The following is a 57,671-nucleotide window of genomic DNA, read 5'->3' on the forward strand; positions in this document are numbered from 1 at the left end:
CCTATTCCGCACGTCCGCGCAGGATATGCGTGGCATCTTCGACCGAGCCCGGCGCGATGTCCTGCAGGATCGACACGAAATCGAGCGTCACCCAGCCCCGCGCGCGATCGAGCAGCAGCGGCACCGGGCTCGACGGTTCATGCTCGCGATAATAGCGCGCGATCAGGTCGAGATGCCGCAGAACATCGTCGCGCCCGCGGATCGCCCCGGATGCGCGCGGCGCATCGTCCGGCGTGCCCACATCTTCCTCCGCCTCGTCCGCGCCGATTGTCTCCACCGCGTCGCGCGGCAGCAGCGCCACGATCGCGGCGCGCGCGCCGGCGATGAGATCGGTCAGAGGTCGGAAATTGGTGCCCGTGCCGCCGCCCGCCTCCGCAACCAGCACCGCGTCGGCACGGCGGATGCCATCGGCGATGGTATCCAGCGTTTCCGCGATCGCCGCCCATTCGGCGGGCTCGACGCCTTCGACCGCGAGGCGGAACTGGCCATGGCCCTCCGCCGCCTCTCCTTCCTTGTGGAAGCGCATCAGGTCCGCAATCGCGAAGCGGCCGAGGCGGGGATGCGCGAACACCGACACCTGTTCCAGCGGCAGCAGCATCTCGCCGCGGCTCACCAGCGTGTCGCAGGCACCGCGCCGGCTCTCGAAGCCATATTCCTCGAGCGCGGGGTGCATCGCCGCCCAGCATTGCTCGAGGAGCGTGGCGAGGACATGGGCTCCCTCGGCCACGATCTGCAGCGAGCCTGCACGCGCGCCCGCCCGGCACAGATAGACCGGCAGCCAGATATCGCGCGTCCGTTCGGCCTGTTCGCGGATCGCGGCGATGATCGTCCGCCAGTCGGTGTCGCGCTCGGCGTCGGCGATGCCGCTCGCATCGATCGAGACCGACGCATCGAACGCCTGTTCGATCACCTGCCGTTGCGGATCATAGGCGAGATCGGGCCCGCCCGGCGCGCCGTCCGCGAACGGCCTGCAGCTTTCATCGGAGATCCTGTCCATGGCTGAGCCTTGCATCCTTGCTGTCGATCCTCTGCGCCCGACGTCCCGCACGGCAGAGGGGTTGCCGCGATGAACGGATCGGTCGAACGGCAGGCAGCGATAAACATCGATCTCGGCGCAGGCGAGATCAAACTCATTTCAGTTGAAACAGATGAGCGATTGAGTGAGTCATTTTCCATCATCTCCGAGATCGTGACCGAAAAGGAAATCGACCAGGTGCCCAATATGGGCAAACCCGCGCGCTTCGACATCTTCGAATCGAGCCGCCTGGTTCGTCATTTTCATGGACTTCTCGCACAGGTCGATCACGTCATGGAGGATGGCGCCGGTTTTCATTATCGCCTCGTGTTCAAACCATGGACCCACTTCCTGCAGTTCAACCGGGCCTATCGCATCTTCGAGGAGAAGTCGGCGGTGGACATCGTCAAGGAGGTGCTGAGCGCACACAGCCTGCGCACCGACTACAGCCGGCTGCGCGCCACCTACCTGCCCCGCCCCTACTGCATGCAATATCAGGAAAGCGACCTGCAGTTCATCTCGCGGATCATGGAGCAGGAGGGCATCTATTATTTCTTCCGCCACGAGGCGGGCGAACATGTGCTCGTGCTGTGCGACAGCCGCGCTGCCCACCAGCCGGCGCCCGGCTATGGCGCGCTGCGTTTCCCGCGCGCGATGCGGGGAGAGGCAGGATCACCGGAGATGATCTGGGACTGGCACGAACATTATGCCGCCTCGGCCGAACGTGACGTCGTGCTGCAGGCGCATGATCCGGCATCGGCGCGGGTGCTCGATGCAACCAAAGCGGGCCCCGCGCGGAACAAGGCGGAGACGGCGGAGGTGCACGCGCATGTCGGCGGCTTCGATCAGCCGGCGCTCGGCAATCATTGGGCGAAGGTGAGGCTGGAAGCGGCGCAGGCCGCACGGCACCGCTTCAGCGGCCGTGGCGACGCGCTGGGGATCGGCTGCGGCGGCCTGCTCAAGCTCAGCGACGATATCGGCCGGCGCGGCGTCAACGCCGAATTCCTGCTGATCGCGGTCAGGCACCACATTCCCGTCGAACCGCTGCGCTCGGGCGCCAGCCAGCCGGCCCGCTCGGTCGAGATCGAAGCGGTGTTGGCGAGCGCACCCTACCGGGCACCGCAACGCACCGCGAAGCCGGTCGCGGCCGGGCCGGAGACAGCGATCGTCGTCGAAGGCGGCGCGGACGACAGCAATGCCGATCCGCAGGGGCGCGTACGGGTTGAGTTTCACTGGGCCACGCGATCGAAGGCGAAAGCACCCCGGCGCTCATGCTGGCTGCGTGTCTCGCACCCGTCGGCGGGCGCCGATTTCGGCCATTTCGCGCTGCCCCGCAACCGCCAGGAGGTGGTGGTTTCCTTTCTCGAGGGCGATCCCGATCGCCCGCTGGTCACCGGTCGCGTCTATAATGGCGATCATCGCCATCCCTATGGACTGCCCGAGAAACGCACGCGATCGGTCTGGCGATCGCGCACGATCGGCCGCGCGGGCAGCTATGCCGGCGCCGAGAAGCCGCCATCGGGTCCGGCGTTCAACGAACTCAGCTTCGAGGACAAGGGCGGCGCCGAGGAAGTCTATCTGCGCGCACAGCGCGACCGCCGGACCGAGGTGATGCTCGACGACGAGCTGACGGTGCAGCGGGATCGCTCGGCGCGGATCGGCCGCAACCGCAAGACCGCGGTGCGTGGCGACGATGATCTCACCGTCGAGCGGGGAGACATACGCGTCACCGCCCAGCGCGGATCGGTGGTGATCGAGGCCACGCGCAAGCTGGTTCTCAAAGTCGGCATGAACGCGATCGTCATCGACAAGGCCGGCATCAGCATCGCCGGCATGACCGTCACCAGCATCGGCGTGACCACGAACATGATGCTGGGCGCCAAGGCCGAGGTGCAGGGCGCGGTGCTCGCGCGGCTCACCGGCGCCGTCGCGCTGCTCACCCCCGGGCCCGGCGCGGGCGTGCAGGCGGCGCAGCAGATCGCGAAAGGCATGGTCTCCGCCCAGCTCGCTGCGGGCGGGCCGGTGCCGGGGGTCAAGCCATGACCGCCTGGCCACGCGTGCTGTGGAGCGAAGCAGGGCAGATCACCGCCCGCCTCGCCTGGCCGGTCACGCGGGAGGCGACGCTGCCGCCCGAGACCTTCTACGCGGCGCTGCGCGCGGAGGCGATGCTCGCCGAGGCAACGCTGTATCTCGCACAGGCGCTGTCGCGCCGCGATGCCATCGCCTGGGCAGTGGAGGCGATCGCGCGGCACGGCGCGGTGCCCGCGCAACCGGTGCTGGCCGCCGCGCGCGCGTGGCTCGACGATCCGTCGGACGCGCATCGCCATGCCGCCGACCAGCTCGCACGGGAGGCGGTGCCGGGCGGCGCCGAGCACCATCTCGCCACGGCGGTCCATTTCTCCGGGGGATCGATCGCGCCGCCGGACGAGCCGGCGGTGCTGCCGCCCCTGGAGGCATGCGGACGCTTCGCTGGTGCTGCGATCATCGCGAGCGCCACCCGCACGGCCGACTTCGAGGAGGCGCTCCGCGTCGCGCTCCACGAGGGAGAGAGATTTGCGCGCGGTGAACGGGATGATCGCTGGACATGATCTTGACGCTTCACATCGTCGAGCAGCGCGAGGCCGGACCGGAACCGGCGATGACGACGCTTCGCCTCGACCGCCACGGCGCGATCATCGGCCGTTCGGCGCATGCCGATTGGCCGCTGCCCGATCCGCGCAACTATATCTCGTCGCGCCATTGCGAGATCAGCTATCGCGATGGTGCCTATCTGCTGACCGATCGCAGCACCAACGGCACCTTCCTGAACGGCGCGAACGATCGCCTCGCCGCGCCGCACCCGATCGCCGGGGGCGACGAGATCCTGATCGGCCATTACCGCATTCTTGCAACGCTCGACGCGGGCGAAGCCATCGCCGCGAGCGCGCCGGCGCCCTCCCCCGCGTCCGGACCTGCCCCCGATGGCTCGCTCGACTGGCCGTCCTGGCCGACCCCGACGCCCGAAGCGGACGAGTGGGCGCCGGCGATGCCGGCAGCGCCGGAAGCGGCGAGCGGGGTCTGGGGCGACATCCCGGTTGCGCGCGCGCCGGAGGATATGTCATGGGGATCGCCGCCCGCGCCCGCGATCAGCGGCGCCGGCGCACTGTCGGGCCATTGGGCGCCGCCGCATCCCCGCGCGCCGGAACCGGCGCCGGCCCGGCCGGCATCCCTCCCGCCGGCGGACGACATCTGGGCGCGACTGGCCGAAGGCCATCAGGTCGATTGGGGCATGGAGGCGTCCTCGGCAGAACGTGCACAGCCCGCGGAGCAACCTGCACAATCGCCCTCCGCCGCGCCCGATTCCAGCGGCGACGTCTGGGCCGCCTTCCTGCGCGGTGCGCAACTTGCCCCCGGCGAAATCGGTATTCCCGCCGAAGCGGCGGCCGAACTCGCCGGCACCGCGTTGAGGCTGCTGCTCGCCGGGCTGCTGCCGCTGGTCGAGGCACGGTCGCGTGCCAAGGCGCAGATGGGCGCGGTCAACACGATCCTCGAGCTGGACGGCAACAACCCGCTCAAATTCGTCCGGGCGCCGGCGCGCGCGCTCGCGCTGCTGCTCAACCCGCCGCAGCCCGGTTTCATGACCACCGCCCGCGCGATCGACAGCGCCTATCGCGATCTGCAGGCGCACCAGATGGCGACCTTGATGGCGATGCAGGGGGCGCTGCGCGCGACGCTTGACGATTTCTCGCCGGTCGCGATCCGCGGCCGCATGCGCGCGCACCGCGGTGGCCGCGCCGCGCTGCTGCCGATCCTCGAGGATGCCCGTGCCTGGCGCGCCTATGAGGAAGAGTTCGACGGCGTCACCGCCGGATCGAGCGAAGCCTTCATCGACATGTTCGCCAAGGAATTCCGCGCGGCCTATGAGCGGATTTCGGAAGCGGGCGATGGTGCGGTCGCCTGATCGGGAGCGATGCCAGCCCGATGATGGAGCCGCCGGTCGCCCCCTTGCCGGGATAGACGCCCTGCGCAGCTCCGACTCCGGCTTTTGTAGACATGCGATCAACGCCCGTCCGTCGCCGTGCAGGCTGGTCTGTCGTCAGACTCTGAAGCCGGCGGTCACTTCGAGGTGGTGACCGGTCACGAGGCGGGCGGCGTCGGACAGGAGGAAGGCGACCGAACCGACCAGATCTTCCGCCTGCGGCAATCGTCCCATCGGCGAAGCGGCGAAGAAGGTTTGCCGCGCCTCGTCGTCCATCCGGGTGAAAATGCCCGATCCTTCCACGGCACCGGGAGAGAGCGAGTTCGCGGTGACGCCGCGGGGCCCCAGTTCCAGCGCCAACACCTCCACCATGGTGCGTACCGCTGCCTTGGTCGCGGCGTAGGCGCCGGCGTTTGGCGGCGGATAGCGCGCAATCGTGGATCCGGTGGCGATCACCCGGCCGCCGTCCACCACATGCCGCGCGGCCTGCTGCAGCGTGAAGAAGGTGCCCTTCACGTTGATGTCGACGACACGGTCGAGATCCTCTTCGCTCATGTCCGCGAACGGCGCCTCGACATTCTCGATACCGGCGTTCGCAATGACCGCATAAAGTTCGCCCAGCTGCGACCTTGCGTCCGTGAACAATCGCTGCACGTCGGCGCGCGTGCGACTGTTGGCCTTGATGACGACCGCCTCGGCGCCCAGCGCCGCCAGCCGTCCCCGGATCGCCTCTGCCGCGTCCTCATCGCCGGAGTAGCTGAGCGCCAGCCGGTATCCGAGACCGGCCAGGTGCTCCGCAGCGGCGCGCCCGATGCCCTTGGTACCGCCGGTGATCAGGACGATCCTGCCGTTCCCTTCCATCTGCGTCCTCCTCAGATCATGCCGCCATTGACGCGGAGCACCTGGCCATTGACCCACGCACCGTCGGGGCCGAGCAGGAAAGCGACGGCTCCGACGATGTCGCCGGGTTCGCCCAGCCGGCCCAACGGGATCAGCCTGGTCGTGCCTTCGATCTCCGCATCGCTCTTGCCGTCGAGGAACAGCTTGGTCGCCACCGGACCCGGTGCGACGAGATTGACGGTGATCCCACGCGGCGCGAGTTCCTTGACGAGGACGCGGCTCATCGCTTCCACGCCGGCCTTCGTGGCGCCATAGACGCCATAGGTGGGCGGCGAGAGACCGATCACGCTGGTCGAGAAGCTCACGATCCGGCCGCCGTCGCGGATACGCTTGCCGCCTTCGCGCAGGCAGTTGAAGACGCCCTTCAGGTTGATCGCGACATGCCGGTCGAAGGTTGCATCGTCCGTCTCGACGATCCTGGCCAGGTGCATGATGCCGGCATTGTTGACGATCGCGTCGACGCCGCCGAAGGCCTGCTCGGTCGCGTCGAACAGCTGAACGACCTGGGCAGGATCTCTGACATCGGCCTTGACCGCGATCGCGCTGCCGCCCGAGGCTTGGATCCGCTGCGCCAGTTCGATCGCCGGCTTTTCATTGCCGGAGAAATTGATCGTGACCGCCCAGCCATCGCGCGCGAGTCGCTCGACGACCGCTGCCCCGATGCCTTGGGATGATCCCGTTACGATGACCGATCGGGTCGATATTGCCATGTGCAATTCCCTGTGCGTTGAAATCGCACGGGGGACGCACGCTGCGCACCTCTGTTCCGCCCAAGCGCCTGATGCGCAACTTCACCGAAGTTATTGGCGATTTGACCGAATTCTGGCCTCCGCCCGATAGGTCCGGGGCGTGGTGCCCACCCGCCGATGGAAGGCGCTCGAGAAGGATCCGGCGCTCGTATAGCCGCACAGCCGGCCGATTTCGGCGACGGTCATGTCGCCGGTCCTCAGCATCCTGCACGCTGCTTCTATGCGAATTTCGGTCAGGTAGGCGAATGGCGTCATCCCCATGCGCTCGCGGAACCGGCGCACGAAGTGGTGCACGCTGATGCAGGCCTCGCTTGCGAGCGCGGTAAGCGTCAACTCCTTGCCGAAGTGACTGGACATATAGTCAAGCACCCTCGCCAGTTGGCGATCGCCGAAGGCTTCGGGAGCGCGGCGATCGCTTTCGGGCTCCCACCAACCGGCGTGCCTGGCCAGCAGATGCGCCGCGAGGAAGCGGGTCGCCTGTTCTTCATAGATGCCGGGCATTTCATCTTGCATGGCACCGAGGACCTCGCCCGCGAGCGCCGCAATCGTCGGATCCCGCAACACAAGTGCGGACAGCGGCTGGTCCGAGTAGCGGGTTCCGATCCGCCGATATTCCTCTGCGACCTCACCGATGATGGCGCTGGACAGGTACAGGTGGGCCGTCTCGAACCGGTCGTCCGCGTCGAGCGCCTGCCACGACATGCGCGTCGTTTCGCCCGGCCTGGTGAGACCGGCATTTCCGGCCTCGTACAAGGCAGTATGCCAGCGGCCCTGTTTGAAGACCTGGATCATGCTGCGCCCGCGCGTGGCGACGACCAGAGTGACATCCCCTGTGGCGTGCGTCTCGAAAACGTCGGCTTTGCCCTGACCCCGATGATGATCGAGCAGCAGCCCCCGCCAGGGAAGGTCCCGACTGCTGCCGATCAGTAGGTTTGGCTTCACGGACGCGCAATCGAGGCTCAATGGACTAAACATCGCGCTCCTTCGAAGGACGGAATTCATGCGAATCCCGAGGAGGGGGCATAGGCCGATCTTCCGAGATTTGGAAAGTTCGCAGCCGCCGCCTTCCGCAATCATTCCGCAGAAGCGTTCAATGGCACCATCTGCGTCAGCGTCGTCGGTTCGCATGCAACGACGATGAGCGTGACATTGTCGGGTGCACCGCGCTGAAGCGCAAGTTCCAGAAGGCGCTCGGCGGCATCCTCGGGCCGGCGGCGTGACAGCATCGCCGCGATTTCAGCCTCGCTCACCACGCGCGTCAGCCCGTCGCTACAAAGCAGGAAAACGTCATCCGCATGTACCGCATCGCTGCGCCGGTCGAGCACGACGCGATCGTGCACGCCGACCGCGCGGGTCAGGACATGCCCCAGCGGGTGACTGCGCGCATCTTCCTCGCTCAGCAGCCCCTGATCGACGAATTGCTGAACCTGTGAATGATCCGTGGTTAGTTGATTGAGCCGGTCAGCGCGCAGCAGATAGACCCGGCTGTCTCCCACCCAGCGGACGCTGAAGCGTCCATCGCTGACCAGCAAGGCGGCCAGCGTCGATCCGCTGAGCCGGCCGGCGTTACGCCCGGCCATGACGATCCGCGTATTGGCCGCATCGACCGCGCGGACCAGCGCCTCGTCCCCGGCACCATGGCCTTCGGGCAGTTCGATCGACCGCAGTCCCTCGGCGATCGTCGCCGATGCCCATTTGCCGCCGCGATGACCACCCATGCCATCGGCGACCGCCCAGAGTCCGTCATGCACGCGCTCGACGAACGCATCCTCATTGACGGAACGAACGCATCCGACATGAGTCAGCACCGCATGCTCGAACCGCAGCGCTGCGGCCATCACTTTGTCTCCTCAACATCCAGCATTTCGGTAATCAGGCGCCATCCGGGCGAGGTCGGTGTCAGCGATCGCGCCGACATGCCTTCGCCATGCGCCGTCCACAGCCGCGGCGGCGGCGGTTCGACGGCGGGTGACCGCCATGGCGACGCCTCGATCGCATCGAGCGCCGCTTTCAATCGATCGGCGTTCCAAAGTTCGTCGATCGCCTGCCGGCAGCACGCTTCCACAGCGCCGGCGAACGCTTCCACCGCATCAGGCGCCGGCGGGGCCATCGCCCGCGCGCCGGCAACCAGCAGGAAGGCGCGATCGACGCGATCATGGCTCGGGAGGATGGCGCCCACATGCCACTGCCGGTCGATCAGGCCGGGATCGAAGCAGAAGCGCCAGGGCGATGCCGCGCCATGGCGGGCGGCGAAGGCCGCTCCCATTCGGACGCGCGCCTCGTCGAGGCCGGCGCTGCACCATGCATCCCACGCCGCGGCGACACGCGGGACCGCGCGGCGGACGAAATCGCCATGCGCCGGCAGCTTGCCGACGAGATATGGCGCCGCCGTCACAGCCGCACCGGGCAGCGCAGCGACCACAACCCGCCCCGGCCGAACGGATTGGCCCGACCCGGCAACTGTATGCGGAAGGTCGCGAAGGCGTTGCCCTGGCCGAAGGTCGCGCGGATCGCGGTTTCGCCCGCATTCTCCTTCTGTGCGCCGTCCATCAGCCGGAAAAGCGCCCAGGCGCCCTCGGCATCGCGCCGGAACACTTCCTTCTTGCCCGAGAACAGCACCACGCTGGCCGTGGGCAATCCATCGATCGTCCAGATCACGGGCCGTGCACCGCTCGATCCGCGTTCGAAGCGATGCTTCACGCCGCCCGAGGTGAAGACGGCGGCATCCACGCCGCCGCCCAGGACGACGTCGGAGACATTGATCGTGAAACCGCCGCTCAGGAGATCGCGGATGCTGCCGGCCTGCTGGAATCGCTCCGCGCTGGCGGGATCGAATCGTCCCGCCACCGGATCGTCGGCGCGCCATCGCCACACCGGGCCGGCCGTGTCGAGCAAGGGCGCGAGCCGGCCGGTCACGAAGGAATCGAGCTGGCCGCTGGCGCCGAAGACGCGGATCATCTCCGCCCCCGGGGCGTCATTGGCGGCGACGCCGAAAAAGGGATAGCGATCGTCGACAACCGCGCGACAGGCCGGCAGCAGGGTCGCTGCATAGTCCTCGGCGATCGCGCCCTGCGCCGATTTTGCCGCGGCCCCACGACCGGCCCGGCTCGCCTCCGACACGAAGGGCTGGAGCTGGGGCGGTGCCACCGCCCCGCTGGTGACGACATCGCCGACCGCACCCGCGAGTTGCCCCTGCACCGCACCCCCGCCCGCCGCACCCACCGCGTCGGCCGCTGATCGTGCGGAGGCCGCGCGGCGCACCGCATCGACGAAGCCGTCGATGGGCGCGGGGCTGCGGCCATCGCCGACGAACTCGGCGATCGGCCGGAAATGGGCCTGGATCGTCTGGCCCGCATCGAACCCACCGCCGGATGCCTGCCGTGCCAGCCGCGCCGCCACCGCCACGCGACCGCCGACCGGCAGCTTCACGCCCTTCGCGGGGATCGCCAGATCGGCATTCTTGCGGATCTCCAGCAACAGCAACTTGAGGGCCGAAGGCGTCTTGCTGAACGCGCCCAGCGCCGCCGGATCGCCGAAGTAATTTCCGGGTTGCGGCAATGTCGCAACTTTATCCCACGCTGCGACATAGTCCCGCGCGTAGAGCGCGGCGACGCCGTCGCGCAGCCCCGCGAGCCCCTGTCGCGTCGCCTGGCTATCTGCATCGCGGCCGAACACCCACAGGTCGCGGCGCATATCCTGCTGAACGGTCTGCAGGCCGCGCTGATAGCCCAGCCGATAGCCCTCCCGCGTGAACAGCCAGGGCACCTCCAGCGCGACCACCGCCTCGCCATTGGCGAAGGCGAGCGCATCGCCGGCGCTGAGCACGGTCGAGGCCGTCCAGTCCGGCCTGGCAGCCGCGCCGGCACGCTGTCGCAATATCGCATAGGCGCGGTCGCTGAGCGACAAGGTCTGCAGCGCCGCACGGCTGCGCGCGATCAGCGCACCATCCAGCGGCGCACGGCCCTCACGCCAAACCTGCCCCAGGCGCGGATCCGCCAGCATCGCGTCGAGATGCTCGGCAAGCTGGCGGCGCACATCCGCGCGGTCGCCACCGGCGAGCGTCGACCGCTCCCAGTCGTCGAGCAGATAGGCCCGGATCGCGCGGGCATCGCGCGGCCCCTGCCCGCCCAGCATCAGATAGACCTTCAGCGGCTCATAAAGCTGAAGCGGCTGGCCGGCATCCTGTTGCAGTCGCCGTTCGAGCTGGAGCAACAACCGCGGCAGCAGGATCCGCTGCGTCGTTTCAAGATAGGCCTGCTCGGCGGCAGCGGCATGCCCCGCCTGGAACAGCCCCCAGCGCATCATCAGCGGCGGTCCGCCCGCGCGCTGGTCGGCAAAGCCTTGCGGCAGGCCGCGCAGAGCGCGCAGCACGGTCAGTGCCTGTTCGAGATCCGGATCGCTGCCGCCTACCTCGACGAGGTCGATGCCCGCTGCCCGGGCGTCCTGCGTCGCGGCCTGCGCGCCGCCGAGCAGGTCGGTCTGCAGCGCGTGATTGCGCGCGTAGCTGGTGCCGAGCAGCCCGAGACCCGCCAGCGTCAGGATTGCCAGCGCCGCAGCACCGGCGATCAGCGTTCCGCGGCGCCGGGCGATAAAGGCGGCGTCGGGGCGCAGCAGGCCCGGCTCGCTCAGGATCACTTCGGTGAACAGGCGATTGATGAAATAGGCGCGGCCGGCGCGGGACGCGTCAGGTTGAACCGGAGCCGCGGCCGCATAGCTGGCGGCGATCGATCCCAGCATCCGATCGAGCGGCGTGCCGTGCTGGATGCCGCTGGTAAGATAGAACCCGCGAACGATCCCGACCTGGCGCGGATCGGCGGACGGCGCGAGCGCGCCCTCGACGAAGCGATGCAGGCGCGCGCGCAGCGCGTCCACCTGGGCGGGGAAGCCGAGGATCAGCCCGCGCCGCGCCGGATCGGGCTCCTCCTGCAACCGCTTCGCGGTGCGCGCGCCGATCTCCGCTGCAAGCAGGTCGAACTGTTCGAGCAAGGCCGTGGCGCCAACCGGCGCATCCCCCGCCGCCAGCGGCAGGGTGGCGCCCAGCACTGCGCGCCGGCCATCGGCGTTCAGATCGTCGAAGAAGGCCTCGAAGCCCGCAAGCAGGTCGACCTTCGTCAGCATCAGATAGATCGGCACGCGCGCCTGGGTTGCGTTGCGGATGTCCTCGAGCCGTCGACATACCGCGCGCGCATGCGCATCGATCGATGTCAGCGTGCCGCCGGCGAGTTCATCAACGCCGATCGCCACGAGCACGCCGTTGACCGGCTGCGCGGGGCGAAGCCGCGCCAGTTGCGCCAGGAAGCTGCGCCAGCCCGCTGCATCGACCGCCTCGTCCGAATCCTGCGTCGTGTAGCGTCCGGCGGTGTCGATCAGCACCGCCTCGTCGGCGAACCAGAAATCGAGGTTGCGCGTGCCGCCGACCCCGCCCAGCGCCCGATCGGTCAGCGGGAAGCGCAGGCCGGACTGGGCGATCGCGGTGGTCTTGCCCGCACCCGGCGGGCCGACAATCACATACCAGGGACGGCTGTAGAGATAGTCGCGCCGCCCGCCCGCCGCCGTGCGGAGCTGCACGAGCGCGTCGCGCATCCTCCCGGCCACCGCATCGCCTTCTTCACCGGCGGGATCGCCCAGTTCGGCAGCGATCGCATCGGCAGCGCGCGCCGCCCGCCGCAGCCGCCACCAGGCCGCCGCTCCCCAAAGCGCCGCGACCAGCACCACGAGCAGCAGCCGTATCCAGATCGGCCGCAGTGAGAGAAACAGGAAAGGCAGCAGCACCGCCAGGACCAGCGCAGCGGTGATCGCCGCCAGCGCCGAAAGCGTCCACCAGCTTCGCAGCATCTTCATCATCGTGTCGCTTCCTGGACGAGGACGACCTCGACCCGCCGGTTGAGGGCCTTGCCTGCCGGGCTATCGTTGGTGGTGATCGGGCGGCTCGCGCCGAACCCCTCGACGGTCACCCGGTCCGGCGCGCTCAGCCGCGACCGGATCAGCGCCCCCGCCGCCTCGGCGCGGGCCTTGGAGAGCACGACATTGTCCGGGAAGGTCAGGGTCGCGACCGCGTCGGAATCGGCATGGCCTTCCACCCGCACGCGACCGGGCTCCGCCTCGATCGCGGTGCCGATGCGTTCGAACAACGGGCGGGCACGCGCTTCCAGCGCATCCGATCCGGAAGCGAACAGCCCGCCGACCGTCGTGCGGACGCGCACGCTCGTCGCATCCTGCTCCACGGTCACGAGCCGCGCCGCGATTTCAGGCGCCAGGAAGCGCCGCAACCGGTCCCCGGCGGCATTGTCCGCGGGCGCGACCGGCGCCGCGCCCCGCGACAGGCGCAGCGGCTGATCGGGATTGATGGCCGTCAGCGCATCGAGTGCGGGCTGGCCGGTCTGCGCGAGGATCAGCCGCAGCAGCAGCACAGCGAGGACGAGAAGCAGCAGGGCGCCCGCACTGCCGAGCAGCAGCGGCGGCCAAGCGCCGATCCGCCGCATCGGCGTCGGCGTCCCGCGCCAGCGCGGGGAAAGCTCGGTCTGCGACAGCGCGCGGACGTGCGGCAGCGCCGCATAGGCCCGCGTCATCAGGTCATGGAGCTGGCGGCGGCCGTCAGGCGCCACGCGGTAGCGGCCCTCGAAGCCGGCCGCGAGGCAGGCATGATAGAGCTCGATCAGTGCGGCGCTGTCGGCAGGCCGGTGGAGCATCTCGTCGAGCAGCAGCCAGAAGCGGTCACCGCCGATATTCTCGCCGAACGCCCGGACGATCAGGCTGCGCCGCGCCCATTCGGCCCCCTCGCCCGCTCGGCCCGGCAGGTTCTGCGCGATGTCGTCCGCGGTCGCGAGCACGCCATAGCGGGCGCGCCGCCGCGTCTCGGCATCGAGCGGAAGCGCGGTGAGCGCGGCATCGAAGGCGTCGCCCAGCCCGATGGCGATGCGATGCAATTCAGGTAGCGGCAGCCGCACACGGCCGGCGCGCATGCCTGCCATCAGCGCGAGCAACGGCGTCGCGGCGGTGACCAGCGCGTTCCTCACTGCAGCGGGCGGCGGCGGTTGCGGCACATCGTCGTCGTCGGCAAGGGTGCGCGGGCGGGTGGCGGCAGGGGCCGGCCGCAGCGGCGGGACGGGGGCGCTCCCCGGCACGCCCGCTGGACGCAGCATCGTCCGCCCGCCCATCTCGTTCGGCCCATCGCTCATCGCGCCGCCGCCTTCACCCACCACAGCTCCATGCGGAGTTCGGGCCAGTCGCCGGCGACGTGCAGGCCGAGCGCCGGCGCAGTAGCGAAGTCAGACCAGTCGGCAGCGGACCGATCGAGCTCGAAATAGACATAGCCGGGCAGTGCGCGGAGCTGAGGCGGCGGGGTCGGCATCGGGCTCAGCGGGACGCCGGCCAGCGCCGAATCGACGATCTGGCGCATCTTCTGGACCGCGCCGATCTTGGCGACGGCGGGAAAGCGGTTACGGATCTCTTCGGCCGGAACCCGTGCGCTAACCGCAAGATAGGCGCGCCCGCCCATGAACTGCTTGTGGTCGGCGATGCGCGCGGCGTAGGCACCAGGTCCCGCCTGTTGCAGCGGCAGTTGCAGCGCCGAGCGGTCGTAGACCGCGGATAGCGCCGCCTGCAGCGCCTCGACCACCGCCTCGAATACAGGCTGCAGCGCTTCATGGTCATAGGGCGGCAGAGCCGCCGCGCGTCGGTCCGCGCGGGTCAGCGTCGCCAATTCGCCAGCCATGCCGGCGAACGCTTCGTAGAGCCGCTCCGGATGGACGTTGGGCAGCGCGGCGAGATGGCGGAGCTGCGCCACCCAGCGGTTGAGCGCCTGCAGCATCAGGAAGCTCGCGAGGCTTTCCGATCCGGCATCGACCGCCTCCACCGCGCGGACCGCCAGTTCCTCGACGCGCTGCTCGGCGCGACCGATGATGTCGGCGAGGAAACCGGTAAGCCGCGGGCTCGCGCGCACGTCGAGGCAGGGCGGGATGTAGCGATCGTCGAAGGCGATCATGCCGTTGCGCACTTCGCGGACGCGCGCAAGGCCGAGCAGGATGCGCCCCTGGGTCTGGTCGCGCGTGGCGCCGAAGCGCAGGTTGGGCTGCGCGATCTCGATCGGCTCACGCCCGCGCTCTTCGGAAAAACCGTCAGCGACCTCCGCGTCGTCGACGCGGAAGCGCGCGCCCTGGACCTGTTGATCGTCCGACGTGCGGAACAGCACGGCGCCGTCCTGCATCGCCGGCAAGGTGAGGTTGATCAGCGTGTCGCGCGTATCGCCGCCCACCTCGATGGGCGTCGGAGGCGGCAGGTCCTGCGGGAAGGCGAAAGGCGTGCCGTCCGGCAGTACGCCCGAAGCCCGCTCGACCGCGAACTGGCCGAGCGCGGCCAGATCGGCATCGAGCTTCAGTTCGAGCAGACCCCAGGCATAAGGCCTCAGCGACCGCACCCGCGCGACGACCGCTGCCTCGATATGCCGATCCTGCTGCTGGAAATGCTGCGGGCGCAGGAACATGCCCTCGCGCCAGGCCACGCGGCCATTCTGTGTCATGGGATCAATCCGTCCATCTCGCGGTCTCAATGGTATCGGCCGCGGTCTTTGCGCTTGCCGTCGTCGCGCTGCGCGTCCTTGCCGCAGCTATCCGATGCGAGCCGCTTCCAGCGCCGATAGCGGCCACCCTTGCCCTCGATCCGGCCATCGTAGCGGCGCAGCGCCACGTCGCCCGATTGCCCCGCCTGCACCGAACATTCGGCGAAGACGCGGGTGATGCAGGCCGACAGCGTCGCGCGGCCGAGATGACGCCATTTGCCGTCATGCCGCCAGCAGACCTCGCCTTCCTCGGCCTCCGCCTTCGCCTTCACGGGCGGTTCGGATGCGGCGGCCTGTGCCGGCATGGCTGTCGCGGCCTGCCGTACGGCCGGCACCTTTGCCACACGCGCCGGCGCCGCGGGTCGCGCCGGATCGGCGATCGTATCGGCCACGGTGAACCAGGCGACGCGCGTCGACCATTGCTGCGCGGTCGCCGCGCGATCGAGCGCCTGCAGCCATGCCTGTCCGGGCAGCATCCCGCCGCTGCGGGTCGCCCCCAGATCGGGCGCGCCATTGGCCTCGATCAGCGCCACGCCGTTGGCCCCGAGCATCGGCTCGCACAAGGTCACGCGCACGCGCCCGTCGGGCAGGCGACCGACGCGGTCCGGATGCGTGCGCGCTTGCGCCTCGAGGTCGGCGCGGTTGCGGCTGATCACACGCGCCTGCCCGGTCGGCTGGATCGCCAGCAGCGCGAAATCGCGCGTCGGATCGGGCTGTGCCAGCGTGATCACCGGGCGCGCCTGCGATCCCGGTGGGCAGCCCGGCGCCTCGTTGCTGCGCTCGAAACTCGGCTGCTCCGGCTGCAGCGGGGACGGGCCGTCGCTCTCGATCGCACGGAAGCGGCGCAACCCGTCCACGGCCGCGCATTGGCGCGGGTCGAGCGGCATGATCCTGCTGCCGTCGGGCAGGCCCGGCAGCGCGCCGGATCCGGCCTTCGCAAAGGCCGCCGATGCCGCGGCCGCCGGGTCTGCCGCCACGCCGTTCAGCACGGGCGCCGCGCCGTCTTCATCCGACCAGCTCAGCCAGGAACAGGCAACGTCCGGATAGGCGAGAGCGACATGGCTGATCCCCGCCGCCTGAACGGGGGCGGTCACCTCCGGGCTCGCCTCCGGCTCGGGCACGCCCCTGTCGCCGCGGGTGGCACCCCACGCGAGCAGCCCCAGTGCCAGGGGAGCAGCCAGCAGCGGAGCGCGGCGATGCCAGCGCCGCGCCGGCTTTCGGCCGGTGATGGGCGGCCGGGGCGGCACGGGGGGGGCCGGCGGGGGTGTCGCGGGCGCCGGTGCGGGTGCGAACTGGGTCTTTTCGGGGGCAGCAGGCGCCGGTGGCGGCATGGTCGCCGGTCGCGCGCCCAATCCCAGTCGGCGGCGCCAGTCGGTGCGCGTCGGCGCCGGCGCCAGCCCGGTCACGTCGATCGCATCAAGCGCCTTCAGCACATCGTGCATCGATCGCGTCCGCCGCTTCGGATCGGGCGCCAGCATGCAGCTCAGCATCGGGCGGAGCGGATCGGGAATGCCGGCAAGGTTGGGCACGTTGCGCCGGCGGTCGATCGCCTCGGCCAATGAGCTGCCCATGTCCGCCGCCTCGCCGCGCGCATAGGCAAGCAGCACCAGCGCCATGCTGTAGACGTCGGTCCAGGGCCCGATATCCCTGCCGAAGTTCCCGAACTGCTCGGGCGCGACATAGCCGATCTTGCCTGCGAACCCGTCGCCGATCACGGTCTCGCTGCCGATCGCGAGGCTCTTGGCGATGCCGAAATCGATGATCTTGGCGGCACCGATCCCGGCCTCCGGGATCAGGATATTGTCGGGCGAGATATCCCGATGGATCGCGCCGGAATCATTGGCCACCGCCAGCGCTTGCGCCATCCGCCGCCCCAGCGCGACGACGTCCGCGAGCGTTGCCGGCTTGCGAACGAGCAGCGACGAGAGTGGTCGGCCATCGATGAAATCTGTGACGATATAGGTCGCATCATAGGCGGGGTCGCGCGCCAGGACGCGATACTGCACGATCGCGGGATGCGACAATTGGGTCAGGATCCGCGCTTCCTTGCGGAACATCGTCTGGACGCGTGGATCGCTCGCAAGATGGCGGTGGACGACCTTGATCGCGACGCGCTCGTCGGTTTCCACGTTCACGCCGGCGAACACCTGCCCCATCCCGCCCCGCGCGACCGGCCGCTCGACACGGTAAATGCCGTTGAGCACGACGCCGGCGGTAATCGGTCGCGCCTCGCTATCGCCCGCCGCCGCCGTCGCGCCGGGATAGGAACCGCCCGGATCCGAGACCTGCGGCAGCGAACCGGGGCTGAACCGCAGTTCCGTCGCCGGCGCCTCATCATCCTCGCCGGTCATTCCGCGGCGTCCAGCAGCGGCGCAGAGGCGGGCCGGCCGATGCGATAGGCGAAGCGATCCTCGTCGACGCCGACGCGCAACGCGGCGATCGCATCACCCTCTGCCTGATGCGTCAGGAACAGCCGCGCGATATCGGGCAGCAGCTGGTTGGTCAGGATCGCATCGATGATCCGCCCGCCCGATGCCGGCTCGGTGCAACGCGCAGCGACGAAATCGATCACGCTGTCGTCATAGTCCAGCGCGACGCCATGCGTGTCGGCGACCCGCCGGCGAATGCGTTCCAGCTTCAGCCGCACGATCCGGTCGAGCATCTCGCCCGACAATGGTCGATAGGGCAGCACGATCAGCCGGCCGAGCAGCGCCGGCGGGAACGTCTGAAGCAGCGCCGGGCGGATGGCGCCGGCCAGTTCCTCGGGCTCGCGCGCCACCTCGCCATTGCCGGTCAGCGTCGCGATCACATCGGTGCCGACGTTGGAGGTGAGCAGGATCAGCGTGTTGCGGAAGTCGATATGCCGGCCTTCCGAGTCCTCCATATAGCCCTTGTCGAACACCTGGAAGAACATCTCGTGGACGTCGGGATGCGCCTTCTCGACCTCGTCGAGCAGCACGACCGAATAGGGCCGCCGCCTGACCGCCTCGGTCAGCACCCCGCCCTGGCCGTAACCGACGTAGCCGGCCGGCGCGCCCTTCAATGTCGAGACGGTATGCGCCTCCTGGAACTCGCTCATGTTGATGACGATCAGGCTGTTCTCGTCCGAGTGGAGCAGCTCGGCGAGCGCATGCGCGGTCTCGGTCTTGCCGACGCCCGAGGGGCCGCACAGCATGAACACGCCCACCGGCTTCTCGGGATCGTCCAGCCCGGCGCGGCTTGTCTGGATGCGCCGCGCGATCATCTCCAGCGCGCCATCCTGTCCGACCACGCGCTGGCGGAGCCGATCCGCGAGCGCGAGCGTCGCGCCGATATCGTCCTTCACCATCCTGCCCATCGGAATGCCGGTCCAGTCCTGCACCACCGCGGCGATGGCCGCGGCATCGACTTCCCCGAACACCAGCGGGGCATCCCCCTGAAGCGTGCGCAGCGCGGCGATGGCGGCGTCGAACGCCGCGCCGTCGTCGCTTCCGGCGTCCGCCGTCCGCGCCGTGCGGACTGCGGAGATCAGCCGCTTCTCCTCGGCCCAGCGCGCCTCGATCGCGGCCAGCGCCGCCGCTTCGCCCTCGCGTTCCGCCTCCAGATCGACAATCGTCGCGCCGTCCGAATAGCGCCCGGCCGCCTCGCGCCGCGCCGCTTCGAGTTCGACATCGAGCAGTTCGATGCGGCGGCGGCGATTCTCGACCGGCGCCGGCGTGCCATGATGAGAGACGGCGACGCGCGCCGCCGCGGTATCAAGCAGGCTCACCGCCTTGTCCGGAAGCTGCCGCGCATGGATATAGCGCTGCGACAGGCGAACCGCGGCCTCGAGCGCTTCGCCCAGGATCAGCACGCCATGATGGGCTTCCATCACCGGCCGGACGGACCGGAGCATGGCGATTGCGGTGTCGGTATCGGGCTCTCCGACATGAACCGGCTGGAACCGGCGGGTGAGCGCGGGATCCTTCTCGAAATATTGGCGATATTCCGCCCAGGTGGTCGCCGCGATCGTGCGCAGCCGGCCGCGCGCGAGCGCCGGCTTCAGCAGGTTCGCGGCATCGCCGGTGCCCGCCTGCCCGCCCGCGCCGATCAGCGTATGCGCCTCGTCGACGAACAGGATGATCGGCTGCGCAGCCGCCTCCACCTCGTCGATCACCTGGCGCAGCCTTTTCTCGAACTCGCCCTTCACGCCGGCCCCGGCGGAAAGCAGCCCGATGTCGAGCGCGCGCAGCGCGACGTCCACCAGCGGCGGCGGTACGTCGCCATCGGCGATGCGCCGGGCCAGCCCCTCGACGACCGCGGTCTTGCCCACGCCGGCCTCGCCGGTGAGGATCGGGTTGTTCTGGCGGCGGCGCAGCAGGATATCGATCATCTGCCGGATCTCGGCATCGCGGCCGATCACCGCATCGATCTCGCCGCGCCGCGCCTTGGCGGTCAGATCGATCGAGAAACGCTCCAGCGCCTCGCCCACCGCCAGGGGCTGTGGTGGGCCGTCGCCGATCGCCGCGGCCGGCGCGTGCTGCTCGCTCGATCCCTTGACGATGGCGTCGAACTGCTGCTCCAGCCGCTCGGCAACGATCGCGCGGAACGCCGAGGAGATGGCGAACAGCGCGTTGCGCAAGGTCGGCGTGGTCAGCATTGCCAGCAGCAGTTGGCCGGTGCGGACACGCCCTTCGCCGAACCGCAGCGACGCGATCAGCCAGCCCTTTTCGATCGCTTCCTCGATCTGTGGCGAGAAATCGCTGATCGCGGTCGCACCGCGCGGCAGCATGTCCATCGCACGGACGAGATCTGCCGCCAGAACGGTCTCCGCAACACCGAAATGCGCGCGGATCAGCGCCACATCGTTCTGCTGGTCCTGCAGCAGCAACTGCAGCCAGTGGACGAGTTCGACATAGGGGTTGCCACGCATGCGGCAGAACGCAGTCGCGCTTTCGATCGACTTGAGCGCGGTGGGGTTGAGCCGCCCGAACAGGGCGGACCGGCTGATGCCCGTCATTGCTGTATCTCCTGCATGGCCGATGCACCTGATCGGGCGCGGCCGCGTAATCTGGTATCGGTGCGGATGCGTGACGCGCGCTGGTCCGGCGCCAGCCAGCTGGTCCAGCCGAGCGCGCCGCGGCCGCCCAGCCGTGCGGGCGGCGCCAGCGCCTCCGGCAGGGCGAGCTCGATCTCCCATTCGAGGTGCGGAGGCGCGAACGCCGCCAGCGCCTCGCCGACCGCGGCGAAGCGCCGGCCTCCAGGCAGCAGCGCCTCATAGTCGCGCAGGCCGGCCAGCGTGATGGTGACGCGAAACGCAGCATCCGCCATCGCGACGCGCCCGCCAGCGACCGCATCCTGCCCGAGCATCGCGAAACCCTGCCCCAGACGCGTGCGATCGGCGGCTTCGATGGACCGCCAGCGCGGCACATATTCGGTCAGGCGGACCGGCGCGCGCAGCAGGTGGGCAAGCGCATCCTCCAGCGCCACCGCGCTGCGGCGGCCGACATAGAGCGCAGCGTAGCGCAGCCGCGCCGCTGCCGGCAGCGCCGCATCCGCCGGCACGCCGACCACGGCACCCGTCAGGTCGCCAAGCATCACGGTCAGCCGGTCGTCCGCGGGGCGATCGGCGCTGACATGCGGCACCGCCGCCGCCCAGGCGCGGTAGAAGAATTGCAGCATCCGGCCGGCGAGCAGATCGAGGAAATCGCCGAACGGCCGGCTGGCGGCGTAACGCTGCTCATAGGATGCGAATTCGGTGAGGTGGAGCGGCATCGGCCCCATCGGTCCGGTGAGCCCGAGCCAGTGGCCATCGACCCGGCCCCGCCCCTGCGCCACGCTGATCGCCTGCACCGACGCCGCGGGGAAGGCGAGCGCGGGCGGTTGCCGCAAGGTGACCAGATCCTGCGCCGGCAGCCGCGCCTCACCGATGCGCGGCTGCCCCGGCGCGCGTGCCTCGGTACCGCGCAGCAGCGCGAAGGGCGCGTAACGCGCCGCCGCATCTGCCGCCCGCGCGAGAAAGCTCAGATGGGGCGGCGACGGCTCAGGCGCGCTGGCCATTGCACGAACCTCCCTTCATGAACGCTCTCGAATGCGGTCTCGGTAAAGCTGTTGACCGCGGCGAATTCTGCAAGGAAACGCTCGACGACCGCGCCGAACAGAAACATGCGCGCCTCATCGAAACTCGCATCGTCCAGCCGGATGAGCACCCCCTCCCCGTTGACGAACCCCTTGGCGGCGCCGGGGGCGCGGCGCATGACCGGCCGCGCATGGATGGCGAGGACGCCATCGATCTGACGCCGATGCGCCGCTTCCTCGGGCCGCGCATAGAGCGCCAGATGCTCGCGCAGCGCAGCAGCGTCGCCATCCGCGCCGATCAGCGCGCTGTAATTGGGCGTCAGATGCGCGATGACGCGCCAGGCGGCATCGCCGATCGCCAGAGGCGGCCGCGGTCGGGTCGGCTGCACGATCGCGCGCACCGCGCGCACGGGCACGCCATGGACATGAAAATCGGTGGCGCCGCCGAGCCGCAACCGCAGCGGCAGTTCCCGGTTGGTCACCAGCGCCCGCACCGCCAGCTCGCGCACGCCGTCCAGCGCCTGCGGATCGCCGGGTGCCGTCAGCCCGATCCAGCTTTCCGTGCCGAGATAGTCCGTGCGGCGGCGCGCGCGCTGCTCTCGCGTCGACAGCCGGCGATGGCGCAACCGCACGGTGTATGACAGCGCATGATCCCAGTCGTGCAACAGACCGGCGCGATCGTGCAGCGGCGCAACGGGACGGCCATCGGCCCCATCCTCGCCATGCGCGGTGACCGTGAGGATGCGGAACAGCTCATAATCCAGCGGGCGGGCGCGGTCGGCGATGAGCTGCCATTCATGGTCGAAGCCGCTGACGGCGACGCGATCGAGCTGCTTTTCGAAAAGGTTGATCGCCGGCGTCGCGAACAGCCGGAAATTGCCGGCATGAACCGCGCCTGCCAGTGCCGGCACGGCGCGGCGGAAAAACAGCACCACGTCGCAGCGATCGGTGCAGCCTGCAAAGGCCCTCGCCAGCCCTTGGAGACCGACGAAGTGGAAGCGCTGCGGCATCGCGAAATATTCGGACAGCAGCCGATAGCCGCGGAACGATGGCAGGCTCGCGGGGAGCAGCGCATCATCGTCGTCGAAACCGATCTGCACGGGCAGCGGCAACGCCGCCGGCGTCACCCCGTCAGGCGGACCGGCCGAGACGGCAACGCAATCGCCGATCAGCTGACGATACAGCTCACCCGGCACGATTTCGGCGCCGTCTAGGTGGATCGGGAGCGACCCGGGGGCGAGGTCGCGCAGGCTGGCACCTGCCTGCGCCTCGATGCGCAGCCGCAGCCCGGCGCGCGCATCGGCGGGAATAGCCGGATACAGGCCCGAAAGGCTTGCCGGCGTCGGCAGATATTCCGCCTCGACGATCCGGAACGGCCAAAGGGTGACGGGGTGCGCGGTGCGGAAGGCGACGCGCGTCGCCCCCTCATCCCCCGCCACCGCCTCGAGCAGCGTACCGCGCTCGATCGCGACGCCCTCGCCAAGCGCGGCTTCGCCCTCGCGCGGCTCGAAAGCCACCACGCACATCGACGGCGTCGGCGCGACATAATGCGGCTGCAGCGCCGAAAGCAGATATTGGGTGAATTGCGGGAACTGGTCGTCCAGCTTCAGCCTGACGCGCGCGCCAAGAAACGCCACGCCTTCGAGCAGCCGTTCGACATGGGGGTCGGGTTCGCCCGGCGCGTCGAGGCCCAGGCGACCGGCAACCGCCGCATGCTCGATGCCGAACGCGCGCGCGGACTCCCGCAGATAGAGCAGTTCGTCATTATAGGCGCGGAGCAGCCGGGGATCCATCACGCCCCCGACAAGGCGACGGCACCGGTGTCGATCTCGACATCGGTGCGGACCTCGACATCCATTGCCGCAACCGCGGCACTGATGTCGCCCCGGATGACGAAGGACACCACATTGGGCCGGGCATCTTCCTGCGCTGGCTGAACCGTGACGCTGTCGGTGGCGATCCGCGGCTCGAAGAGCTGCACCGCGCGCCGCATCTCGTGCGCGCGATCGTCGATCGCCTGGCGATGAAGCAGCTTGCCGGAAAGATCCCCCAGGCCATAATTGAGCACTGAACTCGCCACGGCGGTGCAGTCGTCCAGGCTCTGCGCCGCGGCGAAGTTGGTCGTGTTGAGCAGCCAGTGCAATTCCCGCAACACGGTGGCGCGCAGCGCTGCCTCGTTGAACCGCTCCAGTCGCGGCGCGCTGTAGACGCGCAGGTTGGAACGATCGAGCGCGGCGCCGGCAGCCTCCGCTTCGCTGCCGCCGTCAAGCACGATGCCGGCGGCAAGCTTGTCGAACAGGGTCGGATTGAAGCGGCTGGCCATGTCGTGAATGTCGGCGCGGCGGGCTGCACGACGATTTCGCCGGGCCCGCGCTGTGTTACGATTGTCGCAACCGACGCCGTCAGGCGAGCGCGCCGCTCGCGAGACTGAGATGGAAGCCGAGCAGGATGAGGACCATGCCGGTAACGCGATCGAGACCCGCCATCACCTGCGGGCGTTGCAAGGCCGGGCGGATCAGGCCGGTCGCCACCGCAAGGAGGACGAACCAACTCGTGGCGAGCCCGACATGGGCAAGCGCGAGGGTGAAGGCGGAATCGCCCGCGCCCGCGCCCTCCGGCACGAATTGCGGCAATAATGTCAGGTAGAACAGGCCAACCTTGGGGTTCAGGATGTTGGTCGTGAAACCGCGGCCTGCGGCTTGGGCCAGCGTCGGCGCTTGCGGCGCGGCGGCACCCGCCATGGAGAAGGCGCGGCGCGGCGCCAGCAGCAGGTTCACGCCGAGCCAGCCGAGATAGGCGGCCCCTACCCATTTGAGCGTGACGAACAGTATCGGGAACGCTGCGAACAGCGTGCCGACGCCGAATGCCGCCGCGCTGCCCCAGCACAGGCAGCCGATGCCGATGCCCAGTGCCGCGGCGGCACCATGCCTGGCCCCCTCGACCGCGGCGGTGCGCAGCACCATCGCGGTGTCGAGTCCAGGCGCCATGGTAAGGATCGTCGCCGTTCCCAGGAAGGCGAGGAGCGTATCCGAATTCATTTTGGGTCTCATCCAGCCAGCACCCGAAGTCCGGTCGCCGAAAATGCGCCGCGGCTGCTGCATGTTGCGACCGGGCATCTGACGATCTCGCGTTGCGGTACAGCTTCAGTCGTCGCGGCTGCATGTTTCATCTGTAACCTTCGCAGCGCATGCGGTTCATGACGTTCGTAATCGTCACCATGGTCGATGGCACAGAAATGTAGCGGCGCCGACTTAACCCCGCCGGCAGAATCGCGGCACCGTTCTCGATGACCCGAGCGATGGCGTGCGTCCCTTCAAGATGAGTATGCGTAAATGAAGATCATCATCGCGGCCACACCCGCCACAGGGCATCTCAACCCCGTACTCGGCGTCGCCCGAACGCTGATCGATCGTGGACATGAGGTTCATGTCTTCACCGGTCAGCTATTCCGCGCGCGCGTCGAGAGCGTCGGCGCACGATTGCATCCCCTCCCCGCGTCCGCCGAATTCGACGCGCTGGATCTCGACAGCAGCTTTCCCGGCCGCGCCGGCCTAACCGGCATGGATATCTTGAATTTCGACTTCAAGCACATCTTCTTCGGCAACCTCGCCGCGCAGTATCGGGGCCTTCAGGCGCTGATCGCCGAGATCGAGCCCGACGCGATCATCGCCGACGCCTTCTTCTTCGGGATCGTGCCGCTGATGCTCCAGCCGCGCGCCAACCGCCCGGTCATCGCCATCTGCGGCGTCACCTTCCTGGGGCTGCCCCGTGCGGACGGGCTGCCGCACGGTCCCGGCCTGCCATTCCTCGACGCGGACGAGCGGCCGGCCCAGGCGGCCGAGATGCGCGCCGGTGCCGAGGCCGCGATGCGTCCCATCCAGGACATGTATGAGGCGGCGCTGCGCGACGTCGGCGTCGAGCCGGTCGGCACTGCGCTGGGCGTAACCACCAGCCATGCCGACATTTTCTGGCAAGGCGGCGTCCCCGAGTTCGAATATCCCCAGACGGACCTGCCGCCGCATGTGAGCTTTGCCGGGCTCTGGCCGGCGACGCCCGCGCCGGCGCCCTTGCCGGACTGGGCGCTGGATCTCGACACCGGGCGCCGCGTCGTGTTCGTCACGCAGGGGACGGTGGCCAATGGCGATCTCGACAAGCTCGTGCTGCCGACGATGCGCGCGCTTGCAGACCGGGACGATCTGCTGGTGATCGGAACCGCCGGCGGCCGCGATCCGGGCGATCTGGCCGACAGCATCCCCGCCAATGCCCGTCTTGCGGCCTATCTGCCGCTCGACTGGCTGCTGCCGCGCGTCGATGCGATGGTGACCAATGGCGGCTTCGGCACGGTCATCCAGGCGCTCGCCGCGGGCGTTCCGCTGGTCGTCGCGGGCGCCACGGAAGACAAGCCGGAGGTGGCGGCGCGCGTCGACCGCTCGGGTGCGGGCATCGACCTGCGAACCGAACGTCCCGACGAGACGATGCTTCGGTCCGCAATCAGCGCATTGCTGGACGCGCCCAAGCATCGCGCCGCCGCATCGAGGCTGCGTGATGCCTTCGCGCGTCATGACGCCGGCCGGATCATCGCCGGGCAGTTGCACCAGGCGGTGGCAGCGCGGCACGGTTCCGACCGACAGGAACCCATCGCCGCCGAGTGAAGCGTGCTATAATTTTTCAATCTTGGCGCTTCGGGGTCGGCAAGGGCCAATCCTCTGCCTATCTTTCCATTCGAATTCAGCAGCGAGAACAAAGTCATGGCGAGCGTACCAACCGCGCCAGAACCCGGCACCTTGCAGTTCGGACGCGTTCTGGTGATCGACGACGATCCAGCGATGCGTGAGATGATCGCAACCTTCCTCAGCCGCCACAATGCGTCGGCCGTGGGGTTGGGCGATCCCGACCATGTCGTTCAGCAGATCGATGGCGGCGGTTTCAACCTGGTGATTCTCGACGTCCAGCTCGGCGACAAGGACGGGTTCGACGTTCTGCGCCGCATCCGCGAGCGATCCGACATCCCCGTCATCATCATCACCGGCCAGCGGCAGGACGAGATCGATCGCATCATCGGCCTGGAGCTGGGCGCGGACGATTATCTGACCAAGCCGTTCAGCCTGCACGAACTGCTGGCACGCGCCCGCGCCACGTTGCGCCGCCAGGAAGTGGGCCGGCAATCTCAGCGGCTTCCGGTGCAAAGGGGCGGCTATCGCTTCAACGGCTGGACGGTGCACCGCAAGACGCGCTCGCTGACGGATGCTGCGGGTCAGGACGTTCCGCTCACCAAGGGCGAATATGCGCTGCTGGTAGCCTTTCTCGATGCGCCCAATCGCGTGCTGTCGCGCGAGCATCTGTTGCAGGCGACGCGTACGCATGAGGACATCTACGATCGCAGCATCGATGTGCAGGTGCTGCGGCTCCGGCGCAAGCTGGAGCGCGATCCCGCCAATCCGGCGTTGATCCGTACCGAACGGGGGGTGGGCTATATCTTCGATGCCGTGGTCGAACAATTCTTCTGAGCCCGCTCGCCGGGCCCGCCGCCTGGCGGGCCTGCTCGCCTTCCGGCGCCGCCCGGCACGTCCGGGCGAGACCCCGCGTGACATCCGCTTCGGCCTTCCCCTGTTGCTGGTCGGCTGCGCGTTGCTGTCGCTCGCGCCGCTGCTGTCTCAGCCCGACAGGTTCATGCCAGAGCCGCTTGCCGCGATGCCGCGATGGAGCGACGAACCGATCCAGCCCATCCTGACGCCTCCCGTCGGCGATCCCAAGCGGGTCGCGCTCGGCCGCGACCTGTTCAACGATGGGCGGCTGTCGGGTTCGGGCAAGCTGCCCTGCGCTGCCTGCCATGACGTCGCCGCCAACGGATCCCTGCCCGGGCGCGGCAGCATGAGTCTGGACAATCCGACGGTGTTCAACACCGGCCTGAGCTTCCGGCTCGGCTGGCAAGGCAGAGACAGAACGCTGGAAGACCAGGCGCTCGCCACGTTGAAGACGCCTGCCATCGCGCATGGCGTGCCGCTGGAGCGGATGATTGCCCGGCTCCGCAATGACGCCGAACTGATGGAGCGCGCGCGCGCTGTCTATGGCCGCGATCTCGATCAGGCTGCGGTGGTCGATGCGATCGCGGCCTATGAACGTTCGCTGGTCACCCCCGGAAGCCGTTTCGACCGCTGGCTTACCGGTGATCAATCGGCGCTCAGCGCGCAGGAGCGGCGTGGCTATGCCCAGTTCAAGCAGCTTGGCTGCATTTCCTGCCACCAGGGTCGCAACGTCGGCGGCAATCTGCTCCAGCGTCACGGCATCTTCCGGCCCCTTGCCTCGCCCAACCCGCGCGTGTTGCGCGTGCCCAGCCTGCGCAATGTCGAGGTAACCCCGCCCTACTTCCACGATGGCAGCGCACCAACGCTCGAGATCGCGGTCACGCGCATGGCGGCATCGCAACTCGATGTCGATCTCGGCGCGCAGGACGCCGGCGACATCGCCGCCTTCCTTCGATCGCTGACCGGCACATATCAGGGGCGGCCGCTCAGACGGACGCGGCAATGAAGCTGTTCGATCGCATCGCCGTCGCACTGCTTGTGGCATTGTTGAGCTGGCTGATGTTCATGGGCTCCAGCACCTCCGATCCCGCGGCAGTGGAGGCGCGCGGCGCGCTCGATGCGATGCTGTCGCACGAGGATGCGCTGCGCCGTGACGTGCTGAGCGCCCGCGCTGGCCTGCTCAACAATTACGATCCGATCGCCGCTGACATCGCCGGCATGGACCGCGCTGCGCAGACGGTGGATCGTCGGCTCTCGGGAACCGGCGCGGGCCATCTTGGCAAGGCGCTGATCGAACGGGTGCGACGGCAGGAGGCGCTCGCCAACCGCTTCAACTCGATCGATGCGTTGCTCCACAATTCGCTGGCCTATCTGCGAACCTACAGTCGCGACTTGACCCTTCAGACTGCCGCGACGCCGCTGCGACCGTCGATCGACCGGCTGTCCAGCGCGATGCTCAACCTTACGTTGGTCAGTTCGGCCGCGGCGAAGGCGGAAGTCGCCGGTTCGCTGGACGCGCTGGCACGCCAGTGCCGCACATTTCGTTGCCCGCCAGACGTCGACCGCCTGCTCGCGCATGGCAGGCTGCTCAACGCGCTGCTGCCGGAGGCCGGCGAAACCGTCGAGGCGCTGATCCGCAGCGATCAGCGTTTGCCCGACGCGATCCGCGCGGCGCTGCTCGACCGCCAGACCAACGCCGACACATGGGCGCGCCGGTACGGCGTGCTGCTGTATATCGCCTCGCTTCTACTCCTCTATCTATTGGTCCGCTGGGGGCTGGCGATGCGCGCGCATGCCGCAGCGCTCGGACGGCAGGCGGCGCTGGAACATGCCATCGCCAATCTGTCGCGCACGCTGCTCGGCACGCCGGTGGACGATCTCGATCGGCGCATCGTGCCGACGCTCGGCGAACTCGCGGCCGCGATCGGCGCGGATGAGGCGCTGCTGCGGACCGCCCAGTCAGGAAGGATCCGCGCATGGCCGGCGGCCGAAGGCGTGCTGGAACGCTTCTGGCCGGTGCTGCTCGAGCATCTCCCCGCCGAAGCGCATGACCACAAGCATCGCGTACTGCGCATCTCCCGCGCACGTGCCTCGCCGGGCAGCCCGGTGTGGCGCGCATTTGCCGCCACCGGGCTGCAATCCTGCCTGTGCATCGTCCAACGCGCGCAGAGCGGCAGCCGCCAAACCGCCAGCCTGTTGTGTTTCGGTTTCAAAGCCGAAAGCGGCTGGGATGCGAAGGACGCCGCGATACTGGGCGCGGTGCTCGATTCGATCATGCTCGCGTCGGATCGCGCGACCGCGGCGGACGAACGCAGGCGCCTCGAGGCGCGGCTGGCGCATGCCGGGCGGATGGAGGCGGTGGGCGCCTTCGCCAGCGGTATCGCCCATAATTTCAATAATCTGCTGGGTGCGATCACCGGTCATGCCGAAATGGCATTGGATGTCGTTCGCCCCCGTTCGACGCTGAAACCGCATCTTGAGCAGATCGAGCTTTCCGCCGCGCGCGGTCGCGATCTCGTCAAGGCGTTGCTCGGTTACGGCCGTCGATCGCAGAGGAGCCGAACCCCTACCGACCTCGACGCGCTGGTGCGCGAAACGTGCCAGCTCGCGCAGGCGGCGATCGGCAACGCGCACGAGATCGAAGTCAGCGGCAAGATCACCGACGTCCCTGTCGTAACGGATGCCACGCAACTCCAGCAGACGCTCCTCAATCTGTGCAGCAACGCAGCCGACGCAAGCCGCCCTGGCACGCCGATCCGCATCCGCTGCGGGCGGGTCGATGTGCGCGAGGGCGTGGACGCGCCCGACGAACTGGAACATGGCCCCTACGCGACGATCGCGGTGGCAGATGAAGGCATCGGCATGTCGCCGGAGGTGATCCGCCAGGCTTTCGAACCCTTCTTCACCACCCGCCCTTCCGGAACCGGGCTCGGCCTGTCGACCGCGCGCGAAATCGCGCGCGAACATGGCGGCACCCTGACGTTGTCGAGCGTGCCCGGCATCGGCACCACCGCAACGATCTGGATTCCCCTCACGGCGGCGGCGCTGCCGGACGCCGAGCAGCGGGATGCCGATGCACCCCTTCCGGCGGATGGAGCCGGCCAGGTCGTGCTGCTGCTCGCGCCCACCGATACCGAGCGGCTGAGCGCAGAGGATCTGCTGGCGGCGCTCGGCTACGAACCGGTCGGGTTCACCGACGGGTGGGCCGCGGTGGCGGCGCTGGAGGCGGCGCCGTCGCGGTTCGATATCGTGCTGGCGATGGGGCCAGCGGACGACAATGGCATAAGCTGGCTGTTCGAACGGGCGCGCAGCCGCCATCCCGGCGCGCCGCGCGTGCTCGCCTGCCACGCGCCGCACGGCCAGAATGTCGATCTGCTCTCGCGCTCTGGCGCCACCAATGTCGTCAACCTGCCGCTCGAAGCCCGCGGAGTCGCCGCGGCGCTGGCGGGTTGAGCGCCGGCGTCCGGAAGCAAGAGCCGCCCGCAAGCCTCCGCCCAGATCCGACCGCCCCGCTGGGAACCGCCACATGGCGCCGCACGCCATAGCATCGCCATAGCGTCAGCCGGCGGCGCCCCGCACGGGGGGAGTTGAGCAATTGCTGCCTCGACAGATGGGCGATGCCGCTGCAGGCGGGGTGATGCTTGAGCACTTCTGTCATGCCGCCTGCGGTTTCCAGCCAAGGCCCGTCACGCTGCGATTCGGCAGCCGACGCCAGCCAGATCGCGATGTTTGCGCCGAAGGCAGTCATCCGCTGGATGGCGATGTGATTAGATTCCGTCGAAACCGCGCCGGACAGGTGGGTGATCATGGTCACCTCCCATCCCTCGCCGAGCGCCTGGATCACCGGTTCGGCGAGGCAGATCTCGGTCCACAGCCCGGCGATGGTCAACTGCTCGCGACCTATGGCCTTCACCACGTTCACCACCGCCGGATCCTCACGTGTTGATGAAGACGCGGACGAACACCTGCCGGTCGGGGAACATGTCGGTGATCTTTGGGAAAACAGGGCCGCCGCGATCGACGATAACTCTGGTCAGGCGGAGTCGATAATCGCTTGTGCCATTCCACCAGCCATGCGCGTCGCCAAGGCGCGTTGCAGCGGCACATAATCCTGCGTGTCGGTCGGAGCGGCGAACTGACCCGACCAGATAATCCGGTCGGACACGTCTTCGACGAGCGTCACGACAACCGTCGTTTGCCGGGGCGTCTGCCGCACGCTGACGCGCGCGCGGAGATCCGCACGCCCTTCGCCTGAAACGACGGAATAGCCCGCCGGCAGCTTGTGGCTGACCTCGGCGACAAAGCTCTCCCGCAGCCCTGCATTGAATTTGGGGAACAGCACATACTCGCAAAGTCCCTCGACCGGCTCGATGGCGACATGATGTCGGGTGGGGAACATCGCGCCGTGCGCCCATACGGCTCCGCCGATCGCCATCGTGGTGAGGACGCCTCCTATGGCAGCAAGCCTCCCCGCTTTTCGCCTTCGCGCCGGCGGAGCCGTGGCAGTATCGGCGAAGGTTGCGATGAAACGATAGCCCGACCGCGGCCTGGTCTGAATGAAGCGCGGCGCATCGGCGTCGTCGCCGAGCAGGGTGCGGATACGGCGAATGCAGGTATTGAGCGCCGCATCGCCACCGGTGCCGGCGCGGGGCCAGAAACGGTCCAGCAATTCCTGCCTGCCGACTATCCGGTCGCGGCTGTTGATAAGATAGGCCAGCACCTCGACGACCTGCGGTGCGGCGTCCAGCGGCACATCGTCCCGGAAAATCTGCAACGCAGCAGGATCGAGGCGGAATTCGGCAAAGTGAAGCATATCTAACCACCCGGGAAGCGACCGGCAGCGCGGCATCATCATTGAATGTCAGATCAGGTCACGAAATGTCACTCCGTCTTTCTGCCACGGCACGATAGCCGATCGGCCTCCGCCACGCATCCATGACGAGGGTTCCATTGTCGTACACGCTGCCGCCCTTCATGCCCGACAGACGCCTGATTCTCGGCCTGGGCCTGTCTAGCGTCGCGGCGTCCCTTTCGCCTGGGTTGGCGAGGCAAGCGACCACGACCGACCGCAGCATCGACGACTTGCTCGACGCAGCGGCGCTTGCCTATGGAACCATCGGCTATTCGGTCGCGGTGCTCCGGCGCGGCAGTCTTGTCTACAGCCGCCATGCCGGGCTGGCGGACCGGGTCAGGGGAACGCCGATCACCGACCGTTCGGCCTATCCGATCTTTTCCATCTCGAAGCTGTTTGTGGTGGTCGCGCTGCTAAAGGCGCGCGCGCTGGGACAGATCGATCTCGACATGCCGCTCGAGCGGATCCGGCGGAGCCTCCCGGCAGCCTGGCGCACGATCTCGCTGGCGCAGGCGCTCGCGCATGTCTCGGGCCTGCCGGACTACATCCCCGATCATGTGGCGCCCAGCGCAGACCAGGCGTTCGCCGAGATTCGGGATCTGCCGCTGCGCTTCGCACCAGGCACGCGCAACGACTACAACCAGACCAACTTCCTGTTCGCGAAGGAATCGCTGGAACAGGCAACCGGCAGGCCGCTGACCATGCTGGTCGCTGGCCAGTTTCGTGCCGCCGGGATGCGGCATACCGGCTATGCGGACACGGGTGCCGGCGTGCCGGGACTGGTGACGACCTATCGGTCGCTTCCCGCGCGCGATGGTCCGCCCGTCGCATATGTGCCCGAGTCCGGCCCGCCCTATACCTATGGATCGAGAGGGGTCCGCACGACACTTCCCGACATGGTGGCATGGACGCGGATGCTGCTGCGCGGGGCGCTAATTCCGACCGGCGCCTTGCATGCGTCCTGGAAACCGTTCGCGATGCCGGACGGCACCGCCGCATGGCACACGCATGGCTGGGAGTATTACCGGCACGACGACGTGACGATCGTAGGCCATGGCGGAGGGGTGCGGCTCGTCTGGCGGCATTTTTTCCGGACAGCGGACCCCTCCGATTGCGCGACGGTGATCTATTTCGACAATGGTGGGCGCACGACATTCGACCGGCATCGACTGGCGGCCCTGATCGCGAACCGGGTGATGCCGGGGGCCGCCCGATCGGGTGAAGAGCGGGAAGAGATGCTGTATCGGGGGTTGGCGTCCGGGCGATGGGATCAGGCTGTCGCACGGCTCGCCGCGAACCTGCCGGCCGGCGACATCGAGGCGATCGTCAATCGCGTCGGCTACGACGCCATGAACATCCTCGACGCGCGGGCCGCATTGCCGGTGTTTCAGTGGAATGCGGCGCGATTTCCTCGGTCCGCCAATGCGCTCGATAGTCTCGGCGAAGCCTGGCGCGCGGCCGGCCGCGTCGATCGGGCGAAAGACAGCTACCAGCGCGCGCTTGCGCTCGATCCCTCGAACACCCGGATCCAGGCGGTTCTGAAGGAGCTCGACGGTCCCGCGGCCGACCGCTGACGATCGACCGCCGGCCGCGAAGGGGCGTGGCGAACGTCAAGCGGCTGCCGAACCAGCTCCTGGCAGCGACCGGCACGCAATGGATTGTTCACGGGCATGACGTGACAGCAGGCCTCGGCTAGCCGCTTGCACTTACCCATGCAGGCTCATCAGCGAGTCCATCAGCCCATCCTCCGCGCTGGAGCAGACGCCGATCACCAGCGCCTCGTCGCAGCCGTCGGCGACGACGTAGGCGTGGCCCATCAGCGAATCGATGTAGATGCCCTGACCGACATCGAGCGTGACCGGATCATAATATTCGGTGTGCACCTCGATCCGCCCCTCCAGCACATAGATGAACTCCTCGCCCTTGTGCCGCACAAGATCGCCGAACTCGTCGGCGCTGCGCGCGCGGATGCGGGTGATGATCGGGATCATCCGCTTCTGGCGGAGATCGGTGCAAAAATAATGATAGTCGTAATTGTCGGTCGTCACGCGAACCGCCTTGTCGACGGTGCCGATGCTGCGGCGGCCGGTGACCTGCGGCGCCGCTTCCTCCTCGCCCTCGGCGAACAGGTCCGACATGCGGATGTTGAGCTTCTGGCTCAGCTGCTGGAGCTTGTCGTAGCTCAGGGTCAGCCGGTCGTGCTCGACCTTGGACAAGGTCGAGACGGGGATGCCGGACTTCGCGCTCATCTGCTTCAAGGTCCAGCCGTTGCGGGCGCGGATGCCGCGCATGACCTCGGCGAGGGTGGGCGGCTTGCTACGCGTCGCCATCACCGGCTCCATTCCAGGTTTGACAATTTTCCAATCAGGATCATTATGTCTCTATCGGGTCACAATCAATTGGTCCTTGGTAGGACCTCGCGCGGGCTGCCGCAAGGTTTAGCACGGCGCGCCTTGAAGGGGGATGCCATGCATTTTCTTCGGAAGCTGATGTTCGTACTGGCGGCGTTCGCCGCCGCTCCGCTGGCCGCGCAGGGGCCAGCCACACCGCCCTCCGCCACGGCAACCGAAAGCGTAGTGCCACCACCCGCGCCGCCTGCCGGCGGGCACGCGCTCACCCCCGCGGATCTCGAGGCTTGGCTCGACGGCTTCATGACCTACGCGCTGCAGCGCGCGCAGATTCCGGGCGCGGTCGTCGTCGTCGTGCGTGGCGATGGGCCGGTGCTGCAGAAAGGCTATGGCTATGCCGATCTCGCAGCTCGCAAGCCCGTCTCACCCGAGACAACGCTTTTCCGGCCAGGATCGATTTCGAAGCTCTTCACCTGGACGGCGGTTATGCAGCAGGTGCAGGCCGGCAAGCTCGACCTCGACGCCGACGTGAACCGCTATCTCGACTTCAAGATCCCGCCCTATCAGGGCAAGCCGATCACGTTGCGCAACATCATGACGCATACCGCGGGCTTCGAGGAATCGATCCGCTATCTGATCAGCAGCGATCCCAACGCGGCGATGCCGCTGAAGACGCTGATGCCGCTGGCGCTGCCCGAGCGCGTGTTCGCGCCCGGCACCACCCCGGCCTATTCCAACTATGCCACGGCCCTTGCCGGCTATATCGTCGAGCGCGTCAGCGGCGAGCCCTTCGACGCCTATATCGAGCGCCACATCTTCGCGCCGGTCGGCATGCGACATGCCAGCTTCCGCCAGCCGCTGCCGGCGTCGCTGCGGCCCTTGATGTCGAACGGCTATGCCACGTTGGCGGACAAGCCCAGGCCGTTCGAAATCGTCTTGCCCGCCCCCGCCGGCAGCCTTTCCGCCTCGGGCGCGGACATGGGGCGCTTCATGATCGCGCATCTCAACGACGGCGGTCCGCTGCTCAGCCCGGCGACCACCAGGCTGATGCACGACTATCGCGCACCCGGCGTCGGCCCACTCAACACGATGGCGCTGGGCTTCTACGAACAATGGGTCAACGGCCGCCGCGCGATCGCGCATGGCGGAGATACCGAGTGGTTCCACTCCGATCTCTGGCTGTTCCCGGACGCCGATATCGGCCTCTATGTCTCGCTTAACAGCGTCGGCAAGGACGGCGCGGCGCATGCGATCCGCAACGGGCTGTTCCATCAGTTCGCAGACCGTTACCTGCCTGCCACCGGCCGCCCCGACACGCGTGTGGTCGACGCCGAGACGGCACGCCGGCACGCGGCGATGCTCGCCGGCCATTATGTCAGCAGCCGCGGCTCGTTCACCAATTTCATGAGCGTGCTCGGCCTGCTCGGGCAGCCGGAGGTGGTGGTGGGCGCCGACGGCAAGATCGCCATGCCCGGCCTCGACGGCCTCAGCGCCGGCGCACGCGACTGGGTGGAGGTTGCGCCCTTCGTCTGGCGCGACACCGGCACCGGCGAACGCCTTGCCGCCGAGGTCAGGGATGGCCGCGTCGTGCGCATGAGCCTCGATGCCGGATCGCCCTTCATGGTGTTCGAGCCGGCAAGCCCAGGGGTGAACAGCGCGTGGCTCAGCCCGGCGCTGGCCACCGCCTTGCTCCTGGTCCTGATCGCCGCGATCGGCTGGCCGGTTCGCGCGCTGGTCCGCCGGAATTTCGGCGCGACCTTCCCGCTGGCCGGTCGCAGCCTGCGCGCCTGGCGCCTGTCGCGCCTGTTCTGCTGGCTGGTCATCGCGGCGGTCGCGGGCTGGATCGCGCTGGTGATGATCTTCACCGCCGATATCGGCGCGGTCGGTGGTCCGCTCGACGGGCTGATCCACCTGCTGCGGGTGCTGACCCCGATCTCGACGCTGGGCCTGCTCGTTACCACGGCCTGGCATCTCTGGCTGACCTTCAGGGACAAGCGGTCCTGGACGATGAAGCTGGGTGCGGCGCTACTACTGCTCGCCGCGCTGGTGCTGGTGTGGGTCACCCTGCGCTTCCACCTCTATGGCTTCGGGATGGTCTACTGATGGCAGCACCGTCCAATGGGGGACTGGCGCTCAGCCTCGCGGTCGAGCGCTTCCCCTACCACCGCCCGTTCCGCATCTCCGGCCATGTCTTCACCGAGACCGCGCTGCTCGTCGCCGAACTGTCGGACGGCGCGCATCGCGGCCGCGGCGAGGGTGCCGGCGTCTATTACCTTGGCGACGATATCGGCCATATGCTCGACGAAGCGGAGCGCGTGCGGCCCGCGATCGAGGCCGGGGCGACGCGGGCCGAGTTGCAGCGCCTCCTGCCGCCCGGCGGCGCCCGCAACGCGATCGATTGCGCCTTCTGGGAGCTTGAGGCCCAGCGGGCGGGCCGGCCGGTGTGGCAGCTCGCCGGGCTTGAGGCGCCGCGGCCCTTGCCATCGACGCTGACATTGGGCGCCGACGCGCCGGCAGCGATGGCGGAGGCCGCGCTGGCGATCGACCGGGCCGCGCCGATCAAGGTCAAGCTCACCGGCGATGTCGACGAGGATCTGGCGCGCATCGCCGCGATCCGCGCCGCGCGGCCGGACGCGTGGATCGGCGTCGATGCCAATCAGAGCTATAATCTGCAAACGCTGCCGCGCCTGATGCCTGGATTGCTCGGGGCAAAAGTCGCGCAGCTCGAGCAGCCGCTCGCGCGCGGCCGCGAGGCCGATCTCGACGGGTTGGAACGGCCGCTCCCCTTCGTCGCCGACGAAAGCGCGCTCTCGCTCGGCGACACGGAGGCGCTGGTCGGGCGGTTCGACGCGGTCAACATCAAGCTCGACAAATGCGGGGGGCTGACCGAGGGGCTCGCGATCGCCCGGCAGGCGCGCGCGCTGGGGCTGGACGTGATGGTCGGCAACATGATGGGCAGCAGCCTGTCGATGGCGCCCTCCTATCTGGTCGGCCAGCTCTGCGACATCGTCGACCTCGACGGTCCGACCTTCCTCGCGCGTGATCGCCATCCTGGCGTCGTTTACGAAAACGGCATGATTCATTGCCCGCAGGCAATTTGGGGCGCCGCATAAGATTCTTATCCTAATTGGGTTGACAGTTTTCCAATCAGGACATTAGTCTTCGAAACGAAACAAAGCTGAAAGGGAATCCGGAATGACCCAGTCATTCCCGATCACGCGCCGTGCGATCGTCGCTGGCGCGGTCGGCACGGCCTTGTCTGCGCCCCTGATCAACCGGGGGAGCTTCGCCTTCGCGGCGGCACCGGGCCGGACCTATTCCCGCCGGGCGGTGGATCTCGTCGCATCCTCGCTCGTCATCGACATGCTGGCGCCGCTCAAGATCACCCTGGCGGACGATTATGTCGCGCACCGCCTGACCGATGCCGAGGCTGCCGCGTTCCGCACCAGCGGTATTACCGGCTTTCACAACAGCTATGGCCTCGGCGGGCCCGACGCGCGGACCAAATCGCTGGAATATATGGCGGGCTGGCAGGGCTTTGCCGGGCGCAACAGCCATGTCTTCACGTTGGTCGACACCGCCGAGGATCTCGATCGCGCCAAGCGCGACGGCAAGAGCGCGGTCATCATGGGGCTGCAGAACGCCGAGCATTTCGAGCGGATCGAGGATGTCGCGCTGTTCCGCAGGCTCGGCCTGCGCTGCGCGCAGCTGACCTACAACAGCCAGAACCGCATCGGATCGGGCTGCACCGATCGCGTCGATGGCGGCGTCAGCGATTATGGCGCGGCGATCATCGCCGAGATGGAAAAGCGGCATATGCTGATCGACCTCTCGCATTGCGGCGACCGCACCACGCTGGACGCCATCGCGCTGGCGAAGGGCCCGATCGCGATCACCCACAGCAATGCCCGCGCGCTGATCGCGCATCCGCGCGTCAAGACCGACGAGGCGATCAAGGCGCTCGCCGCCAAGGGCGGCGTGATGGGCATCACCGGCGTGCGCATGTTCGTGCGCCTGACCGATCCCACCAATGTCGGCCATATGGCCGACCATATCGACCATGTCGCCAAGCTGACCGCCATCGAGCATGTCGGCATCGGATCGGATGCCGACCTCAACGGCTATGACGACATGGTGCCCGCCGAGTATGAAGCGCTCAAGAGCGCCTACAAGGGCAGCTACGCCTTCCGTGACCGGATCGACATCGATGGTTTCGACCATCCCGCCAAGGTCTTCGACCTGACCGAGGAACTGATCCGGCGCCGCTATTCCGATCGCAACATCGCAGCCGTGCTGGGTGGCAATTTTCGCCGCCTGCTCGGCCAAGCCTGGGGGACGCAATCATGATGACGAAGCGGGGCCATTTCTTCGCGGCAAGCCTGATCGCGCTTGCCACAGCATCGCCGGCGATGGCGCAGGCTCCGGCGGGCGAGCCGCGCGAGGGCGACATCATCGTCACCGCGCAGAAGCGCCAGCAGACCTTGCAGGAAATCCCGCAATCGATCTCGGTGGTCGGCGGCGAACAGCTCGACCGGCAGCAGGCGAAGGGCTTCGTCGACTATGCCGCGCTGGTCCCCGGCCTCAGCCTGCAGCAGGCCAATCCCGGCGAGACGCGCATCGTGCTACGCGGCATCAACACCGGCGGCGCCAGCCCGACCGCGGCGGTCTATATCGACGACACGCCCTATGGCCCCAGCACCGGTCAGAGCAATGGTGCGACGCTGGCCGGTGACATCGACACGTTCGACATCGAGCGCGTGGAGGTGCTGCGCGGCCCGCAGGGCACTCTCTATGGCGCCAACTCGCTGGGCGGTCTCGTCAAGTTCGTCACCACCGAACCCAAGCTCGGCACGGTCGAGGGCAAGGTGCAGGCGGGCGCGGAAATCACCAGGGGCGGCGGCGAGGGCTGGAACGCCAATGGCGTGATCAACCTGCCGCTGGGCGACATGCTGGCGGTGCGCGTCAGCGGCTATTACCGCAAAGTCGGCGGCTTCATCGACACCGTCGGCATCGCGCGCAAGGATGCCAACGACTATGAAAGCTATGGTGGCCGCGCGTCGCTTCTGTTCGCTCCAACCGACGCGTTCTCCGTCCGCCTGACCGCGATCGCGCAGAACATCCGGTCCAACTCGCGCGCGAGCTTCGATGCCGATCCGATGACGCTGGAACCGCTGGCGACCGATCCCAACACCGGCGCATCCACCGCGGGCCGGATGACCCGTTCCGAATTCTATCCCGAGCAGAACAACGTCGATTACCGGCTGTACAACGGCACGATCGGATGGGATTTCGGCCCCGCCACGCTGACCTCGGTCACCAGCTACGGCACGCTCGACCAGAACGAGGTCTATGATGCGAGCTACCAGCTCCCGGGCATCGCCGACGCCATTTATGGCGGGCCCGGGGTGCCGCCGCTGGGCACCACCTTCCCCGCCTTTGCCGGGCAGAAGAAGTTCACGCAGGAATTGCGGCTGCAATCGACCGACAGCGACCGTTTCGAATGGCTGATCGGCGGCTATTACACGCGCGAGAAGGGCCAGCTGTTCCAGCGTTACCTGCCCTTCGAGCTGGGCAGCGGCGCGGCGATCGATCCAGAACTGACCTTGCCCGCCGGCCCCGGCGGCGCGAACGTCACCTTTCCCAACTTCCTCAGCGCCGACCTGAGCTCGCGCTATCGCGAATATGCCGGCTTCGGCAGCGTGACCTGGTATGTGTCCGACCGTTTCGACATCACCGCGGGCGGGCGCTACAGCCATAACAGCCAGCGGACGCATCAGGTGCTCGATGGATCGCTGCTGTTCTTCTCTGGATCGACGGTGATCCCCGACATCGTGATGGGCGACTCTTCGGAGAATGTCTTCACCTGGTCGGTCGCGCCGCGCCTCGAGCTTTCGGACAATGCGGCGCTCTATGCGCGCGTCGCCAAAGGTTATCGCCCCGGCGGTCCCAATGTCGTACCTCCCGGCGCGGGCGCCGGGTTCCCGACGCAATATGCGGCCGATACGCTGGTCAGCTACGAAGCCGGCATCCGCGCGGAAACGCCCGATAACAGCTTCGCGATCGACGCCTCGGTCTATTATCTCGACTGGCGCGATATCCAGGTGCTGGTGGTCTACGACACCGCGATCGGCCCGGTCGGTGCCGACGGCAATGGCGACAGCGCGACCAGCAAGGGCGCCGAGGTGACCGCGACGTTGCGGCCGGTGCGCGGCCTGAGCGTGGTGCTCGCCGGCGCCTATAACGATGCCAAGCTGGACGAGGATCTGCCCGAGGGCAACGGCGGTTTCGAAGGGGACAGGCTGCCCTACGCGCCCAAATGGACGGTCAACCTGTCCGCCGACTATGAATGGGCGCTGGGCGGCAGCGCGACCGCCTTCGTCGGCGGCAGCGTGCGGATGCTGAGCGACCAGGTCACCGACTTCGACGACAATTACCAGACGACCTTCGGCCGCCGCCTGACCATCGACAGCTATGCCGTCGCAGATCTCCGCGCCGGCATCCAGTTCGACCGCTACACGCTGTCGGTCTACGCCAGGAACCTCACCGACAGCCGCGGGCTGACCAGCGCCGCGGGCTTCGGCACGCGGCCGGGCACCGCCGTGCTCGCATCGCCGATCCGGCCGCGGACGCTGGGCTTCACGCTCGGCGCCACTTTCTAAGTGCAGGAGTAAATCTATGAATGCGCCGACAGGCCGTCTGGTCGAAAGCCTGACGCTGCCGCAGCCCTATCTGCTGTTCCTGGGCGACACCACCGAGGCCGGCTTCGCCAAGACCGCCTTCGGCCTCGCCGACTGGGCGCCGGACCGCTGCGTGGGCGAATGGGCGGCAGCGGGCTGCACCGTCACCACCGGCCTTCCCCTGCTCTCGCCGGCCGAGGCGAAGGCGGCGGGCGCGCGGTCGCTGGTGATCGGCGTCGCCAACCAGGGGGGCGTGATCGGCGAGAGTTGGATCGCGGTGCTGGTGGACGCGATGGAGGCCGGTCTCGACATCGTCAGCGGCCTTCACGCGCGGCTCGGCGCGGTTCCCGCGCTGGCGGAGGCGGCGAAGCGCACCGGCCGCCGGCTCATCGACATCCGCACCCCGCCCGCCGACATTCCCGTCGGCACCGGCCGCAAGCGCACCGGCAAGCGGCTGCTGACCGTCGGCACCGATTGCGCGCTCGGCAAGAAATATACCGCGCTGGCGCTGCACCGCGCCTTCGCCGCACGCGGGCTCGACGCCGATTTCCGCGCGACCGGCCAGACCGGCATCATGATCGCCGGCGGCGGCATGCCGATGGACGCGGTGGTCTCCGACTTCGAGGCAGGTGCCGCCGAGATGCTCAGCCCCGATGCACCCGACGATCATTGGGATCTGATCGAGGGCCAGGGGTCGCTCTTCAACCCGGCCTATGCCGCAGTGTCGCTCGGCCTGCTGCATGGCAGCCAGCCGGACGTGTTCGTGGTGTGCCACGATCCCAGCCGCAGCGTGATCCTGGGACTGGAGGATTTCGCGCTGCCCAGCATCGAGGAGGTGATCGACCTCACCATCCGTCTGGGCCGCCGTACCAATCCCGCGATCCGCTGCGTGGGGGTGAGCCTGAACACGTCGCGCTACAGCGCGGAGGCGGCCGAGGCGCTGATGGCGGCCGAGCGCGAACGGCTGGGGTTGCCGGTGGCGGATCCGATCCGTGGGGGACCGGGTTTCGCGGCTTTGGTCGAGAATTGTCTCGGATGAGCACAAGGGTTCCGCACCTGCCCCTCTCTCCTCGGGGGAGAAGTTGGGGATCTCGGCCTGTTTTCGCCCCTCCCCTTCAGGGCAGGCGCTAAAAAATGGCCACCCGCTTCCAACGCTATCTCCTCCCCGGTTTCGCGCTGAAGGCGGTCATCATCGGCGGCGGCTATGCCACCGGCCGCGAACTCGCCGAATATTTCGTTCCCGCCGGCCCGTGGGGCGGGCTTGCCGCGATGCTGCTTGCAACCGTCGCGTGGAGCCTGATCGCGGCGATCACCTTCGCGCTCGCCCGCGCGATGGACGCCTATGATTACCGCGCCTTCTTCCGGAAGCTGCTCGGTCCGGCCTGGGTGGCGTTCGAGGCCGCCTATCTGATCTTCGTCATCCTTATCCTCGCCGTGTTCGGCGCCGCCGCCGGGGCGATCGGTGCCGCGACCTTCGGCTGGCCGGCGGCAGCCGGATCGGTCCTGCTCGCCGTGGCGATCGTCGCGGTTACCGCCTGGGGCACCGGCGCGGTCGAGGAGATGTTCAAATATGTCTCGATCCTGCTCTACAGCGTCTACGCCCTGTTCCTGCTGCTCGCGCTGGCGACGTTCGGCGGGCTGATCGGCCAAGGGTTCGCGCAGGCGCCGCCGCCGCAGGGCAACTGGATCGCGGACGGGCTGACCTACGCCAGCTACAACATCGTCGGCGCGGTCGTGATCCTGCCGGTGCTGCGCCACCTGACCAGCCGGCGCGATGCGATCGTCGCCGGCATCATCGCGGGCCCGCTGGCGATGGCGCCGGCGATCCTGTTCTTCGTCGCGATGATGGCCTTCTATCCGGCGATCGGCGCGGAAACGCTGCCATCGGACTTCCTGCTGCGCCGGATGGGCGTGCCCGCCTTCCACATTCTGTTCCAGGTGATGATCTTCGCCGCCTTGCTCGAAAGCGGCGCCGGCGCGGTCCATGCGGTGAACGAGCGCATCTCTGGTGCGATCGAGAGCCGTGGCCGTCCCCCTATGGGTGCACGGCCACGCGCCATCATCGGCGCCGCCATCCTTGCAGGCTGCATGTTCGTTGCGGCACGCATCGGCCTCGTCGACCTCATCGCCAGCGGCTATCGCTTCCTCGCCTGGCTGTTCCTTGGCGTGTTCGTCGCGCCCCTGCTCACCATCGGCGTCTATAGCCTGCTCCGTACGGAGACTTCATCATGAGCCCTGCCCGTTTGCTGCTGCTGCCCCTGCTCTGCGCGCTGGCGATGCCCGCACGCGCCGAGCCACCCGCCGATCTCGACACGATGGTCGAGGCGCTGCGCCGGAAGATCGGGGCGCCGGGCGTCTCCATCGCGGTTGTCGAGAAGGGCAGGACGACGGTCGCCCGCGGCTGGGGGGTGCGCAAGCTGGGCGCGAAGGACGCGGTAGATGGCCAGACCCTGTTCCAGACCGGATCCACCGGCAAGGCGATGACCGCCGCTGCGCTTGCCATCCTTGTCGACGAGGGCAAGATCGCGTGGGACGATCCCGTCATCAAGCACATCCCCTGGTTCCACATGTACGACGCGTGGGTGACGCGCGAGATCACGATCCGCGACCTGCTCGTCCATCGCAGCGGGCTCGGGCTCGGCCAGGGCGACCTGATGTTCGTGCCGCGCACGCACCTCACCCGGCGACAGACGGTGGAGCGCGTCGCCTTCCTCAAGCCGCGCACCAGCTTCCGGTCGGCCTATGCCTATGACAACATCCTCTATGCCGTCGCCGGCCAGCTCATCGAGGAGGTGACCGGGCAGCGCTGGGAGGATTTCATGCGCGATCGGGTGCTTGGCCCGGGCGGCATGAAGCAGGCGACCAGCGACAGCGAGGATCGCTTCCGCACGCCCAACCGCTCCTGGCCGCATGCCCGCCTCTCCGGTGCGCTGCGCGGTCTCGGGCCGCAGCAGGTACTCGAGGAGCGCGACGAGTTGGGCCGCAACGGTGCGCCTGCCGGGGGGCTGGCGCTGAGCGCGGAGGATATGGCGGCATGGCTGAAGATCCAGCTCGCCCATGGCGCGCTGCCCGGCGGCGGCCGCCTGTTCAGCGAGGCGCAGGCGACCGAGATGTGGACGCCGGTCGTCTCGATGCCGATCACGCCGCTGCCCGAGAGCCTCAAGCCCGCGCAGCCCAGTTACCAGGCCTATGCGCTGGGCTGGCAGGTGCAGGATTATCGCGGCCACCGCATCATCCAGCACAGCGGCGGCGTGTTCGGATCGATCACGCGGGTGGTGCTGATCCCCGATCGCGACATCGGCTTTGCAATCATGATGAACTCCGAGGACAGCGGCATGATCCTCGGCCTCTATTATGATCTGCTCGATCATTATCTCGATCAGCCCGATTATGGCTGGACGACGAAGTGGCAGGACTGGTTCGAGGCGCGGCTAGAGGATGGCCGCAAGTTCCTTGCCGCCACCCGCGCCGTGCCGCCTGCCAAGGTCGGTCCCTCGCTGCCGACCGCACGCTATGCCGGCCGCTATCGCGACCCGTGGTATGGCGACGTCGTGGTGGCATCGGGCCCGCGCGGCCTGACCATCGATTTCACCTCGACCCCGCGCATGGCGGGCCGGCTGGAGCATTGGCAATATGACAGCTTCGTCACCGCATTCGACGATCCGGCGATCGAACCGGCCTATGTCACCTTCGCGCTCGATGCGGAGGGCAAGGTGACCGGGGTGACGATGAAGCCAGTCAGCAAGATCGCCGATTTCAGCTGGGATTATCAGGATCTCGACCTGCGGCCGGTGGAGGCTGGTAAATGAAGCGGCTCATTCCCCTGTTCGGCGCCGCTGCGCTCGCCGCCTGCTCGCCCGCGACGGACGGAACCTTCCCCCGCGCCGGAATCGTCCCGCTGCCGCACGCGAAGATGCTGGTGCTGGACACCCATATCGATACGCCGTTGCACTTCACCCGGCAGGGCTGGGACTTCGCCGAGCGCCACGATCTCGCGACCGACCTGTCGCAGATCGATATTCCGCGGATGAAGGACGGCAATCTCGATGGCGGCTTCTTCGCGATCTATACCGATCAGGGGCCGCTGACCGCGCAGGGCTATGCCGACGCGCTCGCCTTCGCGCGCACGCGTTCGGACCTGATCGACAGCGTGATCGCCGCCAATGCCGACAGCATCGCTCCCGCGCTGACCGCGGCCGATGCGCGGCGGCTGGAGAAGAACGGCAAGCTGATCGCCTTCAAGTCGATGGAGAACAGCTATCCGCTGGGCGAAGACCTGAAGCTGCTCGACGAGTTCTACAAGCGCGGCGTGCGGCTGGCGGGCCCGGTGCATTCCAAGAACAACCAGTTCGCCGATTCAGCCACCGACAAACCGCGCTGGAACGGGCTGAGCCCGCTCGGCAAGCAATGGGTGGCGGAAATGAACCGGCTCGGCATCGCGATCGACGCCAGCCATGCGTCGGACGCGGCGTTCGACCAGCTTCTCGATCTCTCCCGCTATCCGATCCTGCTCTCGCACTCCTCGCTGCGCTCCGCCTACGACCATGCCCGCAACCTTGACGAGGGGCGGTTGCGCAAGCTGGCGGCGAAGGGCGGCGCGATGTGCATCTCGACGATCTACATGTCGGAGATGAACCTTTCGCCCGAGCGCGCCGACCTGTTCGGCAAATATGAGCATATGGATGCGATGTCGCCCGCCGAGCAGGCCGACTTCATCCGCCGCTGGCACGACCTCGACAAGAGGGAGTCGATGTGGGCGGCCGATTTCGAGACCTATATGAAGATGGTGCTGCTCGCGATCGAGGTCGCCGGCGTCGACCATATCTGCTTCGGGGCCGACTGGGACGGCGGTGGCGGCCTGAAGGGCATCGAGGATATCACCGCGCTGCCGAAGATCACCGACCGCCTGCGCGCGGCGGGCTATTCGGATGCCGATATCGAGAAGATGTGGAGCGGCAACATCCTGCGCGTGGTCGCGGCGCAGGGACAGTAGAGGCGTGCCAATCATCGATCCGCGTTCGCCATAGGCGCTGACGCTGGCGGTAAATTTTTCTGTCGGCGCCACTGAGGTGGCGCCGCATCCACATCGTCTGCGCCGGACTGCCAACGCCTCCGGAGACGATGATGATCCGATACCTGCTCCCTGTGCTCGCGACCGCGCTGCTGGGATCGCCCGCCCGGGCCCAGACGACGCTCGACACCACTGCGCCGACGACCGTGGCGAATTCACCCGCGAACACGGAAGAGGATGACGGCAGGATTTCCGGGCTGATCGCGCTCGGCGGCGGGGTCATTCCCGCTTATGAGGGCGCCGACAAATATCAGGCGACGCCGTTCGGGCTGGCCGCGGTGCGCTATCGCGGGATCGAGTTCAACCTGGCGGGGCCGGAACTCAAGGTGGACTTCGGCGGCGGCGGCAGTTTCCTGTTCGGCCCGGTCATCGGCCTCTCCAATTCGCGGTCGCGCAGCGATGCGGACGGGCGGGTGAAGCTGCTCGACACGATCGGCAACAGCGCCAGCTTCGGCGGCTTCGTCGGCTATCGCTTCGGCGGCAACGAAGCCGGCCAGGGCCGTTTCGTGGTGTCGCTGCAGGCGACGAAAGACAGCAAGAAGGAAAAGGGCGTAACGGTCGACGCCGGGCTCAGCTATGCCGCGATCCGTACGCAGCGGGTGTTCGCCACCTTCGACATCTCGGCGCGGTTCAACGACAAGAAATATACGCGGACCTTCTTCGGCGTGACCGAGGCGGAGTCCGTCGCCTCCGGGCTCGACGCCTATCGCCCCGGCGGCGGGATCAGCCGCGTCTCCGCCGGCGTCACCGCGGGCTATCAATTGTCGCGCCATTGGGGGGTGATCGCGCGCGCGGGCGGCGGTACCTTTACCGGCGACGCGGCGGACAGCCCGATCGTGAGGGACGGCTCGATAAGCTACGGGCAGGCGCTGCTCGGCATCTCCTACGCCTTCTGAGCGATGCCGCCCCTCCCCTCCGCCCTGTCGGCGCTGGAAGCCGAGGTCGTCCGCATCGGCCTCTTGCCGCGCGAGCGGCCTGCGATCCTCGCCATGGCGATCGCGGGGCCGCTGCGGCGGCTGCTCCACACGGTGTTCGGCACGTCGGCGGCGCGGCCGCTGGCCGATGCGCGGCTGGAGGCGTTGCGGGCGATGGCGGCGGCGATCGGGCGCGGGCACGAGCCGGGTGCCGAACTGGTGACGGCGTTCACCGCGGCCGGCTGGACCGCGGTCACGATCGATCTTATCCGCGCCATCGCCACCGGCACGCCACGATCGTCGCCCCGCGTCTGGCGGAGAAAGCGGCGGCCGGTTGCAGCAATCGCACGGCGTGGCAAGCTGGCTGTGGTACCGCCACCGGCGCAGGCGGCGAACGACATCTAGATGAACAGGACGATGCTGATCCAACAGGACGACTGGTCCCACGCTTACGGCCTGCACCGCGCCAGCCTGCTGCGCCTGCTGATGGCGCGCACCGCGATCCGCAGCGAGGCGGAGGATCTGCTGCAGGAATTGTGGATCAAGCTGCAGCAGAACCCGCCGGAAGAGGTTCAGGATGCGCGCGCCTATCTGTTCCGCATGGCGCAGAATCTGGTGAAGGACCGGCTGCGCGCGCGCCAGCGCCGCATGGAGCGCGACCGTCGCTGGGCGGACGATGTGACCGACTTCGCGGCGGCGGCCCTCGATGCGGTCGACCGGCGCAAATCGGCGGAGGAGGAGTTGCTCGACCGCGAGGAGGTCGCGACCCTGGCCTCGGCGATCGCCAACCTGCCCGATGGCGCGCGCCGCGCGTTCGAACTGCACAAGCTGCACGGCCTCAGCCATGCCGACGTCGCGAACCGGCTGGGGATCAGCAAGAGCGGCGTGGAAAAGCATATGGCCGTCGCGATGAAGAATCTGAAACGCACGCTGCTGGAATGGGGGACGTCGCAATGACGACACCGGTCGTGCACAGGGATGGGGAAAGGCGCTGGCCATGACGGGACGGTCGCACGAAGACAATATGATCGTGGAGGAGGCACTGGCCTGGCAGGCGGTGCTCGCCCGCGACGATGCCGACTGGGACGGCTATATCGCCTGGCTGGAAGCCGATCCGCGCCATCGCGAAGCCTATGACGCGATCGATCTGGTCGATGCCGCGGTCGACACGCATCGTGTCGCGGTGCGCGACGTGCTTGAGGCCCCAACCTCGGTGCCACCCGGCCGCTTCCGTCTGCCGCGCCTGGCCTGGGTGATCGGCGGCGGCATCGCCGCGGCGCTCGCGTTCCTGATGGTGCTGCCGATGCCATGGGCGACGCAGTCGGTGCGCAGCTATGCGGCGGAAAGCCGCGCCCGCACCGTGCAACTGGCGAACGGCACCACCGTCACGCTCTCCCCGGCGAGCAAGATCCTTGTCCATGGCGAGGCGGCGACGCGGATCGAACTGGCGCAGGGCGAGGCCTATTTCGACGTGCGGCACGATCCGTCGCGCACGCTCACAGTGGCCGCCGGCCCCTACAGCGTGACCGACATCGGCACGCGCTTCTCGGTCAACCGGACGGAGGATGCCTTCCGCGTGGCGGTGTCCGAAGGCGTCGTCAGCATCGCTTCCCCTCGGATGGAAACGGTGCGCGTCGCAGCCGGGCAGCAGCTCGTTTCGGCGGACGATACGCCGCGCCTGTCGGCGGTCGCGGCCGACGATGTCGGAAGCTGGCGATCGGGCCGCCTGTCCTACAGCAATGCGCCGCTCTCGCTTGTTGCGGCGGACATATCGCGGTACGCGAACGCGCCCGTCATCATCGATCCTTCGCTGGAGAATGCCCATTTTTCGGGGAGCCTGGTTATCGGCGACGGATCGAGACTGGTGGACGACCTCGCGACGATCATCGGCGCGCGGGTCGTCCGCGCGGAAGGCCGCGTTCGGCTCAGCGCTGCTGCTGGTCGCTGAGACGATCGGCGGCACCAGCCCCGCCGCCGCGCGCGAGGCAACCCACGCGATCGACATTCCGGCAGGGTCGCTGGAAAGCGCGCTCGCGCGCTTTTCCGAGCAGACCGGCGTTTCGATCGGCGTCGCCGGCGCGCTGCCGCGCCTCGTCACGCGGCGCGTGGCCGGGCGGATGAGCGCCGATGCGGCGCTGCGCCGGCTGCTCAAGGGCAGCGGGTTGCGCGCCCGCCGCGCCGGCGCGACCTACCGCATCGAACGCGCGCCACGGTCCGCGCCGCCACCACCTGCTCCGATCGCCGAACCACCGCTGTCGCCGCTGACGGCGCCCGACATCATCGTGACCTCGAAGAAGCGCCCCGAACTGCTCGCCACGGTGCCGATGTCGATCTCGGTGATCCCGCTCGCGCCGTTCGGCGAGGGCCCGGCGACGCCCTCGAGCCGGGACATCACCCTCGGGGCCGAAGGGCTCGCCGAAACCAATCTCGGCCCCGGCCGCAACCGCCAGTTCATCCGCGGCGTCGCCGACAGCCCGTTCATCGGCAAGAGCCAGTCGACCGTCGCGGTGCAGATCGACGATACCCGCGCGACCTTCGACGCGCCCAATCCAGACATGCACCTGATCGATGTCGAACGCGTCGAGATCCTCAAGGGACCGCAGGGCCCGCTCTACGGATCGGGTGCGCTGGGCGGCATCTATCACATCGTCACCCGCCGGCCCGACCTCGACCATGCCTCGGCAACGCTGCGCCTGTCGGGCGAAGGCGTTCAGCATGGCGGCGTTGCCGGCAGCGTCGAGGCGGTAGCGAACATGCCGCTCGCCGATGGCCGGCTGGCGGTGCGCGCGGTCGGCTATCGCATCGTCAGGGCGGGCTGGATCGACAATGAGGATGGCCGCACCGACAGCAACTCCACCCGCGTCGCGGGCATCCGGCTGGGGCTGCGCTGGCGACCCGCCGACGACTGGACGGTCGATCTCGGCGTCGCGCAACAGGATATCGACGCCCGTGATACCCAGTATGTGCTCAGCGGCAATGATGCGCTGATCCGCCCCAACCGCATCGCCGAGCCCACCGACAATGATTTCGGCATGGCGCATGCGACCATCGAGGGCCGGCTGGGTGGGCTGCGGCTGGTTTCGGCGACCAGCATCGTCGGCCAGGGGTTCGACACGGTGCTCGATGCCAGCGCTGCCTCCGCGAGCTTCGGGCTGAAGGGTGCGGCGCGCTTTTCGGATCGCCGCACCTATTCGTTGTTCAACCAGGAACTGCGCCTCTCCCCCTTCGATGGCGGCCGCTGGCTCGTCGGCCTTTCCGTGCTGGGCGCACGCTCCAAGGGGGACGCCACGATCACCGACGAGGCCGGCGCGTCGCGGATCGTCGACACGATCAACCGCCGGACGGTCGAATATGCCGTGTTCGGGGAGGCATCCTGGCCCCTGCTCGGCCGGCTCGACGCGACCTTGGGCGCGCGCATCTTCCGCACCGTCTCCCGCGACATGGCCGCGGAACCCGAGGGCGAACGCATCCGGCTGCGCACCAAGACCCTGGTCTCGCCCAGCGCCTCGCTGTCGCTGCCGCTGGCGAATGACGGCATCGTCTACCTCCGCTATGCGCGCGCCAAGCGGCCGGGCGGCCTCGCCGTATCCGACGGCGAGGGGGTCGGCACCTACGACGCCGACCGGATCAACACGATCGACCTCGGCGTCCGCAAGGCGACCGCGGACGGGCGGCTGGCGCTGTCGGGCAGCGGCTATTTCACCTGGTGGGATCGCGTCCAGTCCGACTATCTGCTGCCCAACGGGCTGATCTCGACGCGCAACGCCGGCTCGGCGCGGATCATCGGCATCGAGGCCGCGCTCGACTGGCGGCTGGGCGGCGGGCTCAGCGTCTCGGCGGGCGGCGCCGTCCAGCACAGCCGGCTGCTGCGCGGCGCGGACGGCGAGGCGCTCGACAATCGCCGCCTTCCCGTCGCCCCGGCGCTCACCGGCCGCGTCGAGGTGGCGCAGGCGATCGGCATTGCGGGCTGGCGCGGCGAGGCGGCGGTCCAGGCCAATTATATCGGCAGCGCGCGGCTGAGCTTCGACAGCGACCTCGACCGCCAGATGGGCAACTATGCCGTGGTCGCGGCGCGGCTCACCGTGTCGCGCGGGCCATGGACCGTGGGCGCGACGCTCGACAACGCGCTCGATCTCGCCGGCGACAGCTTCGCGTTCGGCAACCCCTTCTCGATCCGCGAAGGCCCGCAATATACGCCGTTGCGGCCAAGGACGCTGATGCTGTCGATCGCGCGGCGGTGGTAGACCGCCTTCAGCCGATCGTATCCGCGTCCTCCGCCAGCGCCTCGGCATCGCCATCATCGTCGCGTTTTCGCATCGCCGTCATATGCCAGGCCGCCGCCCAGCGGCCGAACAGCGGCGCGAGCAGCACGACGAGGACGATGCGCGAGATCTGCATCGCCATGATCAGCGGCAGGTCCACCGCGACGCTCGCCGCCACGACCAGCACCGCGTCGGTGCCGCCGGGGTTGAGCGCGAGATAGGCGGTGAGAAAGTCGATGCGCATGATCTCGGCGAAGAGCAGCGCAAGCCCGGTGCTGAGCGCGAGGATGGCGAGGATGCAGAGCGCGATGCGCGGCAGGAGCCGCGCGCTTTCGAGCAGCGCGGCGCGGGTGAAGCTGAGGCCGATGTGCCAGCCGATGATCGCGAACGCCGCCGCGACGCTGAGCGGCGGCACTTCGAGCCGCAGCCATCCTGCCAGCTGCAGCGCGATGCCGCCGAACACCGAAACGAAGATCACCAGCGTCTGACGCCCGAGCAGCAGCGCGGCGAGCGTTGCGGTGCCGGCCAGCGCCGCGGTGCAGAGCACGGCGAGGGGCGGCCCCAGCGCCAGCCAGGAGGTGGCCGGCCCGCCCGGCACGATCGTCGCACCGCCGGCGTGGGGCTGGCCGAACAGGATGCCGACCAGCACCACCACGAGCGCCGCGGCGACGACGCGCAGATATTGCATCAGCGCCACCAGCCTTTTGTCGCCGCCATAGGCTTCGGAGAGCAGCACCATCGCCGAGGCCCCGCCCGGCGACATTCCCCAGATCGCCGAGGTGCCGGGCAACCAATGCAGCCGCGCGGCGACGAAGCCGAGCAGCATGATCAGCACGGTGAGCAGCAGGTTCATGCCCAGCAGCGCGGGCCAGGACGGCGCCAGTTCGAGCAGCACCGGCGCCGTCATCGACCGGGCGATCAGGCAGCCGAGTATCGCCTGCGCGAGAGCGGTCAGCCAGCGCGGCAGCTTCAGTCCGGGCCGCATGTCCGCCACCCAGATCGCCGCCACCATCGGCCCCAGCATCAGCGCGGCGGGGAGGTTTACGAGGCGCAGCCCGGCGGTGAGCGCGATGGAGACGAGGAGGAGGATCGCCCAGGTGACAGGGCGGGCGTGCCAGAGGCGGATGATGGCGGTCATTGCCTACGCAGCCTCCTCGGCCCCCTCCCCTTCAGGGGAGGGGTTGGGGTGGGGGCGAGCGCAGCGAGCTTCCGGCAACGCCGGAAACAGCGACGCCGGGGGCATTGAGCCCCCGCCACCGCTTCCCCACCCCTTCCCCCTCCCCTGAAGGGGAGGGGCTGATATGGGCTCACCCTGCCATGAGCGCATCGACCACCGCCTTGCCGCAATCCTCGGTGCTGGCCGTCCCCCCCAGGTCGCGGGTGCGATATTCCGGGCGGGCGAGCACCGCCTCGATCGCGTCGAGCACCAACGCCGCCGCCCTGGGCTCGCCGAGATGGTCGAGCATCAGCGCGGCGGACCAGATCTGGCCGATCGGGTTGGCGATGCCCTGGCCGGCGATGTCGGGTGCGGAGCCATGGACCGGCTCGAACAGCGAGGGGAAGCGCCGTTCCGGGTTGATGTTGCCGGCGGGGGCGATGCCGATCGTGCCGGTGCAGGCCGGCCCGAGGTCCGACAGGATATCCCCGAACAGGTTGGAGGCGACGACCACGTCGAACCAGTCGGGATGCTGTACGAAGTGCGCCGCCAGGATGTCGATATGATATTTGTCGCAGCGTATCTCGGGGTAGAGCGCAGCCATCGCCTCCACCCGCTCGTCCCAATAGGGCATGGTGATCGAGATGCCGTTGGACTTGGTCGCCGACGTGACATGCTTCCTGTCGCGCCGCTGCGCGAGGTCGAACGCATATTTCAGGATCCGGTCGACACCGATACGCGTCATCACCGTTTCCTGCACCACCACTTCGCGATCGGTATCCGGAAAGATGCGGCCGCCGATCGAGGAATATTCGCCCTCGGTGTTCTCGCGCACGACGTAGAAATCGATGTCGCCGGGCTTGCGGTTGGCGAGCGGGCTCGGCACGCCGGGCATCAGCTTCACCGGGCGCAGGTTCACATATTGATCGAACTCGCGGCGGAACTGGATGAGCGATCCCCACAGCGAGACATGGTCGGGTACCGTCGCCGGCCAGCCGACCGCGCCGAAGAAGATCGCATCATGGCCGCCGATCTGCGCCTTCCAGTCGGCGGGCATCATCGCGCCATGCTGGAGATAATAGTCGCAGCTCGCGAAATCGAAATGATCGAAGCGGAAGCTGCAGCCACAGCGGGAAGCCACCGCCTCGAGCACGCGCAGCCCTTCGGGCACGACTTCCTTGCCGATGCCGTCGCCCGCGATCACCGCGATCCTGTGCGCATTGTCCCCGATCATCTTGGTCACGCTCCGTCCCCCCGGCCGGGCGGATCGATCAGGATCGCCCGGACATCATTCACGTTCGTCAAGGTCGGCCCGGTCACCAGCAGGTCGCCGAGCCGGTCGAACAGGCTGTAGGCGTCGTTGCGCGCGAGATGGTCGCGCGGCGAGAGCCCCAGCGCCGCGGCCCGCGCGAACGAGGTCTCGTCGATCACCGCGCCGGCATTGTCCTCGGTGCCGTCGATGCCGTCGGTATCGGCGGCGAGCGCCGCGATGCCGGGGCAATCGCCCAGCGCATCGAGCAGCCCGAGCAGGAATTCGACGTTGCGCCCGCCCCGGCCGGGCCCACGCACCGTCACGCTCGTCTCCCCGCCCGACAGCAGCACGCAGGGCGCCGCGACCGGCTGGCCGTGCGCGCGCACCTGCCGGACGATCCCGGCATGGACGGTGCCGACCACCGCCGCCTCCCCCTCGATCGCGTCGCCGAGGATCGAGGCCGTGTAGCCGGCGGCGCGCGCCACCGCGGCGGCGGCTTCGAGCGCGTCCTGCGCCGTCGCGATCACCCTTACGCCGCCCGAACGGACCGTTACTGCCCCCATGCCGCCCTCAAGCCATGCCGCGATCGGCGCCGGCGGCACGATGCGGTGGCGCGCGATCACCGCGCGGGCGGTTTCGGGGCCCGACGCGTCGGCGATCGTCGGGCCGGATGCGACCAGCGCAGGATCGTCGCCCGGCACGTCCGAGACGATCAGGGTCTCGACCCGCGCCGGCGTCGCCGCCGCCGCCAGCCGCCCGCCCTTGATCAGCGAGACCTGCCTGCGCACGGCGTTGATCTCCGCGATCGTCGCGCCCGAGCGCAGCAGCGCCCGGGTCAGCGCGCGCTCGTCCTCCAGCGAGACGCCGGGGGGCATGGCGGGCAGCAGCGCCGATCCGCCGCCCGAGATCAGGCACATGACGAGATCGTCGGCAGTCAGCCCGGAGACCGCGGCGAGCAAGGCCTGCGCCGCCGCCACACCCGCCGCGTCGGGCACGGGGTGCCCAGCCTCCAGCACGCGAATGCGGTCGCACGGCACGGCATGGCCATAGCGCGTCACCACCACGCCTTCGATCGGCCCCGCCCAATGCGTTTCGACCGCGCGCGCCATCGCCGCAGCCGCCTTGCCCGCGCCCACCACCACCGTGCGCCCCCTGGGGCGCGGCGGCAGATTGGGCGGCACGCAGCGATCGGCGCCGACGCGTGCCACCGCGGCGTCGAACATCGCGCTGAGCAGTGCCCGGCGGCGCATCCTCACCGTCCGTCGACCAGCAGGCATTCCTCGGGCGGCGCGCCGCCATCGAGCACCGCGACCACCGAGCGTGCCGCGACCATGTTGGTCCGCGCGATGCCTTCCTGCGAGGAGGCGCCGGAATGCGGCGTCGCGATCACATTCGGCAGTTCGATCAGCGACCGGGTGATCGACGTCAGGGCGGGATCGGACTCGCTCAGATAGACGTCGAGCCCCGCACCCGCGATCTCGCCCGCCCACAGCGCCTCCAGCAAGGCCTCGTCATCGACCAGCCCGCCGCGGGCGGTGTTGATCAGATAGGCCGATGATTTCATCCGCGACAGCGCATCCTTGCCGATCAGCAGGCGCGTCGCCGCAGTCAGCGGCGCGTGCAAGGTCACATAGTCGCTGCGTGCCAGCAACGCCTCGAAATTGACAAAGGTGACAGCGAATTGCCCAGCGAATTGGGCGTCGGGAGCGCTGCCGGCGAGCGCGAGGATCTCGGGCTCGAAGCCCTGCAGGCGCCTCACGACGCTGCGGCCGATGCGGCCGAGACCGATCACCCCCACCGTCTTGCGATAGAGATCATTGCCCAGCAGGATCGACCAGTTGCCGTCGATCATGTTGGCCTGCGTCTCGCGGAAGCGGTGGCCGACCGCGAGCATCAGCGCGATCGTGTGATCGGCGACCGATTCATGATTGCCGCCGACCGCGATGCAGACGACCTTGCCGAGGTCGGCCGCGGCGGCGAGGTCGATCCGCTCATAGCCGACGCCGCGGCGCGAGATGATCCTGAGGCCCGGCAGTTCCGCCATCAGGTCGCGCGTGACGCGGGCATGGCCGACGATCCACCCCGCCGCGCCCTGCAGCCGTTCGACCAGTTCGGCATGGGAAAGATTGCCGTCGGCCTGCCCCTCCGGCAATTCGGCTTGCACGACCTCGCAGCCGGCCTGTTGCAGATAGTCGATCGCCGCTTCGTCGAAGAAGCGCTGGGTGACGACGACGCGGCGGTTTTCAGAGGGCATGCACGGCTCCGGCATCGGCGCGCGCGCTGGGCGCCGCCTGGGGACAGATGATCCCGGCGACAGGATTGCCAAAGGGGCCGGCCTTGAATCGCGGGAGTCGCTCCGCCTCGACATCATGCGTCGCACCCGCCCTGCCATTCTCGATCAGGCACATCCCGGCGGCGATACCGCCGATGTCGAACGCGATCGGATCCTGGCCGAACTGCCCCTTCATACCCGCCTCATCCTCGCTTCCGCCTGCATGTGCAGGCCGCTTAGCAGCCACGATTTTTTGCATCCAATTCACTGTTCCTATCATTTAATTCGCAGCGTGACATGGTCCCAATGCGCGGCCCGATGCTTGCAAAACCAGTGTATTGACGGCATGCAGGGAAATGGATTCAGAATGGCTCGAGGATTTCCTCACCCTGATCGACAGCGGCGGCTTCTCTCGCGCGGCCGAGCAGCGCAACGTCAGCCAGCCCAGCTTCAGCCGCCGGATCCGCACGCTCGAGGACTGGGTGGGCGCCACCCTCGTCGATCGCAGCACCCACACCATCCGGCTGACCCCGGCGGGCGAACGCTTCCGGCTGGTGGCGGAAGAGACGCTGCGCCGGCTGCAGCTTGGCCGCGAGGAAACCCGCGCCATCGCCAAATCGAGCGCGGAGACGCTGCGCTTCGCCTCCACCCATGTGCTGTCGCTGACCTTCTTCCCCGCCTGGCTGCGCCGGCTGGAGGCCGACCAGACGAACAATGCGCGCATCGAGCTGGTCGCGGACAATATGATGGGCTGCGAGCGGCTGATGGTGGAAGGCCGCGCGCAGTTCCTGCTGTGCCATCACCACGAGGCCGCCCCGACCAAGCTCGGCTCGGACTTCCGCTCGGTGGCGCTCGGCACCGACTTGCTGCTGCCGGTGATCGCACCCGGCCTCGCCGCGCGCGGCGCCATCGAACATGCGCCGCAGCTCTGCTTCACCGCGGAATCGGGGATGGGGCGGATCCTGACGGCGGCGTGGGCGGCGGAAGGGCGCGAGCCGCCGCCGCAGCCGGTGTTCACCTCGCACCTCGCCAGCGTGCTGACCGCGATGGCAAAGGATGGCCGCGGCGTCGCCTGGACCGCCCTGGGCCTCGTCGAGGAGGATCTCGCCTCGGGCGCGCTGATCCGCGCCGCCCCCGCGGCGGGCGACGTGCCGATCGAGATCCGACTGTGGCGCCCCAAGGCGCGCCAGTCGCCCGCGGCCGAGGCGCTGTGGCAGCGGATCACGAAGCGGTAGCGGATCGCTGGGCGTGGATCGCGCGCCGGACCCCGGCAGCGCGCGGCGCAGCGGACCGATCGCGACCCGCACCGGGACGATGCCGGCCACACGGCCGCGCCTCAGCTCCCGAAACAGACCAGCTCATCCGTCTCACACCCACAGCGGCAGCGCGCCGGTCAGCAGCAGCATCGCCAGCAGGAACAGCGACGTGAGCACCGCATAGCGCAGCGCGAACCGCTGCACGTCGCCGACCTCGAGCCTGAGCAACCCCGCCGCCAGATAGACCGCGGCGAGCAGCGGACTGAACGAGTGCACCGGCTGCCCGACCAGCGACGCACGCGCGATCGCCTCGGGCGGGATGCCGAAGGAGGCCGCGGTCTGCGCGATCACCGGCACGATGCCGAAATAATAGGCATCGTTGGACATCAGGAAGGTCATCGGCATGCTCAGCAGCGCAGTGAGCGACGCGAGATAGGGCCCCAGCGCCGGCGGCACGACGTGCAGCAGCGACGCCGCCATCGCATCGAGCATGCCCGTGCCTGCGACGATGCCGGTGAAGGATCCGGCGGCGAACATCAATGCCACCACCATCACCACGTTGAACGCGTGCTGCTCCATCCGCGCGCGCTGCTCCTTGAGCGACGGATAGTTGACGGTCAGCGCGATCGCGAAGGCGATCATCATCAGCGCCGGCGGCGGCGCGACGCCGGTCATCATCGACACCATCAGCGCGATCGTGAGCGCGAGGTTGAACCAGATCAGCCGCGGCCGCCGCTCGGGCGGCACCACCTCGTCGTCACGCGCTTTGGTAGGCTGCGGCGCGGAGGGCGACCAGTTCAGCCGGCGGCGCTCCATGCGACCGAAATGCCAGGCGAGCACGAAGATGCCGATCAATGTGAGGATCATCGCC

46 protein-coding genes (1 of these 46 running past the window's edge) are annotated in these 57,671 nt (G+C 68.5%); 22 read left to right on the forward strand and 24 right to left on the reverse strand.

What is annotated here, in order from left to right:
* Position 1: 1 nt before the first annotated feature.
* Positions 2–997: a type VI secretion system protein TssA gene (locus tag NX02_RS17795; RefSeq protein WP_025293556.1), complete on the reverse strand. Its 996-nt coding sequence runs from the start codon at positions 995–997 to the stop codon at positions 2–4.
* Positions 998–1,066: 69 nt separating this feature from the next.
* Between NX02_RS17795 and NX02_RS17800 the strand changes: the two genes are divergently transcribed.
* From NX02_RS17800 to tagH, 3 genes are read left to right on the forward strand one after another with little or no spacing between them, the layout of a single operon-like run.
* Complete coding sequence (locus NX02_RS17800; protein ID WP_025293557.1) at positions 1,067–3,058, forward strand: type VI secretion system Vgr family protein; 1,992 nt, start codon at positions 1,067–1,069, stop codon at positions 3,056–3,058.
* Positions 3,055–3,603, forward strand: coding sequence for a DUF6931 family protein (locus NX02_RS17805; protein ID WP_039996666.1), 549 nt, complete (start codon positions 3,055–3,057; stop codon positions 3,601–3,603). The genes NX02_RS17800 and NX02_RS17805 overlap by 4 nt, the downstream gene beginning before the upstream one ends.
* Entirely contained in the window at positions 3,600–4,955 is a 1,356-nt protein-coding gene (gene tagH / locus NX02_RS17810; protein WP_025293559.1) for a type VI secretion system-associated FHA domain protein TagH, read from the forward strand. The genes NX02_RS17805 and tagH overlap by 4 nt, the downstream gene beginning before the upstream one ends.
* Positions 4,956–5,090: 135 nt before the next feature.
* Here the strand turns inward: tagH and NX02_RS17815 are convergent, their stop codons facing one another.
* The 14 genes from NX02_RS17815 to NX02_RS17880 all read right to left on the reverse strand — a co-directional run bounded on the left by NX02_RS17815 (position 5,091) and on the right by NX02_RS17880 (position 24,253).
* Positions 5,091–5,834: an SDR family NAD(P)-dependent oxidoreductase gene (locus NX02_RS17815; RefSeq protein WP_025293560.1), complete on the reverse strand. Its 744-nt coding sequence runs from the start codon at positions 5,832–5,834 to the stop codon at positions 5,091–5,093.
* Positions 5,835–5,845: 11 nt separating this feature from the next.
* Positions 5,846–6,583, reverse strand: coding sequence for an SDR family oxidoreductase (locus tag NX02_RS17820; RefSeq protein WP_025293561.1), 738 nt, complete (start codon positions 6,581–6,583; stop codon positions 5,846–5,848).
* 90 nt (positions 6,584–6,673) lie between these two features.
* Entirely contained in the window at positions 6,674–7,597 is a 924-nt protein-coding gene (locus NX02_RS30815; protein ID WP_158014062.1) for a helix-turn-helix domain-containing protein, read from the reverse strand.
* A gap of 98 nt (positions 7,598–7,695) precedes the next feature.
* A complete protein-coding gene (locus tag NX02_RS17830) occupies positions 7,696–8,460 on the reverse strand; it encodes a PP2C family protein-serine/threonine phosphatase (protein WP_025293563.1) in 765 nt (254 codons plus the stop codon).
* Positions 8,460–9,017 carry a type VI secretion system-associated protein TagF gene (tagF, locus tag NX02_RS30820; RefSeq protein WP_158014063.1) on the reverse strand — a complete coding sequence of 186 codons (558 nt, stop codon included), beginning with the start codon at positions 9,015–9,017 and terminating at the stop codon, positions 8,460–8,462. The genes NX02_RS17830 and tagF overlap by 1 nt, the downstream gene beginning before the upstream one ends.
* Positions 9,014–12,466, reverse strand: coding sequence for a type VI secretion system membrane subunit TssM (tssM, locus tag NX02_RS17840; protein ID WP_025293565.1), 3,453 nt, complete (start codon positions 12,464–12,466; stop codon positions 9,014–9,016). The genes tagF and tssM overlap by 4 nt, the downstream gene beginning before the upstream one ends.
* On the reverse strand, positions 12,463–13,800 hold the full coding sequence (icmH, locus tag NX02_RS17845) for a type IVB secretion system protein IcmH/DotU (protein ID WP_084718311.1): 1,338 nt from the start codon (positions 13,798–13,800) through the stop codon (positions 12,463–12,465). Before icmH ends, tssM begins: the two co-directional genes overlap by 4 nt.
* Positions 13,797–15,140: a type VI secretion system baseplate subunit TssK gene (gene tssK, locus NX02_RS17850; protein WP_025293567.1), complete on the reverse strand. Its 1,344-nt coding sequence runs from the start codon at positions 15,138–15,140 to the stop codon at positions 13,797–13,799. The genes icmH and tssK overlap by 4 nt, the downstream gene beginning before the upstream one ends.
* A 26-nt stretch (positions 15,141–15,166) precedes the next feature.
* A complete protein-coding gene (locus tag NX02_RS30825) occupies positions 15,167–17,530 on the reverse strand; it encodes a serine/threonine-protein kinase (RefSeq protein ID WP_025293568.1) in 2,364 nt (787 codons plus the stop codon).
* Positions 17,527–20,157, reverse strand: a complete 2,631-nt coding sequence (gene tssH, locus NX02_RS17860; protein WP_025293569.1) for a type VI secretion system ATPase TssH — start codon at positions 20,155–20,157, stop codon at positions 17,527–17,529. Before tssH ends, NX02_RS30825 begins: the two co-directional genes overlap by 4 nt.
* The gene (gene tssG / locus NX02_RS17865) at positions 20,154–21,197 is read right to left on the reverse strand and encodes a type VI secretion system baseplate subunit TssG (RefSeq protein ID WP_025293570.1); all 1,044 of its coding nucleotides are present in this window, start codon (positions 21,195–21,197) and stop codon (positions 20,154–20,156) included. Before tssG ends, tssH begins: the two co-directional genes overlap by 4 nt.
* The gene (gene tssF / locus NX02_RS17870) at positions 21,161–23,008 is read right to left on the reverse strand and encodes a type VI secretion system baseplate subunit TssF (protein WP_025293571.1); all 1,848 of its coding nucleotides are present in this window, start codon (positions 23,006–23,008) and stop codon (positions 21,161–21,163) included. The genes tssG and tssF overlap by 37 nt, the downstream gene beginning before the upstream one ends.
* Positions 23,008–23,538, reverse strand: a complete 531-nt coding sequence (tssE, locus tag NX02_RS17875) for a type VI secretion system baseplate subunit TssE (protein ID WP_025293572.1) — start codon at positions 23,536–23,538, stop codon at positions 23,008–23,010. Before tssE ends, tssF begins: the two co-directional genes overlap by 1 nt.
* A gap of 79 nt (positions 23,539–23,617) precedes the next feature.
* Positions 23,618–24,253: a LysE family translocator gene (locus NX02_RS17880; RefSeq protein ID WP_025293573.1), complete on the reverse strand. Its 636-nt coding sequence runs from the start codon at positions 24,251–24,253 to the stop codon at positions 23,618–23,620.
* A 294-nt stretch (positions 24,254–24,547) separates the two neighbouring features.
* Between NX02_RS17880 and NX02_RS17885 the strand changes: the two genes are divergently transcribed.
* The 4 genes from NX02_RS17885 to NX02_RS17900 all read left to right on the forward strand — a co-directional run bounded on the left by NX02_RS17885 (position 24,548) and on the right by NX02_RS17900 (position 30,193).
* Positions 24,548–25,867, forward strand: a complete 1,320-nt coding sequence (locus NX02_RS17885) for a glycosyltransferase (protein WP_025293574.1) — start codon at positions 24,548–24,550, stop codon at positions 25,865–25,867.
* 96 nt (positions 25,868–25,963) lie between these two features.
* Positions 25,964–26,722: a response regulator gene (locus NX02_RS17890; RefSeq protein ID WP_025293575.1), complete on the forward strand. Its 759-nt coding sequence runs from the start codon at positions 25,964–25,966 to the stop codon at positions 26,720–26,722.
* Entirely contained in the window at positions 26,697–27,746 is a 1,050-nt protein-coding gene (locus NX02_RS17895) for a cytochrome-c peroxidase (protein WP_084717888.1), read from the forward strand. Before NX02_RS17890 ends, NX02_RS17895 begins: the two co-directional genes overlap by 26 nt.
* Complete coding sequence (locus tag NX02_RS17900) at positions 27,743–30,193, forward strand: DAHL domain-containing protein (protein WP_025293577.1); 2,451 nt, start codon at positions 27,743–27,745, stop codon at positions 30,191–30,193. The genes NX02_RS17895 and NX02_RS17900 overlap by 4 nt, the downstream gene beginning before the upstream one ends.
* On the opposite strand, the gene NX02_RS17905 is transcribed toward NX02_RS17900, so the two are convergent.
* Both NX02_RS17905 and NX02_RS30830 read right to left on the reverse strand, forming a co-directional pair.
* Positions 30,144–30,665, reverse strand: a complete 522-nt coding sequence (locus NX02_RS17905; protein WP_053000671.1) for an isochorismatase family protein — start codon at positions 30,663–30,665, stop codon at positions 30,144–30,146. The genes NX02_RS17900 and NX02_RS17905 overlap by 50 nt on opposite strands.
* 108 nt (positions 30,666–30,773) lie before the next feature.
* Positions 30,774–31,553: a winged helix-turn-helix domain-containing protein gene (locus NX02_RS30830; protein ID WP_053000672.1), complete on the reverse strand. Its 780-nt coding sequence runs from the start codon at positions 31,551–31,553 to the stop codon at positions 30,774–30,776.
* 269 nt (positions 31,554–31,822) lie between these two features.
* Between NX02_RS30830 and NX02_RS17915 the strand changes: the two genes are divergently transcribed.
* Positions 31,823–33,166 carry a serine hydrolase domain-containing protein gene (locus NX02_RS17915; protein ID WP_162232699.1) on the forward strand — a complete coding sequence of 448 codons (1,344 nt, stop codon included), beginning with the start codon at positions 31,823–31,825 and terminating at the stop codon, positions 33,164–33,166.
* A 132-nt stretch (positions 33,167–33,298) separates the two neighbouring features.
* Here the strand turns inward: NX02_RS17915 and NX02_RS17920 are convergent, their stop codons facing one another.
* On the reverse strand, positions 33,299–33,922 hold the full coding sequence (locus NX02_RS17920) for a helix-turn-helix domain-containing protein (protein ID WP_025293580.1): 624 nt from the start codon (positions 33,920–33,922) through the stop codon (positions 33,299–33,301).
* A 138-nt stretch (positions 33,923–34,060) separates the two neighbouring features.
* Between NX02_RS17920 and NX02_RS17925 the strand changes: the two genes are divergently transcribed.
* The 13 genes from NX02_RS17925 to NX02_RS33620 all read left to right on the forward strand — a co-directional run bounded on the left by NX02_RS17925 (position 34,061) and on the right by NX02_RS33620 (position 50,846).
* Positions 34,061–36,043, forward strand: coding sequence for a serine hydrolase domain-containing protein (locus NX02_RS17925; RefSeq protein ID WP_025293581.1), 1,983 nt, complete (start codon positions 34,061–34,063; stop codon positions 36,041–36,043).
* Positions 36,043–37,053, forward strand: coding sequence for a dipeptide epimerase (locus tag NX02_RS17930; RefSeq protein WP_025293582.1), 1,011 nt, complete (start codon positions 36,043–36,045; stop codon positions 37,051–37,053). The genes NX02_RS17925 and NX02_RS17930 overlap by 1 nt, the downstream gene beginning before the upstream one ends.
* 82 nt (positions 37,054–37,135) lie before the next feature.
* The gene (locus NX02_RS17935; RefSeq protein WP_025293583.1) at positions 37,136–38,287 is read left to right on the forward strand and encodes a dipeptidase; all 1,152 of its coding nucleotides are present in this window, start codon (positions 37,136–37,138) and stop codon (positions 38,285–38,287) included.
* A complete protein-coding gene (locus tag NX02_RS17940; protein ID WP_245648633.1) occupies positions 38,284–40,599 on the forward strand; it encodes a TonB-dependent receptor in 2,316 nt (771 codons plus the stop codon). The genes NX02_RS17935 and NX02_RS17940 overlap by 4 nt, the downstream gene beginning before the upstream one ends.
* A 16-nt stretch (positions 40,600–40,615) precedes the next feature.
* On the forward strand, positions 40,616–41,656 hold the full coding sequence (locus NX02_RS17945; protein WP_025293585.1) for an N-acetyltransferase DgcN family protein: 1,041 nt from the start codon (positions 40,616–40,618) through the stop codon (positions 41,654–41,656).
* A 95-nt stretch (positions 41,657–41,751) separates the two neighbouring features.
* On the forward strand, positions 41,752–42,849 hold the full coding sequence (locus tag NX02_RS17950) for a YkvI family membrane protein (protein WP_025293586.1): 1,098 nt from the start codon (positions 41,752–41,754) through the stop codon (positions 42,847–42,849).
* Positions 42,846–44,426 (forward strand): serine hydrolase, encoded by a 1,581-nt coding sequence (locus NX02_RS17955; protein ID WP_025293587.1) that lies wholly within the window; start codon positions 42,846–42,848, stop codon positions 44,424–44,426. Before NX02_RS17950 ends, NX02_RS17955 begins: the two co-directional genes overlap by 4 nt.
* Complete coding sequence (locus NX02_RS17960) at positions 44,423–45,610, forward strand: dipeptidase (protein WP_025293588.1); 1,188 nt, start codon at positions 44,423–44,425, stop codon at positions 45,608–45,610. Before NX02_RS17955 ends, NX02_RS17960 begins: the two co-directional genes overlap by 4 nt.
* 128 nt (positions 45,611–45,738) lie before the next feature.
* The gene (locus NX02_RS17965) at positions 45,739–46,584 is read left to right on the forward strand and encodes a MipA/OmpV family protein (protein ID WP_053000673.1); all 846 of its coding nucleotides are present in this window, start codon (positions 45,739–45,741) and stop codon (positions 46,582–46,584) included.
* 3 nt (positions 46,585–46,587) lie between these two features.
* Positions 46,588–47,007: a hypothetical protein gene (locus tag NX02_RS17970; protein WP_025293590.1), complete on the forward strand. Its 420-nt coding sequence runs from the start codon at positions 46,588–46,590 to the stop codon at positions 47,005–47,007.
* Positions 47,008–47,559: an RNA polymerase sigma factor gene (locus tag NX02_RS17975; RefSeq protein WP_025293591.1), complete on the forward strand. Its 552-nt coding sequence runs from the start codon at positions 47,008–47,010 to the stop codon at positions 47,557–47,559. It begins immediately after the preceding gene.
* 40 nt (positions 47,560–47,599) lie between these two features.
* Positions 47,600–48,550: a FecR family protein gene (locus NX02_RS17980; protein WP_025293592.1), complete on the forward strand. Its 951-nt coding sequence runs from the start codon at positions 47,600–47,602 to the stop codon at positions 48,548–48,550.
* Between the two features lie 4 nt (positions 48,551–48,554).
* Positions 48,555–50,846 (forward strand): TonB-dependent receptor domain-containing protein, encoded by a 2,292-nt coding sequence (locus tag NX02_RS33620; RefSeq protein WP_425424047.1) that lies wholly within the window; start codon positions 48,555–48,557, stop codon positions 50,844–50,846.
* Positions 50,847–50,853: 7 nt separating this feature from the next.
* Here NX02_RS33620 and NX02_RS17990 read toward each other — a convergent pair whose 3' ends face one another.
* The 5 genes from NX02_RS17990 to NX02_RS18010 all read right to left on the reverse strand — a co-directional run bounded on the left by NX02_RS17990 (position 50,854) and on the right by NX02_RS18010 (position 55,740).
* Positions 50,854–52,002 (reverse strand): AbrB family transcriptional regulator, encoded by a 1,149-nt coding sequence (locus NX02_RS17990; RefSeq protein ID WP_025293594.1) that lies wholly within the window; start codon positions 52,000–52,002, stop codon positions 50,854–50,856.
* 169 nt (positions 52,003–52,171) lie between these two features.
* Positions 52,172–53,254, reverse strand: a complete 1,083-nt coding sequence (locus tag NX02_RS17995) for a tartrate dehydrogenase (RefSeq protein ID WP_039997757.1) — start codon at positions 53,252–53,254, stop codon at positions 52,172–52,174.
* A 5-nt stretch (positions 53,255–53,259) separates the two neighbouring features.
* Positions 53,260–54,522: a glycerate kinase type-2 family protein gene (locus NX02_RS18000; protein ID WP_025293596.1), complete on the reverse strand. Its 1,263-nt coding sequence runs from the start codon at positions 54,520–54,522 to the stop codon at positions 53,260–53,262.
* Between the two features lie 2 nt (positions 54,523–54,524).
* The gene (locus NX02_RS18005; protein WP_025293597.1) at positions 54,525–55,526 is read right to left on the reverse strand and encodes a phosphoglycerate dehydrogenase; all 1,002 of its coding nucleotides are present in this window, start codon (positions 55,524–55,526) and stop codon (positions 54,525–54,527) included.
* Positions 55,516–55,740, reverse strand: a complete 225-nt coding sequence (locus NX02_RS18010; RefSeq protein ID WP_025293598.1) for a hypothetical protein — start codon at positions 55,738–55,740, stop codon at positions 55,516–55,518. The genes NX02_RS18005 and NX02_RS18010 overlap by 11 nt, the downstream gene beginning before the upstream one ends.
* Before the next feature lie 160 nt (positions 55,741–55,900).
* Between NX02_RS18010 and NX02_RS18015 the strand changes: the two genes are divergently transcribed.
* Positions 55,901–56,779 carry a LysR family transcriptional regulator gene (locus NX02_RS18015; protein WP_025293599.1) on the forward strand — a complete coding sequence of 293 codons (879 nt, stop codon included), beginning with the start codon at positions 55,901–55,903 and terminating at the stop codon, positions 56,777–56,779.
* A 132-nt stretch (positions 56,780–56,911) separates the two neighbouring features.
* Here the strand turns inward: NX02_RS18015 and NX02_RS18020 are convergent, their stop codons facing one another.
* Positions 56,912–57,671, reverse strand: the 3' portion of a protein-coding gene (locus tag NX02_RS18020; RefSeq protein WP_245648634.1) for a CitMHS family transporter. Its footprint extends 545 nt past the window's final position; only the last 760 of its 1,305 coding nucleotides appear in the window; the start codon falls outside the window, past its right edge; its stop codon occupies positions 56,912–56,914.

It is taken from the genome of Sphingomonas sanxanigenens DSM 19645 = NX02, from assembly GCF_000512205.2.
Classification (GTDB): Bacteria; Pseudomonadota; Alphaproteobacteria; order Sphingomonadales; family Sphingomonadaceae; genus Sphingomonas_D; species Sphingomonas_D sanxanigenens.

Bases quoted from the DNA above. Each gene is read 5' to 3' on its own strand.
- NX02_RS18010 (WP_025293598.1), bottom strand. From the start codon at position 55,740: ATGAAGGGGCAGTTCGGCCAGGATCCGATCGCGTTCGACATCGGCGGT.
- tssK (WP_025293567.1), bottom strand. From the start codon at position 15,140: ATGACACAGAATGGCCGCGTGGCCTGGCGCGAGGGCATGTTCCTGCGC.
- tssE (WP_025293572.1), bottom strand. From the start codon at position 23,538: ATGGCCAGCCGCTTCAATCCGACCCTGTTCGACAAGCTTGCCGCCGGC.
- NX02_RS17920 (WP_025293580.1), bottom strand. From the start codon at position 33,922: ATGGCGACGCGTAGCAAGCCGCCCACCCTCGCCGAGGTCATGCGCGGC.
- NX02_RS17945 (WP_025293585.1), top strand. From the start codon at position 40,616: ATGAATGCGCCGACAGGCCGTCTGGTCGAAAGCCTGACGCTGCCGCAG.
- NX02_RS17805 (WP_039996666.1), top strand. From the start codon at position 3,055: ATGACCGCCTGGCCACGCGTGCTGTGGAGCGAAGCAGGGCAGATCACC.
- tssF (WP_025293571.1), bottom strand. From the start codon at position 23,008: ATGGATCCCCGGCTGCTCCGCGCCTATAATGACGAACTGCTCTATCTG.
- NX02_RS17930 (WP_025293582.1), top strand. From the start codon at position 36,043: ATGGCAGCACCGTCCAATGGGGGACTGGCGCTCAGCCTCGCGGTCGAG.
- NX02_RS17795 (WP_025293556.1), bottom strand. From the start codon at position 997: ATGGACAGGATCTCCGATGAAAGCTGCAGGCCGTTCGCGGACGGCGCG.
- NX02_RS17965 (WP_053000673.1), top strand. From the start codon at position 45,739: ATGATGATCCGATACCTGCTCCCTGTGCTCGCGACCGCGCTGCTGGGA.
- NX02_RS17935 (WP_025293583.1), top strand. From the start codon at position 37,136: ATGACCCAGTCATTCCCGATCACGCGCCGTGCGATCGTCGCTGGCGCG.
- tagH (WP_025293559.1), top strand. From the start codon at position 3,600: ATGATCTTGACGCTTCACATCGTCGAGCAGCGCGAGGCCGGACCGGAA.
- NX02_RS17995 (WP_039997757.1), bottom strand. From the start codon at position 53,254: ATGATCGGGGACAATGCGCACAGGATCGCGGTGATCGCGGGCGACGGC.
- NX02_RS17940 (WP_245648633.1), top strand. From the start codon at position 38,284: ATGATGACGAAGCGGGGCCATTTCTTCGCGGCAAGCCTGATCGCGCTT.
- NX02_RS17970 (WP_025293590.1), top strand. From the start codon at position 46,588: ATGCCGCCCCTCCCCTCCGCCCTGTCGGCGCTGGAAGCCGAGGTCGTC.
- NX02_RS17925 (WP_025293581.1), top strand. From the start codon at position 34,061: ATGCATTTTCTTCGGAAGCTGATGTTCGTACTGGCGGCGTTCGCCGCC.
- NX02_RS17830 (WP_025293563.1), bottom strand. From the start codon at position 8,460: ATGGCCGCAGCGCTGCGGTTCGAGCATGCGGTGCTGACTCATGTCGGA.
- NX02_RS30830 (WP_053000672.1), bottom strand. From the start codon at position 31,553: ATGCTTCACTTTGCCGAATTCCGCCTCGATCCTGCTGCGTTGCAGATT.
- NX02_RS18000 (WP_025293596.1), bottom strand. From the start codon at position 54,522: ATGCGCCGCCGGGCACTGCTCAGCGCGATGTTCGACGCCGCGGTGGCA.
- NX02_RS17900 (WP_025293577.1), top strand. From the start codon at position 27,743: ATGAAGCTGTTCGATCGCATCGCCGTCGCACTGCTTGTGGCATTGTTG.
- NX02_RS17890 (WP_025293575.1), top strand. From the start codon at position 25,964: ATGGCGAGCGTACCAACCGCGCCAGAACCCGGCACCTTGCAGTTCGGA.
- tssH (WP_025293569.1), bottom strand. From the start codon at position 20,157: ATGACGGGCATCAGCCGGTCCGCCCTGTTCGGGCGGCTCAACCCCACC.
- NX02_RS30825 (WP_025293568.1), bottom strand. From the start codon at position 17,530: ATGACCGGCGAGGATGATGAGGCGCCGGCGACGGAACTGCGGTTCAGC.
- NX02_RS17800 (WP_025293557.1), top strand. From the start codon at position 1,067: ATGAACGGATCGGTCGAACGGCAGGCAGCGATAAACATCGATCTCGGC.
- NX02_RS17895 (WP_084717888.1), top strand. From the start codon at position 26,697: ATGCCGTGGTCGAACAATTCTTCTGAGCCCGCTCGCCGGGCCCGCCGC.
- icmH (WP_084718311.1), bottom strand. From the start codon at position 13,800: ATGAGCGATGGGCCGAACGAGATGGGCGGGCGGACGATGCTGCGTCCA.
- NX02_RS17815 (WP_025293560.1), bottom strand. From the start codon at position 5,834: ATGGAAGGGAACGGCAGGATCGTCCTGATCACCGGCGGTACCAAGGGC.
- NX02_RS18005 (WP_025293597.1), bottom strand. From the start codon at position 55,526: ATGCCCTCTGAAAACCGCCGCGTCGTCGTCACCCAGCGCTTCTTCGAC.
- tssM (WP_025293565.1), bottom strand. From the start codon at position 12,466: ATGATGAAGATGCTGCGAAGCTGGTGGACGCTTTCGGCGCTGGCGGCG.
- tssG (WP_025293570.1), bottom strand. From the start codon at position 21,197: ATGGCCAGCGCGCCTGAGCCGTCGCCGCCCCATCTGAGCTTTCTCGCG.
- NX02_RS17980 (WP_025293592.1), top strand. From the start codon at position 47,600: ATGACGGGACGGTCGCACGAAGACAATATGATCGTGGAGGAGGCACTG.
- NX02_RS17820 (WP_025293561.1), bottom strand. From the start codon at position 6,583: ATGGCAATATCGACCCGATCGGTCATCGTAACGGGATCATCCCAAGGC.
- NX02_RS17950 (WP_025293586.1), top strand. From the start codon at position 41,752: ATGGCCACCCGCTTCCAACGCTATCTCCTCCCCGGTTTCGCGCTGAAG.
- NX02_RS17880 (WP_025293573.1), bottom strand. From the start codon at position 24,253: ATGAATTCGGATACGCTCCTCGCCTTCCTGGGAACGGCGACGATCCTT.
- NX02_RS17960 (WP_025293588.1), top strand. From the start codon at position 44,423: ATGAAGCGGCTCATTCCCCTGTTCGGCGCCGCTGCGCTCGCCGCCTGC.
- NX02_RS17955 (WP_025293587.1), top strand. From the start codon at position 42,846: ATGAGCCCTGCCCGTTTGCTGCTGCTGCCCCTGCTCTGCGCGCTGGCG.
- NX02_RS17975 (WP_025293591.1), top strand. From the start codon at position 47,008: ATGAACAGGACGATGCTGATCCAACAGGACGACTGGTCCCACGCTTAC.
- NX02_RS30815 (WP_158014062.1), bottom strand. From the start codon at position 7,597: ATGTTTAGTCCATTGAGCCTCGATTGCGCGTCCGTGAAGCCAAACCTA.
- NX02_RS17885 (WP_025293574.1), top strand. From the start codon at position 24,548: ATGAAGATCATCATCGCGGCCACACCCGCCACAGGGCATCTCAACCCC.
- NX02_RS17990 (WP_025293594.1), bottom strand. From the start codon at position 52,002: ATGACCGCCATCATCCGCCTCTGGCACGCCCGCCCTGTCACCTGGGCG.
- NX02_RS18015 (WP_025293599.1), top strand. From the start codon at position 55,901: ATGGATTCAGAATGGCTCGAGGATTTCCTCACCCTGATCGACAGCGGC.